The organism is Xanthomonas sp. DAR33341, from assembly GCF_003992815.1.
Taxonomy (GTDB): domain Bacteria; phylum Pseudomonadota; class Gammaproteobacteria; order Xanthomonadales; family Xanthomonadaceae; genus Xanthomonas; species Xanthomonas cissicola.
The window spans coordinates 1-57671 of sequence record NZ_QEYV01000029.1; the positions used below are offsets into that span (position 1 = coordinate 1).

A 57671-nucleotide genomic window follows, 5' to 3' on the forward strand; every position below is an offset into this window, starting at 1 on the left:
CCTCACCCCCAGCCCCTCTCCCGCGCGCGGGAGAGGGGAGCAAGACTCACGCGGCGCGCCGCAGCGACTCCGTCAGCGACTCGATGCTGGCGGCCTTGGGTTTGACCAGCCAGAACTTGCCGATGTAGTCGCGGAATTCGTCCAGGATCTGCTGCGCCCAGATGCTGCCGGTGAGTTCGCGATGCCGGCTGATCAAGGTGTGCAGGTGCTGGCGATGGTTCTCGAAACCTTCGGCCGAGACGCGGTGGATGTCGATCAACTCGTGGTTGTAGCGGTCCACGAAGTCGCGCTCGATATCCAGCACGTAGGCCAGCCCGCCGGTGAAGCCGGCGCCGAAGTTCAGGCCGACCTTGCCCAGCACCAGCACCACCCCGTCGGTCATGTATTCGCAGCAGTGGTCGCCAGCGCCTTCCACCACCGCCAATGCGCCGGAGTTGCGCACCGCAAAGCGCTCGCCGGCGCGGCCGGCGGCGAACAGCTCGCCGCCGGTGGCGCCGTACAGGCAGGTGTTGCCGACGATCGGCGTGTTGCGTGCCTCGAAGCGCGCGCCGCGTGGCGGACGCACCACCAGGCGGCCGCCGGCCATGCCCTTGCCGACGTAGTCGTTGGCTTCGCCTTCCAGTTCCAGCTGCAGGCCACCGGCGTTGAACGCGCCAAAGCTCTGCCCGGCAGTGCCGCGGAAGCGCAAGTTCAGTGGCGCATCGCTCATGCCGTGGTTGCCGTGCGCGCGCGCAATCGCGCCGGACAGGCGCGCGCCGATCGAGCGGTCGGTGTTGTGGATCAGGAAGCGATGGTCGCCGCCGCTCTTGTTGGCGATCGCATCGGCCAGCAAGCCGTCCATCTGCGTAGCCAGGCTGTCTGGCGATTCGTACAGGCGCTGGGCGGCGCAGTGGCTGCCGTCGTACTGCGCATGGGTGAGCAGGCGCGAGAGGTCGACCTTGACGCCCGGGCGCGGCGAGACGTCCAGCTGTTCCAGCAGGTCGGTGCGGCCGACGATCTCGTCCAGCGAGCGCACGCCCAGATACGACAGCCATTGGCGCACCTCTTCGGCCAGCAGGCGGAAGAAGTGCTCCACCCGTTCCGGCAGGCCGGTGAAATAGCCGGCGCGCAGGCGCTCGTCCTGGGTGGCCACGCCGGTGGCGCAGTTGTTGAGGTGGCAGATGCGCAGGTATTTGCAGCCCAGTACGATCATCGGCGCGGTGCCGAAGCCGAAACTGTCGGCACCGAGCAGCGCGGCCTTGACCACGTCCAGGCCGGTCTTCAGGCCGCCATCGGTCTGCAGGATGGTGCGCTCGCGCAGGTCGTTGGCCACCAATGCCTGGTGCGACTCGGCCACGCCCAGTTCCCACGGCACGCCGGCATAGCGGATCGAGCTGACTGGGCTGGCACCGGTGCCGCCGTCATGGCCGGACACGGTGATCAGATCGGCGCCAGCCTTGACCACGCCGGCGGCAATCGTGCCGACGCCGGCATGCGCCACCAGCTTCACCGACACCAGCGCGGTCGGGTTGACCTGCTTGAGGTCGTAGATCAGCTGGGCCAGGTCTTCGATCGAATAGATGTCGTGATGCGGTGGCGGGCTGATCAGGCCGATGCCGGGCTTGGCGTAGCGCAGCCGGGCGATCAGCTCGTTGACCTTGTGGCCGGGCAGCTGGCCGCCTTCGCCGGGCTTGGCGCCCTGGGCGACCTTGATCTGCAGCACTTCGGCGTTGACCAGATATTCCGGAGTCACGCCGAAGCGGCCGGAGGCCACCTGCTTGATCTTGGAGCGCTTCTCGGTGCCATAGCGGGCCGGGTCTTCGCCGCCTTCGCCGGAATTGCTGCGCCCGCCCAGGCGGTTCATCGCGATCGCCAGCGCTTCGTGCGCTTCCGGCGACAACGCGCCCAGGCTGATGGCGGCGCTGTCGAACCGCCGCAGGACGTCTTCGGCCGGTGCCACGTCATCTAGCGGAGTGGGGGTGTGGGCGCGCTTGAGCTGCACCAGGTCGCGCAGCGTGGAGGCCGGGCGCGCATGCACCGCGGCCACGTATTTCTGCCAGTCGCCGGCATCGCCGGTACGGGTGGCACGCTGCAGCGTCATGACCACGTCGGGGTTGTACATGTGGTACTCGCCGCCGTGCACGTACTTGAGCAGGCCGCCCACCTCCGGCTTGAGCTGGTCGTTCCAGGCACGCACGGTCAGCTCGCGCGCCTCGGTGTCCAGCCGCGCCAGGTCCACGCCGCCGATGCGCGCCGGGGTGTCGGCAAAGCACAGGTCCACCACGTCCGGGTCCAGCCCGACGATCTCGAACAGCTGCGCGCCGCGGTAGCTGGCGATGGTGCAGATGCCCATCTTGGAGATGATCTTGGACAGGCCCTTGTAGATGCCCTTGCGGTAGCGGCGGCCGATCTGCGACTGCTCACCGCCCTTGCTCAGCTGCAGGATGCCGCGCCGGCCCAGGTCGAACAGGGTCTGGTAGGCCAGGTACGGGTACACCGCGGTGGCGCCGACGCCGAGCAGGCAGGCCATGTGGTGCGGGTCGCGCGCGGTGCCGGTCTCGATGATCAGGTTGACGTCGCAGCGCAGGCCCACCTTGCACAGGTGGTGATGCACCGCCCCGGTAGCCAGCAGCGCATGCGCCATCGGCCGGTCCGGCACCGGGTAGCGGTCGGACAGCAGCAGCATCACCGCACCGGCGCGCGCTGCGGCTTCCACCTCCTGGCAGATGCGTTCCAGCCCGGCCTTGAGGCCTTCTTCCAGGCTGTAGGACAGGTCGATCAGGCGGTTGCGCTCGACGTATTGCTCCATCTTCAGCAGCTGGCGCAGTTTGCGCTGGCTGAGCACCGGCGAATTGAGGATGACGTGGTTCACCGTCTCCGCACCGGCGTGGAAGATATTGGTCTCCCTGCCGAGCTGTGTGGTGAGCGACATCGCGATGCCTTCGCGCAGCGGGTCGATCGGCGGGTTGGTGACCTGCGCGAACGCCTGGCGGAAGTAGTCGTACAACGGCCGGGTCTGGCGGCTGAGCACCGCCATCGGGGTGTCGTCGCCCATCGAGCCGGTGGCTTCCTGCTCGGTTTCTGCCAGCGGGCGCAGCACCTGTTCCACTTCCTCGGTGCTGAGCTGGAACAGCTTGTGATAGCTGCGCAGGGTCTGCTCGCTGAAGGGCTCCTCCACCAGCGAGGGGTCGATCAATTCGGTCTGCAGATAGGTCACGCCCTGCTGCAGCCATTGCTTGTACGGGGCGCGCGCACGGTTGATGCGGTCGATGGCATCGGAATCGAGCAGGTCGCCGCGCTTGAGGTCGATCGCCATCATCTCGCCCGGGCCCAGCTTGCCCTTGCGGGTGATGCGCTCGGCCGGCAGCTCCCACACGCCGGCTTCGGAGGCCACCAGGAAGTGACGGTCGGAGGTCAGCATCCAGCGCGCCGGGCGCAGGCCGTTGCGGTCGAGCATGCAGGCCGCGTAGCGGCTGTCGCAGGCCACGATGCCGGCCGGGCCGTCCCACGGTTCGGTGTTGAGGCCGTAGAACTCGTAGAACGCGGCCAGATCGGCGTCCTTGAACTCCAGCGATTGGGTGGCCGGCGGCACCAGGATGCGCAGCGCCTGCAGCAGGTCCATGCCACCGGCGATCAGCAACTCCAGCATGTTGTCCAGGCTCTGCGAATCGGAGCCGTGCATGGAGATCACCGGATCGAACTGCGCGATGTCGAAGCGCGGGGTCTGCCATACCTTGCTGCGCGCCTGCGCCCAGCGCCGGTTGCCTTCGATGGTGTTGATTTCCCCGTTGTGCGCGAGCAGCCGGAACGGATGCGCCAGCGGCCAGCGCGGCAGCGTGTTGGTGGAAAAACGCTGGTGGAAGACAATTGCGCTGGAGGACAGATCGCTGCGCTGCAGGTCCGGGTAGAACGTGCTCAGCTTGTCCGGCAGCACCATGCCCTTGTAGCTGATGCCGTTGGGCGAGAGGGTGGTGACGTAGAAATGTTCGACCGCATGCAGCGCCTGCTCGGCGCGCCGGCGTGCCAGGAACAGCGCCAGGGTGAAGCCGTCTTCGGTCTGTTCGGCACCGGCATCGACAAAGACCTGTTCGATGCGCGGCAAGGTATCGCGTGCCAGCTGGCCGCACACGCTGTCATCGGTGGGCACCACGCGCCAGCCGCGGAAGTGCACGCCGGCGTTGTGCAGCTGCGCTTCCAGTTCGGCCCGACATCGCGCAGCATCGGCTTCGTCCAGCGGCAGGAACACCACACCGGCTGCGTAGCGCGTGCCCAGGGTGATGCCGGCATCGCGCGCTAGCCCGCGCAAGAACGCATCGGGTTTGCGAATCAGCAGGCCGCAGCCATCGCCAGTGAGCCCGTCGGCGGCGACACCGCCGCGGTGGGTCATGCGCGAGAGCGCCGCAATCGCGGTATCCACCAGCGCGCGGGAAGGTTGGTCGTCCAACTGGGCGACCATGCCAAAACCACAGGCGTCGCGCTCGTCGCGCACGCTGTTGTAGAGACCGTCGTCGTTGAGCCCTTGGCGAGTGCGGGGGGCCATGTCTGCCTCTTTGCGATCTTAGGAGAGCGGCGACGACGTTGCAGCGCTCGATCCGTGGAGCGTTCGAAGAGGTCACCGGATGATCGACTAGACCACAGTTGATGCGGTGCCGCAATACACCGTTACAGCTGCAACGAGAAACACTGCAATCCCTTGTGCCAGAAGGCTTGGCGCCGGTCTTGCGACAGGCGCCAACGCCGTCTCAGCCGCAGCGCACCGAGCTGATCACGTTCTTGGCGTCCACTTCCAGATTGAGCCGTTCGCCATTGAATTCCATGGTGGTCATCTGGCCGGGCTTGAGCACACGCACCGACTTGGCGCCGGCGTCGCTGCGTGCCTGTTCGCCCACCGCATCGGTCAACGGCTGGCCCACCAGCGATTGCACCTGGGTGGCATCGCAGCTGCCGATCGGCGGCGCTTCCGGCGCTGCATCCGGCGCGGGCGCAGAGGCTTGTTCGGCCGCGTGCTGGGCCTTGGCGGTGACGGCTTCCTGCTCATCGGGTTGCGGTTTGTTGCAGGCAGTCAATGCAGTCAGCACAACCAGGGTGCAAGCCAGGCGGGCAATAGGCAGGACAGCGCGCATCGATGACTCCAGCAAAGGGGGACGCGCAAGCATAAGCACAAAGTCACGCGACGGGCATGGCTTGCGCACACAGCGTTGTCGCTGCGTTGACGCAGCCTAGTCTTGCTGCACCCAACAATCGCGGCCAGTCCTTCGACCTGTGCGCAATGAAAGCAAAACGTGTTCTTCGCAATGCCACAGTGGCCGCCAGTACCGCCGGCAAGCTCGCGGCGGTCGCCACCGGCGCGGCTGTCGCCACAGCCGCCGTGGCAAGCGCGGCAGCGGTGGCGCAGGCCAAGGCGACCGCGCGTGCGGCCGGGCTGACCTATGTCAACGATCAACAGCCCGGCATCAGCCGCCGCAAGGCCGGCAAGAGCTTCAGTTACCGCGATGCCGACGGGCAACGCATTGCCGATGCCGAGACCTTGCAGCGTATCCGTTCGCTGGCGATTCCGCCGGCCTATACCGAAGTGTGGATCGGCGCCAAGCCCAATGGCCATCTGCAGGCCACCGGGCGCGATGCGCGGCGGCGCAAGCAATACCGCTATCACGCCGACTGGGCGCAGGTGCGTGGCGAAGGCAAGTTCGAACGCGTGATCGCCTTCGGTACCGCGCTGCCCAAACTGCGGCGGCGGTTGCGTCGCGATCTGCTGCTGCCGGGATTTCCACGCGAAAAGGTGCTGGCGATCGTGGTGGCGTTGCTGGCCGACACCCTGGTGCGCGTCGGCAATGCCGAATACGCGCGCAGCAATCGCTCGTACGGACTGACCACACTGCGCAACCGGCACATGGAATTTCTGAAAGGCGGACGCGCGCGGCTGAAGTTCCGCGGCAAGAGCGGCCAGGACCACGATATCGAAGTGGACGACAAGCAGCTGGTCAGACTGATCCGGCAATGCCAGCAGCTGCCGGGGCAATCGCTGTTCCAGTACCGCGACGACGATGGCCAGTTGCAGCCGGTGGATTCGGGTGAGGTCAACGACTATCTACGCGAGGCGATGGGCGAAGACTTCACCGCCAAGGATTTCCGCACCTGGGGCGGCACCTTGGCTGCATTGCAGCGGCTGGCACGCCTGCCATTGCCCGAGCGTAGCAGCGAACGCGCGTTGACGCAGGTGCAGAACGATGTCATCCGTGAGGTAGCCGATGCCTTGGGCAACACGCCCTCGGTGTGTCGCAAGGCCTACATCGACCCATGCGTCTTCGAAGGCTGGCGTGCGGGCCAGCTGCAGGCCATGGCCACCGGTGTGCGTGGCGAGCGCCAGTGGGAAGCGGCCACGCTGAAGTTCTTGAGCGCTTCGCGTAGCAAGCTCAAGGCACAGGCAAAGCCGGCGTCGAAGCGGAAGTCCGCATAGAAGCGGAATTCGTAGAATTGCCGTCAACGACCACTGCGCTTGCCAGCAGATGAGCGCTGCCGCTACTCGGTGCGATGGACTGCGCACGCCGCGCTGCCGGCGGTCCACGCCCGCCGGCGATCGCTCGATATCGTTGTCAGTCAATGCAACGGCAGACCCGGGAGCCGGAAATCCGCAATGCTTTCCCGAATCCCGAGTCGCAACAATCAACCGCAATAGATCGCCGTGATGCTGTTGTTCGGGCCGGTTTCGATGGTGAGCTGATCGCCGCCGCTTTCGCTGGCGCCCTGGGCCGGATCGGCCAGGCCGCTGGCGGTGGTGCCACCGGTTGCGCGCTCGCCGCGACGGACGATGACCGTCTGGCTGTCGCTATCCACGCGCGCACGTTCGATGGTCTGCGCGGCTGCCGCCAGACCTACCGCACCACGCACCTTGTCGCTATGGCACTGGCCGGAGATGGCGCCGTCGATGGGCTGTATCTGCGCGACCTGGTTGGAGGCACAGGCCGACAACAACGCAGCGGCAGCGAGTGGGGCGAGGATACGGATCATCGGGAATCTCCAGGGCAAGAATGCCGCAAGCGTGAAGGTGGCGTTGTCGGGATGGCATGAAGATGCTGCGCCACAGCCTTTCAGAAACAGACATCGCCGCTAGTTGGCGGCGCTCGTCTGCGCGCCGGGGTACGCTGCACAACGCTGGCGCACAGGCATTGGCTTGCGATGCCAGCGCCTCCGGGCAGCGCGCCGCCCCGCACTGCGAGGGGCGCAGGCTGATGTGTTTCACCACAGGCGATCGCCAGCATGACCATCCCTGCGTTGCTGTGTGCGCTGGGTGCCGCCCGCACTGCGCTGGCGCCGACAGCTGGGCGTGCAGCGGCCGCACCCAACCAGGCCACCCTGACGGTGGCAGGTCTCGGGCAGCCGGCGCAGATCCGCATTGACCGCTGGGGCGTGGCGCACCTCTATGCAAAGACCGACAACGACGCGTTCTTCGTGCAAGGCTTCAATGTGGCGCGCGACCGCTTGGTTCAGCTGGATCTGCTGCGCCGCAAAGGCCTGGGCCACCTGTCGGAAGCGTTCGGGCCAACCTATGTGGCGCAGGATCGTGCCGCTCGGCTGTTTCTGTATCAGCACCGCATTGCCGTGGTCGGAGAATCCCAAAGCCGGCTTCATCACCACGTCCAACGAAATGAATCTGCCCCGCGACGATCCGGTTGCGCAGCGCAAACTCGGTTTCGAGTGGGCCAACGACGCACGCCATGCGCGCATCATCCAGGTGCTTTCGCAGCTGCCCAAGCCAACGTTGGAGGATTCGGAAAAGTTGCAGAACGATCAGGTCTCGTTGCCCGCGCAGCGCCTGGTCGCGTTGCTGCAACCGCTGCAGTCGCACGACCCTGACACCAGCGCCGCGCTCGCGTTGCTGCGTCCCTGGAATGGCGACCTCAGCGCCGCGTCTGCCGCAGCCGCGCTCGAGGAAGTCTGGTTCAGTCGCTATCTCGGCGATGCATACAAGGCGTTGCGATTGCGCCCATCGGAAGCCGCCAGCTTCGGCGCGCCGGATGCTGCGGCCATGCTGGATGCGCTGGAACATCCCGGCGCGGCGTTCGGCGCCACTCCGGCCGCACGCCGCGACCAACTGCTGCTGGAGTCGTTGCGCAACGCGTATCACGCATTGGGCTCCCTGCAAGGCCCCGATACCAGGCAGTGGCAGTGGGGCAACTTGCATACCAACAAGATCTCGCATGCGATGAGCGCGGTGGCCGGTGCCGACCGCGCCTTGCTCGATGTCGGCCCGTTTGCCAAGGGCGGTAGCCCGTACACGCCCAATCAATCCAGCTACGACCCTGCCGACTTTCGCCAGACCATCGGCCCGTCCGCACGCCTGATCATCGACCTGAGCAACTGGGACAACGCGCGCGCCATGAATTTCCCAGGCCAGTCCGGCGACCCGGCCAGCCCGCATTATCGCGACCTCGCACCGCTCTGGCTAAACGGCAGCTACTTCCCGCTGCTGTATACGCGCGCTGCGGTGGATGCGGCAACCGAACAGATCTTCGACCTGGTGCCGGCGCAGTAGCGCAACGTCGAGTGACCCGAGGCAACGCACATTGCGCAGCAAGCACCAAAACGTCTCCGCGCTTGCTGCACCGCATGCAATCACGCTTTCGCGGTCGCCTCGCGCACGAAGCCTTCATAGGTGCGTAGCGGACGGCCCAAGATGGCCTGCAATTTGGCTACCGTGCCCTCGGCTGCATGCATGCCGAAGCGCTGGATGCCGCTCATCATCAGGCGCATGTCGTAGGCCAGCCAGGACGGACCGTACTTCGCCAGCTGTGCTTCGAAGGCCGCCACGTCATCGCCGGCGTAGGCAATCTCGCGGCCAAGTGCTGCGCTCCAGACCTTGGCAACGTCTGTGCCGGTCAGCGCACGTGGGCCAACCAGTTCCAGCGTGACACGCGGCAACGGGCCGTCGGCACGGTCGCGGCGCAGCAGCTCGACCACGGCAATATCAGCAATGTCGCGTGCATCGATCATTGCGATACCCTGCGCGCCGATCGGCATCGGGTAAACGTCGTAGTCGGTGATCGTCTGCTGCACCATGCCTTCGTTCTGCATGAAATACGCAGGACGCAGAATCGTGGCCGGAATTTCCAGGCTTTCGATCATGCGCTCGACGGTGTGCTTGCCGGTGAAGTGCGGCACGTTGGTGTACGTGTCGGCATGGATCACCGACAGGTACACGATGCGCTCGACGCCGGCTTCCTTGGCCAGATTCAAGGCGATCAGCGCCTGCGTCACTTCGTCGGGAGTGACGGCATTCAACAGGAACAGGGTGCGCACCGAGGCCAGCGCGGCACGCATCGACGCAACGTCGGTGAGGTCTGCCACCACTTCGGTGACACCTGCCGGGAAGGGGCGCTTGCCTTGCTGGCGGACCAGCGCCTTGACCTGGGCGCCGGCGTTGGCGAGGCCTTGGGTGACGAGGGAACCGACGGTGCCGGTGGCACCGGTGACGAGAATGCTCATGGTCAATCTCCTGCTGTGGATGGAGGGATGGGCGGATCAGCCCGACGCCGGCGTGTGGGGTGATGCGGATGCCGGCATGGTCGGTTCGTTGCGGTAGGGCAACGGTATGTCGTTGCGCCATCAGTACGAAGACGCCAGGATGTAGACGCCCCGTTTCAGATGTGGAACACCATGGACCTCAATGCCCTGATCGATTTCGCGCTGGTGGCTGCAAACCAGGGGCTGGGAAAGGCCAGCCGCGCCAGTGGCAGATCGAAGGCGACCTTGTCGCGGCGGATTACCGAGCTTGAAGAGCAGCTAGGCGTGCGCCTGGTCGAGCGCAGCGCGCGCGGCCTCAAGCTCACCGAGGCGGGGCAGCAGTTGATGGCCCGCACCGAAGTGCCGCTGAGCGAAGTGGCCGAGGCGATGACGGCCGCACGCGAGGGGCTTTCGACACCGCGAGGGCGCTTACGTGTCGCGTCCCCGGTGTTGTTCTCGCAACTGGCGATGGGACGCATCGGCGCGGACTTCTGTGCGGCTTATCCCGAGATCACGCTCGAGGTGGTGGCCGAGGACCGCACGGTCGATCTGGTGGAAGAACAGTTCGATGTCGCCATCCGCATCAACCCACGTCCGGACAGCAGCCTGGTCGGGCGCTGCTTCGCCAAGGACCGGCTGGTGGTGGTGGCCGCACCGTCTATCGCGATGCCGTCGGGTGATGCAGTGCATCCGGTGCCGGGCGTGGTGATGTCGAGTTTCCAGCCCACCACCTGGGTGCTGGATGATGGGCGCCTGGCGTTGGAGCCGGTCCCGCGGATGCAGTTTTCCTCGTTCCTGATGGTGCGCGATGCGGTCATCGCCGGTGGCGGCGTCGCATTGATTCCGCAGTCGATTGCGTGGGAGCAGCTGGCACGCGGAGAATTGCTGCAGTGGGGCACCATTTCCGGCGTGGAGCCGGCGTTGTGGGTATTGCATACCTCCAGGCGCCTGGCAGCGCCGAAAGTGCGTGCCTTCGTGGATTTCATCTGCGCCCGCTATCCGGACATGTCGCTGGTGTTGAAGGGGTAGGGCGATAGCGATCCTTACGATCGCCGATGAAGTATCGACAAATCCAGGCGGCAGCACGGATGTGGAGCGAGGCCGTCTGCCACTACGTGGCCGCGATACATTGCGGGGCCGCGATCGTTCGGCCCGGTCCCGACGATGAACTGATGACTGCCGTTTTCGCTGGCGCCCTGGGCCGGATCGGCCAGGCTGCCTGACAGCATCGCCTGGCTACGGGCAAGGCCACCGGGCTGCCGTCGTTGTCCGGCAGCCGCACGCATGTCCGAGTGAGCTAGCGCGCCGACATGCGCCGATAAGCACAGACGGCAGGTTGGCCGGCTCGCCGTTGTGCAATGCAGCGGATTGCTCCATGCGCGGCCTTGACGTTGGTCGCTGCGACGGCCGGATGGATTTTTTCCATGACCGACGCGCTCCTTGGGTGAAGATACCGCGCAGCCTGCATGGATGGACGTCGGCGTGGCCACGGAGATCGCTTCGGTCGCCGCGGTCTCCGGCAGCGGGTAGACTGAGCCGGTCGCTACGAGGAGCATGGAATGGGCCGATGCCCGTCGTTATATCAAGGTATCGCTAGATGGCCTATGCCACAGCGCTCCCCGGGCAGCCGCGCTGACGCCTGCCGCCGGCCCTGATCGCCGCCACTCGCCTTGCACATCATTCTGGCCACCGAGTCGATCCGGCACCCGCTGACCGGCGTTGGACGTTATACGCAGGAACTGGCGGCGCACTTGGCCGCACTGCCGCAGATCGAGTCGTTGCAGTACCTGCATGGGCGACGCCTGCTGCAGCAGCGACCGAGTCCCGGACCGGCTTCGGCCGCGGCATCGTGGATGCGCGATCGTTTTTCGCGTATCGAAGTGGCGACCGATGCCTATCGACGCCTGAGTAATCTGGCCAAGGCGCGTGCCCTGCACGGCCAGCGGCCGGCGCTGTTTCATGGCTGCAACTATTACCTGCCTGCGTACGACGGTCCCAGCGTCGCGACCTTCCACGACATTTCGATTTATCGCTGGCCGCAATGCCACCGCGCCGACCGGGTGCGCTACATGCGCAAGGAGTTGGCACTAGCGGTGCAACGCGCGCAATTGATCCTGACCGTCTCGGATTTTTCGCGGCGGGAGATCGCCGCGCACTTTGCCTTGCCGCTGGAGCGCATTCGTGCGATCCCGCTGGCGGCGGATGCGGCGTTCCGGCCGCATACCCCGGCCGAACTGGCAGCGCCGTTGCAGGCGTTGGGCCTGCAGACCGATGCGTATTGTCTGTGCGTGAGTACCATCGAACCACGGAAGAACATCGATGTTCTGTTGACGGCGTATGCAGCCTTGCCCGCCGCAGTGCGTGCACGCTACCCGTTGGTGATCGCTGGCCACAGCGGCTGGTCCAGCGAGGCATTGCATGCGCGCATGCGTAGTGCAGAACAGGCCGGTTGGCTGCGCTATCTTGGCTACGTCCCACAAGACGGCCTGCCTGCGTTGGTGGCCGGTGCCCGCCTGTTCGTGTTTCCCTCGTTTTACGAAGGATTCGGCCTGCCGGTGCTGGAGGCCATGGCGAGCGGTACGCCGGTGATTTGCGCATCGGCGTCGTCATTACCGGAAGTGGCCGCCGATGCGGCAATGCTGTTCGATCCTGCCGACGTCAGTGCGTTGACTCTGGCGCTGGCACGAGGCATCGACGATTCGAACTGGCGTGAGGCTGCGCGTCAGACAGGCTTGCAGCGCGCAGCGCAGTTCAGTTGGCAGCGTTGCGCTGTGGCGACGGCTGACGCGTACCGCGACGTGTTGGCCGCTTGAGTCTTACCTCCTCGCCGCTACGGGTGCTGCAGGTCTACAAGACCAGCTTGCCGGAGACCATGGGCGGCACCGAACAAGTGGTGCGCACGCTTGCCACGCAGTCGCATCAGCATACTGTGGAGAGCGAGGTGGTGACCCTCTGCGCCGATGGGCGTTTGGCGGGCATCAGCATACAGGGGCCCTATACGCTGCATCGCTTTCGACGCGACTTCGAAGTGGCGTCGATGCCGGTGTCGCTTCGCTTGCTGCGCCAGTTCGCAGCCCTGGCCCGCCGCTTCGATCTGATCCATTATCATTTTCCGTGGCCGTTCATGGATGTGTTGCACCTGGCAGGCGCAGCTCGAACGCCGTCGGTGCTGACGTATCACTCCGACATCGTGCGGCAACGTCGTTGGCTGCACCTGTATCGACCGCTGCAACAGCGCTTTCTCGAGCGCGTCGACCATATCGTCGCGACATCGCCGAATTACCGCGCCACCAGTCCGGTCCTGGCCAACTTTCAAACCAAGTTAAGCGTGATACCGATCGGACTGGATCCTTCCAGTCACTACACGCCGGATGCCGAGCGCGCACGGGCCTGGCGCACCCGATTGGGCCCGCGGTTTTTCCTATTCGTCGGTGTCCTGCGCTATTACAAGGGTCTGCAGTATCTGCTGCAGGCCGTCCGCGAGACGCAGATCCCGGTGGCCATCGTTGGTGACGGACCAGAGGGCGCGCGCTTGCGCCAGCAGGCGCGGCAGCTCGGCCTGAGCCACGTGCACTTTTTGGGCGTGCTGGACGATGCCGATAAGCACGCCTTGCTGTCGCTGTGCGATGGGCTGGTGTTTCCATCGCATCTGCGCTCGGAAGCGTTCGGCATTACGTTGCTGGAGGCGGCGATGCATGCCAAACCCATGATCTCGTGTGAAATCGGCACCGGGACCAGCTTTGTGAACGTGGCGGGACAGACCGGCCTGGTGGTGGCACCGGCAGATCCGGTGGCCTTATGCGATGCAATGCGTTATCTATGGAACCATCCGCAGGTGGCCAACGCATTGGGGCAGGAGGCGTTGCGCCGTTACCGGCAGTACTTCACCGGCGCAGCGATGGTGCGTTCCTACGCCGCGCTGTATCGCCAGGTGCACAGTGCCGCTGGCGGAGCTGCCACTCTTGGAGAAAAGCAGGGATGAAGGGAGAGGGATGCTGATCGACCCATTCGCAGGCGTGCCGGTCCACCTCCGCGCTGCGGTCGACGAATGAGCGCGCTCGATCCACTGCTGCCGCGTGTCGCCATCGCGCCCAGGCGCTCCGGCGATCTGCTTGGGTCGGTTGCCGCTCTGGCGAAGATCGCCGACATGGGCGTCGTGGTCGGCAGCGGCTTGCTTGCCTATGCCATGCGGGTCGGTCGACCTGCGTGGCCGGAGGCGCCCCGCTATGCCTACGCGCTGCTCGCCGCCGCAGCACTTACGCTACTGGTGTTCGGGCGCCTCTCGCTCTACCGGCAACGGCCGCACCTGGCAGCGACGATGGTGGCCGGGCGCGTGTTGACCGGGTGGGCAATCGTGCTGAGCGTGTTGATGTCGATCGGCTTTCTGAGCGCAACCGGTGCGGGATTCTCGCGGCTGTGGTTTCTGTACTGGGCTGGATGCGGCGGTGCCGGTCTGCTCTGCGTGCGGTCTGCAATGAAGGGGGCGCTTGCCTGGCTGCATCGACACGGTATCGGGCGCCGGCGCATCGCGCTACTCGGGCCACCCGAACGCAGCGACGCGTTGGTGGCAAGCGTCCAGCAGCACCCATGTGCGGGGGTCGAACTAGTGCAGGTGCCATCCGAACTGGCGCTTGGTGGCACGGCCGGGCTGTCCTGCTGGCTGGAAGCTCGGCACGTCGGCGAAGTGTGGGTGACATGGCCGATGCGCGAAGAGGCCCAACTTCGCTCCAGCATCGCGCAACTGGATGCCTGCTGCGTGGACGCCTGCTGGATTCCGGACCTGTTCGCATTTCGCCCGGGGGAGTCCTGCCTGGAGGAGATGACCGGCCTGCCGATGGTGGCATTGTCTGTGCGCCCGCTGACGGGCCTGTCGCGCGTGCTGAAGGAGGCGACCGAGCGTGTGCTGGCTTGCGCCATCGTGCTAGCGAGCGCACCGCTCATGCTGGCCCTGGCCGCGGGCGTCAAGCTCTCCGGTCCTGGACCGGTGTTATTCCGGCAGATACGGCAGGGTTGGGATGGCCGCCCGTTCGAATTGTGGAAGTTCCGCAGCATGCAGGTCCACGATGCGGCGACCGCCGCGCCGCAGACCAGCCGCGGGGATCAACGGGTCACGCGCTTCGGCGCCTTCCTGCGACGCACCAGCCTGGACGAATTGCCGCAATTCCTCAACGTGCTTCAGGGGCACATGGCCATCGTCGGGCCGCGCCCGCATGCGCTGGCGCACAACGCTCAATATCAGGAATTGGTGCCGAACTACCTGCAACGCCAGCGGGTCAAGCCGGGCATCACCGGCTGGGCGCAGGTCAATGGCCTGCGCGGCGAGACCGATACGCTGGAAAAGATGCGCAGCCGCGTTCAACACGATCTCGCTTACATCCAGCATTGGTCGCTTTGGCTGGATATGAGCATCATCGCGCAGACCTGCGTGATCGTGCTGTTCGACCGCGACGCCTACTGAACTCGGATCCGGAAGTCCCATGCACATCACTTATGTCCTCGGTACCCGCCCGGAAATCATCAAGCTGGCATCGCTGATCGCGGCCAGTCTGCGCGATGGACTGAACTTTTCGATCGTCCATACCAATCAGCATTACGACGAGGCGATGGACCGGGTGTTCTTCGACGAGTTGGGTCTGCCCCCGGCCGATTACAATCTCGGCGTGGGTTCGGCGCCGCATGGCGTGCAGATCGGACGCATGTTGTGCGGCATCGAGCCGGTGCTGGCGAGGCTGCAGCCGGATGTGGTGGTGGTGCAGGGCGACACCAACAGCGCCTTGGCAGGCGCCATGGCCGCCAGCAAGCTGGAGATCGCCGTTGCCCATGTCGAGGCGGGTCTGCGCAGCCGCGACCGCAGCATGCCTGAAGAAGTCAATCGCGTGCTGATCGATCACCTGTCCGACTACCTGTTCTGTCCCACCGCACTGCAGGCGCAGATCCTGCGCGATGAAGGCCTGACCGGCGCCCGCATCCGCATCACCGGCAACACTGTCGCCGACGCGACCCTGGCGCATGCCCAGACCGCACTGCGCCGCTCGACCATCCTGCAACGGCTTGGCCTGCGCGAAGGCGGCTATCACTTGCTTACCTGCCATCGCCGTTCAAATACCGAAGATCCCGCGCATTTCGCGGCGCTGATGCAGGCCGTCACCTCGATCTCCGAGGATCAGGGGTTGCCGCTGGTCTTTCCGATGCACCCGCGCCTGGATGCGCTGGGGAGCGTGGCGGCCGCGCGGCATCGCGTGCTGCGGGCGATCGGTCCGGTCGGTTACCTGGACATGCTGGCGCTCCAGCAAGGCGCGGCCTTGATCATGACCGACAGTGGCGGCATCCAGGAAGAAGCCTGCATCCTGCAGCGCAAATGCCTGGTGCTGCGCACCAACACCGAGCGGCCGGAGACCCTGCAGATCGGCGGGGCGGAACTCCCCCACGGCCTGGATCAGGACGCCCTGCGGAGTGCCGCCGATCGCCTGCTGGCACGTTCGGTGGCATGGCGCAATCCCTTTGGCGATGGCCATGCGTTTCGCTGCATCCTGGACACGCTCTTGGCGCGGGACGAACACCCCAGCGCGTCGCGTCCGCGCCTGCAGCACGCGTAGGCGGCGCGTAGCGAAGGTCTCAGCGCGCAGGCGCGCGATGGCATGGCTGGTTCTAGACGCGACGCGGAGCCGAGCGCTGGGACGGCCTCATGACATCCCGGATTCCGGTGCGCCGTTGAGCTCAACGTGGTGGGCGTACAGCAGCGCCACCGCCAGGGCCGCATGCAGGGAAAAGGGATAGAACAGCGGATAGAAATCGAACACGTTCAAGCCCAGCAGGAACAGCAGCCAGATCAGCGCCCAGCCACGTTCGGCAGGGTTGCGCAGCAACGGCGCCCAGAGCGCCCAAAGCATGCACACGCAGGCGAGCAGCCCGCACAGCCCGGTTTCCGACAACACCGCCAGCAGGCCGTTGTGTGCGTGCAGCTCGCCGCGATCGAAGCGACCGCCGGTGTAATCGGGCACCAGAAACTGGAAGACACCGGCGCCGAGCCCGAACCAGGGGTGGCTGCGCCATGCCTCGATCGCGCCCGACCACAGGTAGGTGCGCCCCAACGAGAACGCGGTCAGCGGGCTTTCGTGCACTGCGCTGGTCATCTCCGCGTAGCGCTGCCAAAGCACGAAGCCAGCAACGGCCAGCAGGCCGAGCGCGGCGGCCCAGACCGTGCGGCGGCGAGGACGTTCGCCAGCGCGGCGCGACCACGCCCACCAGAGGATCAACCCGGCCACCGGCAGCAACGGGTTACGTACTTCACTCAGCGCCAGCGCGCCGATTGCAGCCAGCACGGCCGCCGCCAGTTGCGCGCGCCCGACCGCGTGCCGCTGATACAACTGGATCGTGAGCAACCCGACGATGACGGCAGTTGCGGCCAGCAATGCGGGATGGTCGTACATGCCCGACACCCGAGGCAGGTACTTGAAGCTGCCCTGCGCATGGAAGGCCAACGACCACTCCAATGCCGGCGGCCACTGCAGCCGTACCGCCATACCCAACGCAAGATTGATCCACACCGCGATCAACGCCGCCAGCGCCGCCGCGCGCGGCCACTGCGGCCACGCCACCGCCAGATTCAACAAGGCCCATAGCCACAGCAAGGCAGTGGCATAACGCACGGCGTACTTGAATGCCAAGGCCGAGTGGTCGGACGCCAGCACCGACGCTGCCAGCGCAGTCATACACAGCAGGATGGACAGCAACGGCCAGCGCAGGCATGCCGGAACGCCGTGCCGCCATAACGCCCATGCACTCAGGCCAAGCGCAACGCCACGGATGGCCATCGATCCTAGCGACAGACCGACCCCGAAGTAGCGGCCGGTCAACACCACTTGCTGCAGACAGAACAGCAGGTAGAGGCCCAGGCACACGGCCACCAGCCCGGTCTGCGCAGGCTGGCGCGCAGGCGCGCCAGCGGTCATGTGGGCCAGGTCGTCAGCGCCTGCGCGCGGTAGCGTCGGCTGAGGCGGGCGCGCAGCAACAGCAGCAGATACGCCGCATTGGTGCGCAGATAGCGCCAGGCCAGCCGGCGCGGTTCCAGCGCCAGCCGAAACAGCCACTCCATCCCACAGCGCTGCATCAGCCGCGGCGCACGCGGCAGCATGCCCGACAGCACATCGAACGAACCGCCCACGCCCATCGCCACCGGCACGCCCAGGGTTTGCCAGTGTTTCTCCAGCAGCAGTTCCTTCTTCGGCGAACTGATGCCGATGAAGAGATAGCGTGCACCCGACTGGCGAATTGCCGCGATCACCGCGTCCTCCTCGGCGTCGCTGAAATAGCCATCGCGCATGCCGGCAATGTGCAGACCGGGCCAGTGCGTGCACAGGCGTTCTGCCGCGGCCGCGACCACCGCCGGGCGCGCACCGAGCAGATAGACCCCTGCACCGCTGCGGGCGGCCTGGCCGCACATGTCCTGCATCAGGTCGATGCCGGCCCTGCGCGGCGGCACGTCCACTCCGAACCAACGCAAGCCCAGGCTGATGCCGGCGCCATCGATGTGCACCACTTCGGCCTGTTCCAGCGCCTGGCGCAGCGGCAGCTGGGCGCGCGCATCGATCAGTTTGGCGACGTTCAAGCCCTCCACCCGGATCGGCGCGCCGCCCTCGGCGGCGTGCTGCGCACGCAAGAGAATCTGATCGGGGGGGAGGAGGTCCAACGGACATCCGAGAAAGGACAGGCGAGCCGGCGATGTGGTCAAGTTGCGGGTTCCTTTACGACCTGAGCATCGTACAGTGCCAGCACCTGCGCTCGCAGGCCCTCCCAGGTGAAATCTGCCCGGACACGCGCGATGCGCTCCGGCCCAATCCGCTGCTGTCGTTGCACGCGAATGCATCCCGCCAACGCGGCGCTGTCGCCGAGCCGGTGCAAGGCCGCCTGCAGGCCGATCTGGGCCAGGATCGAGCGATTGCCGGGAATGTCGCTGGCAACCACCGGACACCCATGCAGCAGCATTTCGATCAAGACGGTCGGCATGCCCTCGACGGCCGATGGCAGCACGAAGACATCGGCCTGTGCCGCCATCGCTGCAACCTCGGCATCGCTGACGAAGCCATGGAAGTGCACGCGTGCAGCAACCCCCAATGCCACGGCGCAGGCTTCCAGGCGTGCCCGATCCGGGCCACGTCCGACCACGTGCAACACGGCTGCGTCCATGTTCGGCTGGGTAAGGGCTGCGATCGCATCCTGTAGCCGTTTGACCGCGTCCAGGCGGCCGACCGACAGCAGCGCCGGAGCACCGAGCAACGGTTGCCGTGACGTCGCGGGCAGGCACTGCTCGGCGGCGAGCACGGCATTGGGCAGCAGCAGGGCGCGCTTGGGCGGCAGCCGACGCTGTGAGAGGTATTGCTGCCAATACGCCGACAGCAGCACGGTGGGTTGTGCGCTTTGCAGCAGCGGCTTCTCGATCAAGCGATCCCAGCACCACTTGCGCGCGCGCTTGCTTGCTGCAAGATCGTCATCGTAATAGCAATGCGGTGTATAGATCACACGCTTGCCGCGCAGCCGGGCAAGCGTACCGGCGATCGCGGCGATTGGCGTGCGCGCACCGTGCACGTGCACCACATCGGCCCAGCCGACGTGATGCCAGAGCTGCGATGCGGTGGCGCGGACCACCGTATAGCCGTGTGGCGAGATGCCGTCCTCGGCCAACGGGGCCACGATCCGCAGCGTATGCCCGGCATCGGCAAGGGTCACTGCCAGCCCATGGATGTGCCGCGCCACCCCGCCGCCGCCGCTGTGCGGCGCGAAATCCTTATAGACGTGCAGGATACGCATCGCTCAACCTGCGGCCATGCCGGCGGCGGGCGCGGTGTGGTCCCTGCGTGTACGCACGATCGCTCGTCGGGTTGGCAGCGGACCTTGGCAATGACGCAACGCGCCGCCCAGTAGCAACCAGAACCCCCCAGCGCCAGACACGGTCATTGCGTTGTCGGACGAGATCAAGGTTGTCGCCATGCCGCACAACAGCCAGAACATCGCCAATGCCAGGTGATTGTCGCGTTGGCGATAGGCGCGCCAGAGCGCGCGCAGGCTCCAGCCGATAAAGCCCAAAAACAGCAGGGCCGCCGGTAACCCCATCTGATACGCGATGGTAAAGATGGCACCTTCGCCACCGCCCAGATCGGTCAACGCCTGACGCGCAGCAACCGCCCCCTGGCGACCCAGCCCGCCGCCCCACAGGACCACTTGGTGCAGATCGGCCAGATTGCGCTGCAGCGCGTACCAGTGGCCGATGGTGGAGCCGTCGCGGAAATTCACCGACGTCACCACAATGCCGTAGGACGCGGCAGCCAGCATCGCCGCGATTCCGCCCACCAGCAGCAGCCGCGCCCAGGGCGATCGCACCAGACCGCGTGAGCTGACCAGGTAGCCCAGCACCCCGACGATGCCGGCCAGCATGGCGCCCCGTGTGCCCGACATCCACACCCCCACCAGCAAGCCCAGGCACGTAAGCAGGGCGCGCCACGGCCAGCGCCGCTGCCACAGACCCAGTGCCGCCAGTGCCGCGGTAATCAGGAACTGGCCCTGCGCCAGGGGAGCTGCCACCAGTCCACCGGCACGGCGCGCGTAATCCTCGCCGCCGAAGAAGTTCCATGGCAGCCCGGTGTCCGGGTCGGTGTCCTTGGGAAGCACGCCTTTCACCTCGGCCAAGTAGTCCGGCAACCGCACGGTCTGCACCCAGAAATCGGTATGCGCCAAGTCCCACGCACCGAACAGAGCACTGACGATGCCCAACCAGACCAGCCAGCGCGCCCCGCGCCTGACATCGTGCGGATGCGGCATGCACCAATACCCGGCAAGCACCAGCAGCATCGGCAGCAGCAAGGTGCCAAGCGAGCCGACCACGATGCCGGCCGGCAACCCGTGGGCGTATCCAACCGGCGCATAGGCCAGCCCGATCATGCCGAACACCAGGATTATCGCCAGCAAGGCGCGCGGCATGCGCACCGTCGCCAGTGCAATGGCGGCCAGCACGATGAGCGTGCCATCGCGCATCGGCCGCAGCAGGGCGGCCGCCGGCAGCGCCCCGCCGTGGTACAGCCAGGCCACCAGCAGATCGCCCAGGTGGATCGCCAGCAGCACCGCCAGCAGCAGATAGGCGCGTTTCACGGGGTCGCTTCCAGATGGTGCGGCCATCGCGCATCGGCCGCGAAGGTCTGCTGCAGCCAATGGCGTTGCTGCGCGGCGAATCGCGCTCGCGCACCCGCATCGCTGCGCAGCGCCCGGACCAGTGCAGCCAGCGCGTCGGCATCGGCGACCTGATGTGCGGGCCGCCCGACCGCCAACGCATCGTGGGACGCGGAGGCGGGCCAGGCCATGCCGATCACGTAGTGACCGCGGCAGGCGGCCTGCAGCAGCGCGGTGGAACAAAATCCCACCACCAGTGCCGGACCTGCATCCGCCTCCAGGATCGCGTGCGGGGGCGCCTGGCAGCGCCGTTGCAGTGCCGGCTCTGCATACGGATGGGTACCGCGCACTTCCTCCGGATGCAGCAGGATGCGCACGGCCACGCCGTCTGCCTCCAGCGCCGGCAGCGCGTGCGCCAAGGCCAACAGATGCGCGGCAAGGGTGGGTCCATAAATCGGTGTGTGGCTCTGCGACATCAGATACAGCGTGGTCGGCACCGTTGCGGTATCGAGATCGGTCAACGCCATCGCTGGCCCATAGCCGATGGCCGCCGGTGCGACGCCGTGCTTGCGGTAGACCTGCGCACTACTAGGTCCCCACAGCAAATGGTGCCGCGCCCGGACCGGGAAGAACTCGTCGGTTGGCAGACCATGCTGGACGCATACGCTCCGCCAGCCGTCGCCGGCAGCGTGCAGTGCCGCCGCCGCATACATGTCGAAGTCGTTGTGCAGCAGCAGCGTTGCTCCTGCGGGCGCGGCGCCCAGCGTGCGTTGCCATGCGCCATGCCACAGGCGCTGGCGCAAGACGCAGGCGCGCACGATCCAGAGCGAGGCGACCGCCGGCCCGAGCGGCGTGCGGCGCAGGGCCAGCGCGCGCAACGCCGCCTGCCAGCCGGCCCAGGTTGGTCGTGCGGGCAGCTGTCCCTCGACGCTGCCGCGCAGGCGCGGATGGATCAGCACCGTGCATGCCGCACCCTGTCGCCGCAGATCGGCCAGGTACGGCGCCAGGGCGCCCCAGCCGTTGCTGCCCGGCAGGGTTGCCAGCGCCGTCCACTCCGAGAGCACGGGCGGGCGTTGCGGCAGCCGCAGGCACAGCCATGCATCACGCAGGACAGCCAGAGCGGCACGCAGCCCTGCACCGCGTCGGCGGGTCAGGAAGTAGATCTCATGGCGTACCGCGGCCGCCTCCGCGCCGAACTGGGCGTGCACGGCCTGCTGGAAGTCAGCGAAGTCCATCGTGCACCTGGTCCTTGCGCAGCTGGCGGTAGCCACGCCAGCGCTGCAGTTCACCGAACAGACCTCTGCCGAGCACCCGGATCAGGCCGTGCTTGAGCCGCCGCTGCAGCCGGTCCCGCCGGCTCCACCGGACCATGTCCAGCCGTGCGTCGACTGCGTCGACCTCGTGCGAATCGGCCAGCGCCAGCGACGCCGCGGCGTGCGGTTGCGCAGGCTGCCGCAGATGCAGCCAGATGTTTCCAGCCAACACACCACGATCGGAATACGGACCGCAGGAAACGACCTCCAGGCCTGCCGCATTGGCCAGCCGTCGTAGCAACGGCGCCGAAAAATAGCTTAGATGGGCCGGGTGGACATAGTTGCGCGAGCGCCATCCACTCATCAGGTCCGGGACCTCGATCCACGCCTGTCCCTCGGGAACGAGGATGCGCGCCAGCGACGACAGGAACGCGCGCGGGTCGGTCAAGTGCTCAAGTACATGGAAGGCGACCACGGCTTCGAACTCCCCGTCGGCCAGCGTGTCCAGCGCAGGCAGGAAGGTGACCGCCGCGCCATCCAGCAAGACGTGGCGATGCGTCACATCCGGCTCGCACGCCGACAGGCGCAGGTCTGGTCGCGTGGCGGCAGCGGCGCCAAGAAAGGCGCCAAAACCCGAGCCCACCTCCAACACCCTGGCTGCCGGTGCAAGGGCGGGCGCGATCCGCTGTAGCCGGTTGTGCGCGATCCAGCGGTCGCCGCGCCACGCAAAGAAGCGCCGCTGGCTACCCCACGGGATTTCCGCGGGAAACAGCCGCCGATAATCGTGGGCATAGAAGTGCTGTAGCGCCGCTTCGGTGAGGTCAGGCGCCAGATACACCGCCGCACACGCACCGCAGCGGCGCAACTCCTGACCAGTCCCTACATAGACTTCCGCCCAGACCGTGCGTTGCGCTTGCGTGCCGCCGCAACAGCGGCAATGCCCGTGGTCGGGCGTCCACAGCTCCTGTACCGTCGGCGGCGCGTTACGCATAAACGCTCCGATACCACAGCGCGACCGAGACCGCGAACCACAGCGTGCTGTGCGATCGTCCGCTGGCAAGCTCCCGGCGCAGCCTCGCGACATTCAGCAGTTCGTTCACGCCTTCCGGCAACGTCGCCAGCGCCTGCTGCAACGGCATGCGATCGACCAGAAACTGTTCGGCATGTCCGAAGCCGGTGCTCTTGCGCTGCGTGGTCACGCGTGCCGGCAGGCGCTCGGCGAACGCGTGCCGCAACATGGCCTTGCCGTGATAGTCGCCCATCCGCTGCAGCGCAGGCGTCGACAACGCGCGTTCGACAACGCGATAGTCCAGGAACGGCGCGCGCACCTCGATGCCGGCGGACATGCTGTTGCGGTCGGTCATGCGCAACACCATCGGCAGATTGGTCGACAGCACGTCGCGACGCAAACGGGCCTCGATATCGACGCGGCGATCAACCTGCAACAACTGCAGCCGGGCGGCTTGGTCGTGCCACAGTGCCGAGGACATGCAGGCCACGCTCGGCCGCTGCCGGCGCAGCAGTGCGCCCAGCGCGCCGGCTGGCAGATCCCATGCAAGACGATTGAGCAGCAGACGCGGGTCCACCGCACCGGTGGACAGCAGCCTGATGGCGGTCGGCAGTCGTGCTTGGTGCAGCGCACTGCGCGCGCTCAAAGCCAGGTACAGGCGCACGTAGCCACCGAACAGCTCATCGGCGCCTTCACCATTGAGCACCACCTTGTAACCGGCGGCGCGGATGGCGCGATACATACGGAAACTGGCGAGTATCGACGGCGTACAGAACGGCTCTTCCTGCGCCGCCACCAGTGCCAGCAGTTCCTCCTCGTCCGGAATCGCGCGGGCGCGATGCACGAAGTGACGCTCGCTCTGCCCCAGCGTTTGCATCAAGCTCGCTGCGGCCTCGGTTTCGTCGAAGCCGGCCTGCTCGGTGTCGTCGTAGCCGTAGGTGAAGGCGCCGGCGAAACAGGTGCGTGGCAGCGCACCGGCCTGCACGCTCAGGGTGGTCAGGATTGAGCTGTCCAATCCGCCCGACAGCAGTGACACCGTGGGCGCATCCGAGCGCAAACGCAGGCGGGTGGAGTCCTCGAGCAGTTCCAAGGTGGCCTGCGCGTCCAGCGGAGCAACTGCACCGGGCAGCGGCCACTGGTGGTATGGCGTGCGCCGGCTATGGCCGGCTGGCGACACCCGGTACAGCCAGCCGGGAGGAACCGCGCGGATGCCGGCGTAAAAGGTGTCGCTGGTGTGGTCGGAGAGACCGGTAACCAGGAAATCGAACACCGCGGCGGGATTGGGTGGCGGGTAGCCCCCCAGGCTGGCAGCGATGGCGCGGATCTCGCTGGCCAGCACCAACTGCCGCCCGTCGTGGTGCAGGTACAACGGTTTGACGCCGAGCCGGTCGCGGCAATAGATCAGATCGCCGCTTGCCTGCTCCAGCAGCACCAGCGCCCACATGCCATTGCAACGCGGGAACAGCCCCTCGCCCCATGCGCGCCAGCCATGCAGGATGACCTCGGTATCGCTGTCGGTGCGGAATTGATGACCCAACCCTTCCAGTTCGCGGCGCAGCTCAAGAAAGTTGTAGATCTCGCCATTGAACACCAGCACGTTGCCGGTCTCGGCGCAGCGCATTGGCTGGGTCGCAGCAGCGCTCAAGTCCAGGATCGCCAAGCGACGGTGGCCTAGCGCCGTCGGCACTGGCTGCTCCAGGCACAGCAGACCCTGCGCATCCGGGCCGCGACGTGACAAGGCGTCTAGCGCGCGCTCGGCCAGCGCCTGCAACGGCGCCTCCGCAACGAAGCTGCGCAGCGCGACTATGCCGCACATGATGGCCCCCGATGCCGAAAGCAGAACATCGCAATCAAGGCGCAATCATGCATCACGCGCGCGCTGACAACGTGGTGTGCAGCAGGCTGCGGCGCTGCCATACCGTCCACGCCACCGGCACCAGCAACAACGCCGCCAGTGTCATGGTCACCGGGCCGCCACCGAGCGAGACCGCGAGCACCGCCGACAGCAGGGCCGCGTAGCCGCCGGCGTTCAAGCGCAGCCCGCACAGGTGCAGACTCGCCGCCGCCATGGCGAGCACGCACAGGAATCGCAGCCATAGCATCCACTGTGGTGCATGCGCCGCCGCTGCCGCGACCTGCAGGAGCGCGCTGCAGAGCGCGCCGCCCAACAACAACGGAACCATCGTCGCTTCGCGATGGCGTCCGATCAGCAAGGCCGCCAGCACGCTGCTGAGTAGTGTGGTCGCGCCTGCGGCCAGTACCGGGGTGACCCATGGCAGCCACGCGCGCTGCTCGGCGCTGCCCCAGGCGGCTGCAACCACCAGCAGCGCCAACGCGCCCACAGCGGCTGCGCCCAGCACCAACGAGACCAGCGCGCCTGCCCAGTGTTCCCCGGCCGGGCCGCGCGCGTCGGCCACCAACAGGCGGTTGAACTGGTTGAATACACCACTGGCCCCATTGAGCAGATAGTTCAGGAACAAATACACCGGCAAAAATGCCGGCGCGACCGACGCCAGCAAGAGCGGTGTCAATCGATCGTGCAAGGTGCCGGCGATGCTCAGCAAGGACAGTTGCAGCGCGGGGCGCAGCATGCGCCGGCCGCCACCGCGACGCGGCCATAGCAACTGCAGCGGTGCACCGAACACGGCGATGTTGACCAGGGCCTGCAATAGATAGCCCAAGCTGACAGCCAGCCCGGCGCCAAGCCCGCCGTCCCAGCCTGGCAGCTGTTGCAGCACGAACCAGGCGAGGATCGTCGCCGGCATCGCCACCTGCTGCACGATGAATCCGGCCAGCATCCGCCCGCGGGCGAGCAGCGGCGCCGAATAGCCCACCAAGCCAAACACCGTCGCCGAGAGCGCCGCCAGCAGATAGCGGAACCCTTCGCCGTGGCCGCGACCGGACCACCAGACGCCGGCGATCCACAGCACATCCAGCACCACGGTGGCGAGCAAGCGGTGCCACAGCGCCTGGCGCCAACGCGCGTTCCAGCCAGGTGCCGCAGGATCCTCGCGCGGAAAGAGCGAGGCATAGCCCAGATCGGCCAGGAACAGCACAGTGACCAAGCCAAGATGCGCCAGCCCTACGTCGCCATAGCCCTGCAGGCCGAACCGACGTAGCAAGAGCCACTGGAATAGCAGCGCGCAGCCCTGACCGAGCGCATACAGCACTGCGCCGGCAACGAACCCCGCGCGCATGCGTTGCGCGGCGATCATGGCTGCGCGGCGGATGCAGGCGTCGGTACATGGCACAGAAAAGCGCGCGAGGCGGCGCCATAGGCAAACCAGGGCTCAAATGCGATGCCGACGTGGTCCGCGCATTCCTGTAGCGCCCGACGTTCGCCCTGTCGGTTGTCGGCGCGAAACAGATCGTAGTCGTCGCACAGCAGCACACTGCCCTGCACCAGACGCGGTGCGATCAAGGTCAGTGCGTCGTGTGCCGAGCTGTAGAGATCGCAATCCACATGCACGATTGCTGCGTGCGTGTGGCCGATGGCTGCAGCATTGTCGGCGAACAAGCCTTGCACCAGCTGCAGATCCGGTGCTTTCAAACCAACGGCGGCACAGCGTGCCTGGGCCTGGGCCAGTGAGGCGAGAAAGCTGCCGCCCGCCAAGCTGTCTTCGCCTTCCAGATTGGCCGGCATCCCGGCAAACGTATCGAAACCGTAGAACCGTGGACGCTGCGCCAGAAACGCCGACACCGTTCCCTGCCGACGGTAGGGCAATCGCGCACTGCGCTCGAGATGGCGTCGGTGATGGCGGTAGCACAGCCACGCGTGAGCGAGACTGTTGCCGCGATAGACGCCGAACTCGTAGTAGTCGCCCGTCAGCTGCGTGGCATGTGTATACGCCCATGCCCGAAACAGCGCGCCGAGCGCATCGTTACGGTGCAGGTTCGCGCCGACGCGCAACCGACGATAGGCGAACTTGAGGCGTTCAATGGTCGTCGCAGACAAGCCAGACACCTTCGCAAGAACGGGGAAGACCGCAGTGGGAGTATCCGGGCTGGGGACGCGCTAACGCAATTGCAGGCCGCACTTTCCATACAGACAATCGGGCGCATTTGGCCAGCGCCAAAGCTAATGGGCTGCAGCGCCTATGCGGCGGTGAATGCCTAGTCGGTATGGCGCCGGATTTACGCACTGAGCAGACCCATCTCGAGATGGGCGCGTGGTGCCGCCGCCGCAACCGTTCGACCTGCGATGGTGATGCGCCGATGGTGTCGCACGACAACGCGGGCTGTTTGCACCGCAGGCGTTGCGATCAGCGTGGCAGCGGGCGAGGTGATCGCATCGCGCGGGCTCACGCATGTTGCCCGGCGGTGGGCGCATCGGTGACTCCCAATACGCGCTGCAGTGCCTCGCGCAGACTCCAGCGTGCACGCCAACCCAGCACGCGCGCCGCCTTGCCCGGATCGCCCAACTGATGGAGACGGTCGATACGCCGCTGACGCTGCGGGTCGACTTCCAGGCGCGGCGATCGCCCTAGCACGGCGCCGATCTGCTCCACCAGTTCGGCAACCGAATGCTCAACGCCCGAGCACAGATTGAAGACATCGAAGGCCGGGTCCGGCCGCGCATCGTCGAGCAGTGCGATCAGCCCTGCCGCAGCGTCGTCTGCGTGGAGATAGTCCCGGCACGGTTGCAGGTTGCCCAGGCGCAAGGTTGGCGTCGCGGCCGGATCGGCCGCCAGTTGCGCCAACACGTCCGGTATCAGGTGCGCATTGGGATCGTCATGGGCGATGGTGTTGAACAGCCGCGCCGCGCGCCCGCGCCGGCCGTTCGCGGCAGCGCACCACAAGCGCAATTGCGCTTCGTTGCAAAGTTTGGACAGCGCATAGTTGTCGCGCGCGTCGGTGGCGCTGACGTGTTCGTCCAGCGCGCCGTCGCCCCAGGCGTAGACCGCGCCGCTGGAGGCGATCACGACCTGCCGCAGCGCCGCGTCGCTGGCGGCGTGCAGCACGCTCTCGGTGCCGACCACGTTGACCTGCAGGCAACGCATGCGCTGCGTCTCGCAGGTGGGAATATGGTGGATGGCGGCCAGATGGATCAGCGCATCGGCGCGGAACTCGCGCAACGCGACGGCGACCGTCTCACGCTCGCCCACGTCGGCAACGATGGCCGCATGCAGGCCGTGCGGCAGGGACATGCCGCTGGACAGATCGTCCAGGCCTGCCACCGCGTCGCCTCGCTGCAACAGCGCGCTCGCCACGCGTCTACCGATCATCCCGGCCGCGCCGGTGACCAGCACCCGCATCATCCAGACCCCAGCGGGCGCGCGTCGGTCGGCCCGAGCAACAGGCCACGCATGCGCTGCGGCAACCACGCAAACAACGGATCGGCGTGCGCCGACCAGGATGCATGCCGGTCGCCATGGCGACGCGCGATCACATACATTGCCAATCCCAACGACGCGACCAGCAACACCCCAAGGAACACCGCCAGCGCGACCAGCGCCGGCCGGCGCGAGGGTACCGGCGCCGGCGATAACGCCGGGATCGCCCGGTAGCGCACCAATTGCGCGCGCCAGCGCTGTTGCGACAGCGCCAGGTCTATTTCGCTGGCGACCTGCGACAGCGCCGAGCCGGAGGGGGTGCCGCTGCCGAAGACGGCGCGTCGGCAGCTCTGCACCCAGTCTGCCAGGGCCCGGCCCAGATGCAGGCCCGGCGCGCGCTGGTCCACCCGCGCCAGAAAGCGCTGCTTGCCGTCCAGCTGTTCCAGCTCGCGTTCCACCTGACGCAAGGTGGTCCGCGTCCCGGCGATGGTCGACTGCAATGCGACGATCTGCGCCAGCGGCGAAAGGTAGCGTCCACCGCCATCGCCGACCGACACGACCGTGTTGACCTCGTTGCGCCGCAGTTCCGGATAGCGCTCCAGCAACTGCTGCATGTCCGCAGCCTGGCGTTCGTTCTGTTCGATCGCGTAGCGTTGCTGGATCTGGTCGATCTGCAACTGCGGGCGTTGTTCGAGCGTCTGCTGGCGCAGGCTGTCCAGGTAGTCGCGCAACCCGCCCCACAGCACGACCTGGCGCACGTGCTGCGCGATGGCGTCCAGCTGCTGGTTCGCGGCCGCATCGTCGCGTGCATACAACGACACTTCCAATCCCAGCGCGCCGACGCTTTTCGCATCGATGTTGACCTGCTGGCGGATGTCGTCGCGTTCGACCGCACTGCGGTAGGTCACGCGCGTGTCCCAGTATTTCTTGAGCACGAAGGCGCGTTGCAGGCGTTCGCGCTGCTCCGGCGGCAGCTCGGTCATGCTGGCGAGCGAGGCCGCCACCAACTGACGGTCGGCCAGCATGGGTTGCAGCTTGCGCCATTGTTCCAGGCTCATCTGCGGCGTTTCCAGCAGCGCGGTGAGCGCATACAGGGGCCGCGTGGCGACGACCACGCCGGCCAGTACGCCGCACAGCACGGCCAGCGGAATCAGCAGGCGGCCGAACTGTTGGTAGAAGCGCAGCACTTCCAGCAATAGATCGCCCAGGGAGACCTCGTCACGGCGTTCAGGGATCTCGTCTATACCCGGCATCAGATCGTCGCTTCGGTTCAAGGGAGGCATGGAAGCGCCACGCCGTATCGCCAGCACTGTGCCACAGCGATTGCGACGGCGGCAACGCGACTATGCGCGCGCGCGCCCTGCAGTCCGCAGCCCGCACCACAAGGTGGCGGTCAGCACCGCCTCGGTGGCGATCACGGCGATCGCTGCGCCGTGCACACCGTAGCGGCGGGTGAGCAGCAGATTCAGCGCGATGTTGACCACCGCCGCCACACTCGCGCCGAGCACGTACCAACGCTGCTGGTCGCAGGCGATGGCGGCCTGGGTCAGCACGTAGTTCGGCAGCACGAACACGAAGGCGGCAAACAACCAGCCCAGCAGTTGCCCCGCCACCGCGCGATAGGACGCTCCGTACAACAGCTCCATCAGCCAGTTCCCGAGCCAGGCGCCGCTGGCCGCCAGTGCCAGCCCCGCCGCAGCGGCCAGCCACAGGGCGCGATCTTCCAACCGACGCGCGCGGCCTGCCTGCGCGCGCGCCAGGCGCAGCTGCCGGAACAGCAGCAAGGCGACCGGCATCGCCAGCAACAGCACGCCATCGAACACGCGATACGCGGCGGCATACTGGCCCACCTCCGCCGCAGGCACCGTGTGCTGCAGGATCACCACGTCGCTGCGACGGTACAGACCGGTGGCGGTGTCGATCCAGAAAAAGCCGGCGGCCGCGCGATACGCCAGCGGCTGTGGCCGCCAGTGCGGTCGCTCATGCAGGCCTCGCCCCAGCCAGACATAGGCCAACAGCAGGCCGCCTGCCCACGCAGCAAAGACCACGCCGGGGGCGTGACCGAGCAGCAGCACCGCCGTCACCACCAGCAGCGCGCTGAGTGCGCGCGCACCCGCCAGCCAGCTGGCGTCGCGTTGCCACTGGCCCGCCGCCTTCAATTGCGCCGACACCAGCTGGGTCAACGTGACCGCACCGAAGCACAGCACCGCCCAGACCAGTGCCGGATCGCTGCCGGCGCGCGTCGCCGCCAGGGTTGCGGCGACCAGCAGCAGCGTGGACCACAGCAGATGCCCGCGTGCCAGACCAGGCAGCGCGCGCGCCAGCGTCGCCGGGATGCCGGCCGCAACCCCTTCGCGCAATACCAGGGTGCGCATGCCGGCATCCTGCAACAGCGCCAGCAAGGTCGCCAGATTGAGCAGGTAGGCGTAGCGGCCGAAGCCGGCCGGGCCCATCCCGCGTGCCAGCCACACCGACAGCGCCAGCGAGACCGCAGCGGTGAACAGGATCGACAGCCACTGCGCCGACAAGCCGCGCACGAGGCCACGCCATGCAGGCGACAGATGCGGCGTCACCGGGCGCCGATCCAGACCGGCGCCACTGCCTGGCACGGGCCCTGCGCCACCAACCGCCCCTGGTCCAGGACCAGCACGGTGTCGGCCTGTTCCAGCAAGGCCAGCCGATGGCCGATGAGCAGGACGGTCAGCTCGCCATGCAGGCCCTGGATGGCGCTGCGGATGCGCGTCTCGTTGTCGTGGTCCAGCGCGCTGGTCGCCTCGTCCAGGATCAGCAATGCCGGGCGTTGCAGCAGCGCACGCGCCAGTGCCAGCCGCTGGCGCTCGCCACCGGACAATGGCATGCCGCCCTCGCCGACCGGCGTATCCCAACCCTGCGGCAAGGCATGCACGAACTGGGCAGCTGCCTGCTCCAGCGCAGCGTGTAGCGCCTGTTCGCTTGCATCCGGACAAGCGATCAAGAGGTTATTGCGCACGCTGTCGTTGAGGAGGAAGGCGTCCTGCGAGACATAGGCCACCGAGCGGCGCCAGGCCCGTCGCGCGGCTGCATCCAGCGCCACGCCGTCGATTTCCAGTGTGCCTTGGTCTGGGCCAAGCAGGCCGCTCAGGACATCGGCCAGGGTGCTCTTGCCTGCGCCGGAGGCGCCGACCACGGCGGTGGTCGTCCGCGCCGGCAGCAGTAACGACAGATCCTGCAGCGCGGGCGTGCCGCGTCCGGGGTACTGGACCTGGACTGCAGACAGCGCAATCGAGGCTGTCAGCCGGATCGGCGGCGTGGTCTCGGGTAACGGCGGCTCGGCCCAGGTCCGGCTCTCCTGCAGGCGGCCTTCGATCTCGTCGAACGCGGCCATTGCATGCAGGCAATACTGGCGTTGCTGTTGGATGTTGCTCACTAGTGGCAACAGCCGGGCGAAGATTGCGACCAGCACCAGAAGTTCGGCCATGGCCATGTGCAGGAGCTGCAGGCCCGCATAGACGTAGCACGCCAGCAGGACCGCCCCGGCGCCATGGAGCAAGGCCTTGGAACTGCTCAGGCCATGGGCGAACCGCAGCTGCTGGTCGTGCATGGCACGCGCCGTGCGCCCGAATGCTGCCAGGTGGCGCGCTTCGGCGCCCAGGATCTTGGCCAGGCGCAATCCCGACAAGCGGTCATGCAGACCGGCGTGCAAGCGCTGGTTGGCCTGCGTCAGTTGGCGACCCAGCACGACCGTCCCGCGCCGCCGCTGGTCCGTGGACAACAACAGCACCGCCCCACTCAGCAGCGCGACCAGCGCCAGCTGCCAGGACAACGCAATCGCAGCGAGCAGGTAAAGCAAGGCGGTCGTCCCGGCGGCAAGCAGCGCCAAGCCTTGTCCCAGACCCACTTCGGCGCGGCTGACGTCGCTGAGCATGAGGCTGGCGTGGTCGGCGGTGCGCTGACCGACCAACCAGCGCCACTGCGCCCCGAGCAGCGCCGCGAAGCTGGCCATGCGCAGCCGCTCGCCCACATCTTGTTGCAGCTGCGCTGCCGCCCGCTCGCGGCCGAGCTGGATCGCAGTGCGCACCAGCACGACCGTACAGAACAGCAGCAGCAAGGGAATCGGCGAGCTGGTCGGAAGTCCGAGGGCGATGGGGACGCGCAGCAACTGCCCTGCCAGCCCGTCCGTGGCCGCGGCGTCGCCTTGCAAGGCACCGAGCAAGGGCACCAGCAACAGCATCCCGATGCCCTCCGTCGCGCCGGCCAGCACCATCAGCACGAACAGCCCGAGTCGCTGGCGACCTGGCGCCCACCGCAACAGGCGCGCCATGCCGTGCACGACCCTCATCGGGCCTGCCGTGCGCGCGGCACGAAGCAGCCGACGCGGGTGAACCGCTCGCTCGCGCGGCCCCCGGTGACGCGCGCGCTACCAGCGAGCACCCAGGCATGCGCCTGCAGTTGCGCGCCATCGTCGCTGCGCGTCACCCCCAGGCACAGCAAATGGGCGACCCGGAACAAGCCCAGCAGGTAATGTGCGGCCAGCGCCTGCGCCAGACAATTGGAGTCCCAGTAGGTGTAGCGGGCCGCCAGACGGACGGTCCGGCCGATCTGCAGGGCGCGACGTTCAGCACGTGCATCCAGGCCTGGCAGTGCCGGTGGCACGGACACCTGGTCGCCTAGCCAGGGCGCGAGGCGGCGGAAGCCAAGCCAGCGCACTGCCGCACGCACCAGGCCCAACAGAACCCAGGCCGGCACCAGCAGCAGCCGTTCGAACCGGGGCAGCCGGCCGACGGCCGCAAGCATGCGGCAGCCGCGCACGAGCAGGCGTGGCATGCTCACTGCCAGCGGTCCGCGCGCGCTGCGGATCGCTGGCGCAGCACGGCGGTCTCGGCGTCGATGGCGGTGCGTGCGAGCAGATGCGGCTGCGGTGCCTGCTTTCGCGACTGCAGGGCCGACGATGAAGAGAGCATGGCAGAGGGCACGTGTGGGGGAAGGTGGTCGAGCGGATCACGCCTGCGCATCTCCGAACTGGCGCGCGTGTCGAGGCGTTCTCGCTGCCCGCTAGCCTAACAAACGCCAGCGCGGGCAAGCCGGGCGTGCGGGTGTGGCTTCGATCACGGCGCATCGTCCACAGGATCCAGCTGCTGCTGGCTCGGGCATGCATCGTACTCACGCGCCGCCGCGCTCGTGCCAGGCCAGGAAACCCGCCATCTGCAAGCCGGACGCCAGCAGCTGCAAGTACTCAAAGCGGCGCGCTTCGGCCGCTGCGGCATCCTGCGGCCAGTGGTCCAGCAGCGCCTGCAAGCGCTGCAGGTCCACGACCCGATTGGCCAGCGGCGAAGTGCGCGCTTGGCTCAGTTGCGCGTGCAGCGCATCGCGCTGCGCATTCAACCGCGCGAACCAGTCGCCTTGTTGCACGCCGACCGCACGGTTGGCGTGGATCTCCGGCGGCGCGCCGCGTGCGGCCAGCAAGCGGCGTGGCAACGACCGGCTGACACCATCGCGCAGGAATTGATCCAACGGCAGGCTGCCGAAGAATTCGATCACCCGTCGGTCTGCAAGCGGATAACGCGTGTCGACCCCGGACACCGCGCGCAGCGTGTTGACCAGGTCCATCGGACCGGCATCGCCCAGCATCCACTCGCGGAAGGTCGGCAGGGACGTGTGGCCGCCGCCGAGGCGCAACCGGTATCTGGACCGATCCAGCGACTGCTGCATCCCAAGCGACTGCGCCAGTGCCGGCTGCAATGCAGCCTGCGCTTCCCAGACCGCGGCAGGCAGGCCATGCCACAGGCGCAGCAGCGCAACCGGCGCGAAAGGGCGCAGCAGATAGCGCTGCACGGTCTTGCGCCGACTCAGGCCGAGACTGCCGGCAAGTGCACCGACCTGTCCGGCCAGCACACGCCATTGCCGCTGACGCGCCAGCTGCGGCAGACGTAACAGGCCGTCGTAGCTGAAGAAGGCGTTGCCCAGTTCACCGCCCAGCATCACCTGGCTCCCGCGTGCGTGCAGGAACCGGTAAAACGGAAAGAACCAGGCCATGTTCGATGGCGAACGGACCGGCTGTGCGCCCTCGCGCCACCAGCATGCGGGATCGTGTTCGCCCCAGTCCGCGTCGTCGTCGCCGACCAGGTGCCAGTCGATGCCTGGATGGCTGGCGGCCAGCCGCCGCGCGCGCGGCGACTCGTCGTAGTAGTGGGTCGCAGTGGCAGCGGCAGTCGCAGGCAGCGGTTGACGCGTGAGCACCAGCAACGGCGACGGCGCCTGTTGCCGCGCTGCCGACAGCGTGATCGAACCGCTGTCCAGTCCGCCGGTCAGACAGGTGGCCACCGGTCCGCGTGCGCGCAGCGCATCGGCCACGGCACGGTCCAGTACCTCGGCTGCCGCAGCTTCCACTTCGGCATCGTTGCGCAAGCGCAGCGATCCGGCCTCGGGCGGCGACCACCAGCGCTGGCAGTGTGTCGCCTCCGGGGTCAGCACGACCGCATGCGCCATGGGTACCCGATCGATCGCGCGGTAGATGGTGCGCTCCGGTCGAGCACGGTCCATGATCAGTTTGTCGGCCAGGGCGCGCTCGTCCAGGTCTTTCGGCACCTGCGGAAGTGCCAGTAGCGCCCGCAGGCGAGTGGCGAATGCGATCAGGTGCGGTCCGCGATGCACGAACAGCGAACGCAAGCCAATCGGATCGCGGGCCAGCAAGAGGCGGTGCCGGTCCGGCCGATACAGCGCCAGTGCATAACACCCGTGCAGGCGCGGCAGCGCCGCGGTATCCCAGCACTGCAAGGCCTCCAGCAGCAGCACACCATCGGGCAGGGTGACGTTGGCGGGGTGCTCCAGCGCAGACGCAAGTTCCTGGCGCGCGGCCAGCCTGACGTCGGCCGCCAGGACCGCGCCGGATGCCCCCACCCAGGGCATCGCCTCATCGGCATCCTGCGGGGTAAAGACATGTTGACGATGCACGATTGCGACCGGCCCATCCTGCCAGACGCGCACCGGGCCTATCCCGCGCGCATCCAGCGCCTGGCCCAAACGCTGGATGTCGCCCGGCGCAACTGGCGCGCCATCCAGCCGCCAGACGCCGGCGAAATCACTCATGACGCCAGGTGATGCCGATCAGGCTCAGGAGCCGGTAAACGTACCGTTGCCGTCGTCGCCCACGGTTGCGTTGCTCGCCGTTTCATCGATCGACAGGAAGGACACGACGGGTGCTGACCATGCTTTGCGTCCACCCTCGATCGACGTATCGGACAAGACAGCCGGTTGGTTCTCGTGCATCGCGCAATCTCCTTCTTGCCAGTGATGTGACACGGTCGCGTACAACCGAAGGTTCGTGCGCGTCAGCCGCAGGATGCGACCCGGCACACATCTCTACCAGGTTGATATACCGTTCGCTCGCCACGCTCGGCGGTAAGCTACACGGGCGGCTCAGGTTACCACCACATGCGGTTCGCGACACCGGCACGTCCAGGTGCGGGGAGCTGCCGCCGTCACAGTGCTGAAAAGTGCTCTTCGTTCCGTTTTGCTTCACGCCCCACGCATCGGCCAGATGACCATCCAACGCTCCCGCTGGCGCAGGCTTTTGCCGATTCCCGTTGCAGTCCGGCTGCTCTATCGCGCGCTGCGCAGCCGCCAGGGCCGCGGATATGCGCGGCTGCAGCTCAGCTCGCCAGTGCCCTTGTTCCAGGATCATGCGACCACCTCGATGGATCGCTATCCCGCGCTGTTCGAATTCGTCCAGCAGACCCTTGGCGCCGACAGCCAGGCGCGACTGCTGTCGTTCGGCTGCGCCAGCGGCGAAGAAGTCTTCAGCCTGCGCAGCTACTTTCCCAAGGCGATGATTACTGGGCTGGACATCCATCCCGATGCCATCCGCGCCTGCTACCGTCATCTTGGCGCCAGACCCGATACAGGGTTGGGGTTTCGCGTGGCCGGCAACACGGCAGAGGAGGGCGACGGCAGCTACGACGCCATTTTCTGCCTGGCGGTATTACGTCGCGGCGACCTGGCCGCCCATCGCGGCGATCGTTGCGATCACTTGATCAGGTTCGAGGATGTCCAGGCACAGCTGCTGGATTTCGTACGCTGCCTGCGCCCCGGCGGCCTGCTGGTGCTGCGCCATGCCAATTTTCGCCTGCGCGACACCGAGGCGGCGCGTTGGTTCGACACGGTGCTGTGCCTGCCGACGCCTGCGCGCGCGGACACGCCCCTGTTTGGTCCGGATAACCGGCGGCTGCCGGTGCAGGCCGATGAGCAGAGCGTCTTCCGCCGCCGCGCCACCGCCTGGCCGCCGTGACCAGCCGCGCTTTGCAGCGCGATGCATCCTGGTAAGCTCCTGTTTCCCTATCGACTTGGCCCATGGATGCGCATCGCACCGAGCACGATCGTCGCCAGGACATCCGGTTGTCTAGCCGCAGAGATGGGCGATGAACTCGTCCTCATGAGTACCGAGCACGGGCTGTATCTGTCGCTGGATGCCATCGGCAAGAACATCTGGTCGCACCTGGATCCGCCTTGCGCGTTCGCCACGCTGTGCGATCGCCTGAGTGCGGAATATTCGGCGCCCAGGGCCACCATCGAAACCGACGTGACCGCGATGCTGCACACCTTGCGCGATGCCGGGGCGGTGGAGATGCGCGCCTGACCGACGCATCTGCCCACCAGCCAATGCCCACCACGCAGCTACATCACCACTACGTGCTGTGCGGCTGGCACGTCCGCAGTGCGTTGACGCTGCCCGAGCTGCCGCCTTGGTCGGCGAGTGCGACGCCTGTCGATGCGGACGTGGTGATCGAAGAGGGAGAGGTTCCGGATCGCCTGGACCTGCACGACCCGGTGGAGTCGTGGTTGAGCGTTGGTCGCGATGGCTCGGTCCTGCTGCAGGTGCCGCAGGTGGTGCGTATCCATGTGCACGCCGGTCGGTCGATGCGCGTGCAGCGGCTAAATCGGCACGATGAGAGTTGGCGGCTGTTTCTGCTCGGTTCGGCGCTGGGCTATCTGTGCCTGCAACGCAGCCTGTTTCCGCTGCATGCTGCCTGCCTGCGCATTGGCACACAGACCGTGGCATTTGCCGGCCACAGTGGTGCGGGGAAATCCACGCTGGCGGCGGCTTTGCTCAAACGGGGCCATGGACTGCTCAGCGACGATCTCGCCGTCATTCGCCCCGACTCGGCCGGTGCCATCATGGTGCTGCCTGCGTTTCCGCGGCTGAAGCTCTGGCGCGACACCCTGGAGTCATTGCAGTTGCCGGTGACCGATGCGCCGCCGGTGCGGCCAGGCATGGAAAAGTTCGATCTGCGCCCAAGCGCGGGGTTCGATGCGGCACCGGTGCGCCTGGACGCGGTCGTCGTCCTTGGCGACGCTTCCGAACCGCATCTTCAGCGCCTGTCGCCGCAGCACGCGTTGCCGCTGCTGCATGGGTATCTTGCACGCCCCCAGGCGGCCGTGCGGATGGGTCTGCATGCGGCGACATTTGCGCACGCTGCTGCGATCGCCCGCCAGGTCCCTGTCTGGCGCTTGCGGCGTCCGCGCCGCTTCGACGCGCTGGACATCACCGTCGACCTCATCGAAGCCCATGTCGGCGCATGAGCCGGCGCGGGATCGTCTGGCTCGCCTCGTATCCCAAGTCGGGCAATACCTGGGTGCGTTGCCTGATCGCCAGTTTGCGTAGCGGCGCCGCCGCGATGCAGCTCGAAGAGCTGGCACCGGCGCTGCCCAATGCCGCATCGCGGGCATGGCTGGAGCGTCATCTTGACGTGGATATCGGCGATCTGACCCCGGACGAACTACATCTGCTGCGCGGCACGGCCTATCGTCGTTGCGCAATGCAGGCCTCGAGCGTGCTCAAGGTTCACGACCGCTACGATGCCGCGCTGTTCCCCGCCGTGGCGACGCTGGGCATCGTCTATATCGTGCGCGATCCGCGCGACGTCGCACCGTCCTGGGCCGACCACGCCGGCATCGATCTGGATGCTGCCATCGGGCAACTGGGCCAGAGCGCAACCACCGTGAGCAGTACCCTGTCCAGATACCGGCCGCAGGCACGTCAACGCTTCGGCTCATGGTCCGAACATGTGGCCTCCTGGCTGCATGCGCCTGGTCCACGCCTGCTGCTGCGGTATGAAGACCTGTTGGACAACCCGTTGCGGGAAACCGCGCGGCTGGCCGGCTTTCTGGGGCTGTCCACGCAGCCGGTACAGATCGCGCAGGCCGTTGCGGCCTGTCGTTTCGAAGCGCTACGCGACAGCGAGGAGCGTCATGGATTTGCCGAGCGCCAACACGGGCAGGCGCGCTTCTTCCGTCAGGGCCGCGCGGGGGCGTGGCGCAGCGCACTCAGCGCGGCACAGGCGGCACGTGTACGTGCCCAGCATGGCCCCACCATGGCCTGGCTGGGCTACCGGGATGCCTGAGCACGTGCACACAACTCAGCGTGCGTGGGACACGCCGTGCGACCACGCCATCTTCCAGGCAACGCCGGTCTCGTCGTAAGCGCGAAAGCCGAGCCGACGATACAGCTCGAGCGCGGGATTGTGCTTGTCGACCTGCAAGACCACGTTGCGGCCGTCGCGGGTCACTTGCGCCACCAGCGCCTCGATCAACGCCGTGCCGATGCCTTGCCCGCGACGACACGCCAGCAGCAGGATATCCAGTAAGCAGACGGTCGTTGTCGCGTCGCTACCCAAGTACAGCCGCCCGATCACGTGGTCGCCCTCGGTGACGACCAGGAACAGCACCTGCTCCTGACCGAGGATGTAATGACGCCGCTGTGCGTCGAACTGCTGGTCGATGAATGCCTCTCGGGCTGCATCGTCCCACGGCAACAGTGCGAACTCGGCCCAGCGCTGGGTGCGGAACAGCGCGCGCAGCGTGGGCAAGTCCGCCTCGTGCTCGGCACGGATCGCCATGCCCCGTGCCACCAGGGACGCAGGACAGGCGAAGCGCAGCAGTATCACGGCCTTGGCGGGTAGATGCCGTCGGTAGCGCAGATGCAATAGCGGATCGTCGTGAACGGCTGACGATTCTCGTGCGCCTGCACCGCCTGCGAGCCCGACGGAAAGGGGGCCAGCGCGTTAGGCGACAACTGCACCATGGGTGTGGTCGTTGCCGGTGCATACGCCTTGTACGAGGTCGGCGGCGAGGTCGTCGGATTGAGCAAGCGCGACAGATACGAGCTCGAACTCGGCGTGTTGACCGCAGCACCCGGCGCGGTCGCCGGGGGCAGGAACATGGTGGTAATGGAGTGCGTGTGGGCGGGCAACTGCGTCGACGACACCAGGGCCACCGAATCGGTACCCTGCAACTGGCCGATGGTGTAGTTGCTCAGGCCGGGCCCCTGTCCCTGTCCGGTGACCGCGCGGCCGCGCAGGTCCGGCAACCCGAACGTAGTCTGCTTGTCGCCTCCGTAAGCAAAACCGATCACCCCGAACAGCGCCTGATACTGATTGATGCTGACCGTCTGCCCCATGCAATCGAGCCAGCCCTCGGGCGCGAAGTTGTAGGGAAACGCGCGCACTTCGCCGATGAAGCTATTGGACATGTCGAACTCCTTTGCGATAGCCGATCACGGCCGCTGCGGGTAGAACCCGTTCAAGCAGATCAGATAGCTCAGCGTCTGCGTCGCCATGTGGTTGTCGTGCGGCTGGCTGGCGCCGGCCACGTTCACCGCATTGGTCGCAAGCGTACTGGCGGCGGGAGTGGAGCCGGCAGGAGGCGTGAGGTACCCCGTATTGCCGCCCTGAGTGACGGCGGGCAACTGCCCGGTCGGCGTCAGCGAAGACGCTGGCGAATTGAACGCCTGCAGGGTATGGCGATGCGCCGGCATTTCCGCCAGCTGCAGCGACACCGTCTCGGTGCCGAATTGCTGCCCCAGCACGCGCGCGGTCAATTGCGGCGTCGGCGCACGCGCGATGCCCTGCCCTTGCGAGATCGCCACGCGGCCGCGCAGATCCGGCAGGTTGAAGGTGGTCCTGCCGTCGCCGCCGTAGGTAGTACCGATCAGCGAATACAGCGCCATGTAGGTATTGATCTGCAGCTGGCGTCCGTCGCAGAACGCCCAACCCTGGGGTTCGTAGTTGCCGGCGAAGAGGATGATTTGACCGGTATAGGCATCCATGGTGTGGTTCCTTTGTGGCCCGCGTCAGGGGCGCTGCGGATAGATGCCGACCGTGCAGATGCAGAAATTCAGCACCAGCGATGGCTGCATGTTGTTGTGGGCGGCACCGGCACCTTCCTGACTCACCGAGTCGCCGGCCAGCGGGATCAGCGCACCGACTGGCGCGTAAAGAAACTGCGGCGTTGGGGTTTCGGCATGCAGGACGTTCGCATTGCTGGCCACCGCAGCGGTCGTGGCTGCCGCGGCGACGGCATTCACCATGTGGGTATGCGGCGGAACCTGCGTCGCAGTCAGCGCCACGCCCTCCAATCCGCCATAGTTGCCGACCGTGTAGGACACCGGCGGCGTGGTGAGCGGATTGACGCCCTGGCTGACCGGCGTGCGGCCACGCAGATCCGGCAGGTTGAACGTGGTCTTGCCGTCGCCACCGAACTGGGTGCCGAGCAGCGAGGCCAACGCGACGTTACTTGTGATCGGCAAGGTGCGGCCATCGCACGGCAGCCAGCCAGCGGGCGCCCAGTCGATCGGGAACAGGCGAATTTCGCCCACAAACGCTTCTGTCTCATTCATAGAACGGCTCCTCGACGATCGGCAATATCACGCGCATGTAGGTGGAACCCGGGACCGCCCCAGGCCATAGCGAGGACCTTGCACAACGCTTCCGCCACGCGTCCGCGCAAGCCGCGATACGGTGAACGCTGTGCTATTAATAGCGCGGGGCATGCACAGCGCATCGGCGCTGGGCCGGCATGAAAGACACGGCCGTCAGGCGGCGCAAAACGGTGTGCATGGATTACCACTTCGCTCAGTTTTCCCCGCAATCCGCAAACGCGGATATGGCCCCTGGCAGCGAACGTAACACAGGCTACCGACGCGCTGGGGTGCGCGCGTTCACCACTTGCGATTCTCGTGCGCCCGCGCGTTGAAGCGCATTGCGCCGTGACGGTCGAGAACGCTTGCGCGACGTGGTCGCCCGCGTTCGGCTACCTGCTGTGGCTCTGGCGGCAACACGATCCTGCTGCTGCAAAACTGCCAGCGGTGGCCACGCCCCCCGATGCGGTTGCCTTCGAACGTTCGCTTGCACAGCATCGAATGGCATTGGCGTTGCCTGCTGCCGACACCCTGGGGCCCAGCATTCCTGTTGCGTTGCGCCAAGCGCTGCGGCGGCGGCAGCGACGCCTGCTGCTGCAGTCCTTGCAGCAAACAGCGGCCATCGGCGAGCTGGTGACGGCGCTACAGCAGGCGGGTATCCGCTGCTGCCTGCTCAAGGGCTTGGGGTATGTGGCGCAGTTCGGCCGACTGCACCGCCGCGAAGCGTGCGATATCGATGTGCTGATCGAGCCGCAGGCCAGCCAACAGGCGCTGTCCGCACTGGCCGCGTTGGGTTATGTGCTGCAGTCGGACGCTGCATGCGATCCAGTGGAATACTGCCGCTACAACCATGCCCTGCCGCTGCGCCACCGTGACACCGGCGTGGTGCTGGAATTACATCTGCGGTTGGCCAACCACGAGCGCCAGTTCCCGCTCGGCCAACAGATCTGGCGCGATCATCTCGGTACGGTCGAATTGGGCGGTGTGCACGTGCCCACGCTGTCGCCGCCAGCGGCCGTGGTCTATGCCGCGTTTCATGGCACCAAGCATCACTGGCATCGCGCCTTCTGGTTGGTGGACATGGCGCACGCGATGGGCAGTGCGGAGCTGGACTGGGAGGCAGTGCTCGCGCTGGCACGCCGGCTTGGGGTGGAGAGACAGCTGGCACTGAGTGCGTTGCTGGCCGAAGCCAGCCTGGGAATTGCGCTGCCGGCGGCGCTACGGCAGCAGACCGCATTGCTGCGCAAGGCCCGACCGGTCGCCGCTGCGCTGCTACCGTGCTTGGATGCGCTCGGATCTGACCGCGGTGCGGACCTGGCGGTGCGGCTGGGACTGTTCGCCTACCTCAGGCATCTACTGTCGCTGCAATCGACATGGCGCGGCCGCTTGCACGTGCTGCCCGTGCTGCTCGTTCCCACCGACATGGATCGCCAGGCCGTGCCACTGCCCCGCGCATTGCACTGGGCCTACTTCGGTGTGCGCATGGTCCGGTTGGTCAAACAGCATCTGCTCAAACGCCGCCAGATGCAGGGATAGCGCACTCGCTCGAACGACGATTCCTTGGCTTGGCCGGCATTGAAACGCAACGCATCGCCGGGCCGGCCGGACGCTGCGCCCGACGCACGCACGCAGTTCCGAACGCAGACCGCGATCGCTCCCGACACAGTCCGCATGGTTGTGAACATCCGCGGTCGCCAACGATGGCCCACCACGCGTGGCTGCCGTAGCGCCATGCGGCCGATCCGTCCAAGACGCAGAGCGTTGGCAACGCGCCATGAGTTGGCTGGCAGTACGTCGTTAATCCTGCAGGTCGTGGCGCTTCGGCGTCGGTGCTTCGGTGGTACGGGATTGGTGGACCTAGCGGCATCCATCCAGGGGCGGGCGATGTGTCCAGGCTGTCGCCGCCGGTCATCCCGATCGGGTGTCGGTAGCACGCACTTGGCAGCACCCCTGCCATCCGGCCTATTGACGACAGTTGTAGTCACGTCTACCGTAGCGACAACTGTAGTCAGGGAGAACGCCATGCGCGGCAAGACCATCGGGGACCAGGAGCTGGCCCTGCTGCAATACATCGAAGAACAGCGGCATGCCAGCGTGGGCGAAGTGGCGGCCGCGTTCGGTGAGCCGCGCGGACTCGCGCGCTCTACCGTGCTGACCATGATGGAGCGGCTGCGGGCCAAAGGTTTCCTGCGCCGCAAGCAGGTCGACGGTGTATACCGCTACAGCGCCACCGCCGGCCAGGACGACGTGGTGCGCGGGGCGGTGGGGCAGTTCGTCGAGAAGACCCTGCAGGGCTCGGTATCGCCGTTCGTGGCGTGGATGTCGCAACGCGCCGAAGTCAGCGATACCGAACTGGCCGAACTCGAAGCATTGGTCGCCAAGCTGCAGTCGCAGCGCAAGGAGGATTGAGTCATGTCGCCCCTGATCGAAGCGGTGTTATGGAAGCTTGGCGCCACCAGCGTGCAGACCGCGGTGCTGGTGCTGGTGGTGTGGGCGCTGTGCCGCGGCGTGCGCCGCCTTCCGGCAGCCACGCAGACCTGGTTGTGGTGGCTGGTGGGCGTGCAGGCGATGGTGGGCCTGGTGTGGAGCAACCCGGTCCAACTGCCGGTGCTGCCGGCGCACAGCGTGACGAGTGCGCTGGGCTCGGCCGACAGCCTGGCGCCACTGGCAAACGCCACCGCCGCGGCATCCACGGCCGCGCATGCAGGCGCCACCGCGCAGGCCATGCAGGCTGGCGCGTGGTCGACCTGGCCGGTGGCATTGCTGGCGCTGTGGGCGGCTGGCGTGCTGGTGCTGGCCGCCGACACGGCGCGCGCCTATCTACGCAGCCGTGCATTGGTGCGCGCGGCGCAGCCCTGCAATGACCAGGCCTTGGTGCAGGCGTTGCAGATGGCTGCTGAGGCGCATGGCTTGTCGCGCCCGCCGGCGCTGCGGCTGTCATCGCAAATCGACTCGCCGCAGTTGATCGGCCCGTGGCACCCAGTGTTGCTGTTACCTGCTGCACGGTTGCCGCACATGGCCGATGACGATCTGGACATGGCACTGACCCATGAGCTGATCCATCTGCGTCGTGGCGACCTGTGGTGGGGCCTGCTGCCGGCGCTGGCGCAGCACCTGTTCTTCTTCCACCCGCTGGTGCATCTGGCCGTGCGCGAATATGCGATCGCCCGCGAAGCCGCCTGCGATGCCGCCGTGGTCGCCGGGCACCGCCATTGCCGCCACGACTACGGCCGCTTGTTGCTGCAACTGGGTGTGGCCCCGCGTCCGCGCGGTGGTGTGGCAAGCGCCTCGCCTTCGTTCATCAGCTTGAAGCGCAGGCTGTCGATGTTGCAGGACACCCACGCGTTTCCGCGGCTGGCCGCGGCGATGATTTTGGCCGCGGTGGCCGTTTGCGGTGTACTGCCGCTGCGCCTGGTGGCCATGCCGGTGCCGGTGCCGGCACCGGTGACGTCTGCCGGCATGCAGCCGGTTGTGGTGACTGCCCCGCCAGCGCCACGTGCACAGGTCAGCAGCACGGCAGAGGCTGCCGACGCCACGGCGCCGATGCGCGCGTTGCCTGCACCGGCGCTGCCGGCTGCGCCTGCGGAAGCGGCCGCCCCTGCCACGCACGGTGTCATCGCCGATGTGCTGGGCGCCGAACCGCTGCATGACGAGGACGCAGACCCCATAGACAGTGGCTGGAATCTCGACCTGGACCGCATCCGCCGCGATGCCAGCCGTGACGCGCAAGCCGCTGTGCACGATGCGTTCGCTGCCGACAACCACGACCTTGAACGACAGCAAGACCGCATGCAGGCCGCACAGGACGCATTGCAGGAAGCACGCGAACAACTGGCCTCCCTCGGCCCGGAACTGGCGCAGGCCAAACAGGAGGCGCAACAGCAAGCGCGCGAAGCCCAGCAGCAGATTCGCGACGTGGCGCAGCAGCATCGTCAGGCGCAATACGCGTATGCCGCCGCGGTGCGACAAGCGGACGCGCTGTCGCGGCACCAGGTCGAACTGGCCAAGCAGGCCGCTCTTCAGGGCCGCGCCGAGGCCAGACGTGGGCAACGCGAGGCAGCGCAAGCGCAGGTAGAGGCCGAAAAAGCGCAAGCAGAGGCAGACCAGGCGCAAGCAGAAGCAGACCGCGCGAACAACTAGACACCATTGACGAAACGCCTGCGCTCACGTCAGGCGGGCGTGGTGGTACGAGGAGTGAGCATGCACCACGCATAGGTTCGGGGACGCATCGCTTCTTGGCGTGCAAATTGCGCCAGCTGCCCGCCATAGCCGACAGCTGTTCGCACCGGCTTGTCGGCTGTCGCAGCGATCCAATCGCGAGAACCAGCGTGGGTCGCGGTAGACCGCAGGTGACCGCGGCGATGGGTTCCGTTGGCCACGGAGCAGCACGGCATGGCATGCAGCGTCACTCCGCATCCGGCCGTGCACGGCCGGCAGACACGCCGCCGCAGCAAGAGCGGAGAACATAACGTAGCGAGCAGTCGTCAGGTGGGCGTGGACGGCGCGATCGGAATCGCAGTGCACGCGCAGTACATGCCGATTCAGCGTACCGGCCGCACTCACCGGGCGTTGAGTGAAGTCACTTTTTGCTGCTTTTAGCCCAGGTCTTGACGCCAGGCACGTGCCTGCGCAATGCGCTGGCATCGCTTCGGTAAAGGCAGCACTTGCAACACCACGGGCCCGCCACAGCCCGGCACTCCTGCGTCACGACGCCTGCAGCCTCGGCAACGCCGTGGCCGCGTGATCGCTGTTTCCATCCGCCTGCGTGCCCTGCGCAGGCGCACTCAACTCACTGTGCCTTTCGTGGAGATCTCATGATCCAGACCACTTCCCCTGTGCTGTGCCTGCGTTCGGCGTTGCTGGTGGCCCTTGCCGCAGTTGCCGGCAGCGCGGCTGTCGTACACGCCTCTGCCGTGCCTGCAGTTGCCGGTGTGCGCACCTCACCTGCTGCGCAGGTTTTTGCTGGTTTTGCTACGCCTTCAACGACGCAGGCTGCACCCATTGCCGATGTCGTGCGTGTGGGTGGCATCGCAACGCCTGCAGTAACACCGGAGATGAACTTTGCACGAACCGCGCCGGTTGTCGCTGCGCTGCGCGCGCCTGCGACCACTCCGCTAGCCGCGACCACACCCACGGCACCTGCGCTTGCCATTGCCGGTGCCGCCCGGGCAGCACCAGCAGCGCCCCCGGCCAATGCAGGACCTGCCGGACCTGCTGCACCTGCCATTTCTCCGGCAACACCGGTCGTTCCCACCGCAGCCGCTGCACCGGCACGGCCGCGCGTCGGCACGCATGAATCCTGCGGCCATGCCACTGCAAACACGCAGAGCCAAGGCGATGCCTACGTGCTGGTGCATGGCGGAAGTGATGCACGGCACGCCCGATGACCTGCACACGGCGCGCCGCTACGCTGGCGATGGAAGACGCGTGCTGTGGTTTCGCGCCGATGGGAAGCAATACCTGGTGCGTGATCCAACCTTGCTCCATCAACTGGCTGTGGCGTATCTGCGCAGCCAGCAACTGGCCGATGCTCAAGCCAGGTTGGCCGCACGTCAGCAAGCCGTGAGCGAACGGCAGGCCGCACTCGCCGCGCAGCTGTCTGCGCATGCCGAGCCGCGCCTGCTGCAGGCCTCGACACGCACAGCATCTGCCACGACGTCCACCGCGGCGCAGCCGCCTGCAACGCCCGATGCGCTGCAGGCGTTGGCCAGGCAGCAACAGGCACTGGCGCAGCGACAGGCCGTGTTGGCGAGCAAGCAGGCCGGTGCATCCCGCCTGGCCACGCAACAGGCATTGAAGGTATTGCGCGAAGCACTGAGAAGCGGGCTGGCGACGCGTATCGACGGTTAGCCGGACTGCGCCGGTCGCGTGCATGTGCGTGCATCGTGGTGCGCTCGCCGATACTGTGCACAGACACAGGCGGCGAGCAGGCCATGACGTATCGGGTAGTGGTATTGGGCGGCTTCGGCCACTTCGGTGCACGCATCGTGCGTGCGTTGGCGGCAACCGCGCAGATCCACGTCATTGCCGCGGGCCGGCGTCCGGGCGATGCAGCGACCACCTGGCCGGGTGTCGCACCCGGCCGCATCTCCACCTGCCGCCTGGACATCGATGCAAGCGACTTTTCCGCGCAGCTGGCGGCCACCGGCGCCGATGCGGTGGTGCATACCGCCGGGCCGTTCCAGGGACAGCAGTACGCGGTGGCCCGCTGCTGCCTGCAGGCCGGCATGCACTACATCGACCTGGCCGATGGCCGCGCCTTCGTCCGCGATTTCGCCGCGGCGATGGACCCCGCCGCGCGCCAGGCCCAGCGCGTGGCGATCAGCGGTGCCAGTACCTTGCCGGCGTTGTCCAGCGCGGTGATCGATGCGCTGTTGCCGCGCTTTTCGGCATTGCACGAGATCGGCATCGTCATCGCGCCCGCACAGGGCACGCCGTTGGGCCTGGCCACCGTGCGTGCGGTGCTGTCGTACTGCGGCACGCCTTTCAACTGGTGGCAGGCCGGCCGCTGGCAGCAGGTGGTGGGTTGGGCGCGCCCCACGCGCGTGCACTTTGCGCAGCTCGCCCCACGCCTGGCCTCGCCGTGCGATGTGCCCGATCACGACCTGTTGCCGCAGCGCTATCCCGGCGTGCAGACCGTGCAATTTCGTGCGGCGCTGGAAGTGCCGTTCCTGCAGCGCTGCCTGGCCGGCGTCGCCTGGCTACGTCGACGCGGCGTGCCGCTACCGATGCAGCGCCTGGCCGATGTGTTTGCCAACGCCGGACGCTGGTTCGACCGCTTCGGTACCGACCTGGGCGGCATGCGGGTGGAGCTGCGCGGCACCTGCGATGGTAGAGACGGGACAAGCCGCCCGCTGGTGTTGCACTGGGACCTCACCGCCGCGATGCTGCACGGCCCGGAAATTCCGTGTTTCGCCGCTGTTTTGCTGATACGCAAACTCGCTGCCGGGCATCGGTTGCCGATCGGTGCGCATGCCTGCATGGGGCTGCTGACGCTGGCCGAGTTCGAGCAGGAGTTTGCCGCGTGGCAGATGAGCACGGCGGTGACGCAAGCGCACCGGTAATCGGGCGAGGCGCAAGACCAGCGCAGCGCCAGGCCTTTGCCGACCACACCAGGCGGGAAACCAAGCTCTCTGTACGCGGCGGGGAGTTCCGAAACCATGTGGCCGGCGCACATCGCTGCGTCGCCGTCCCAACGCAACGTCAGACCTCTAGCACCGTGCGAAACGCGTCCATGTCGTTGAACGTACAAAAATGAAAGCGTGGCACCGTGATCGGCCCCGCGGCTGCCAGCTGTGTGAGCCAGCCGCGCACCGCGGAGCGATACGCCGTCTGCTCTGCCGCATCCAGCGTGTCGCACAGGTAGGCCAGCGAAATATGAAACTGGAAGTTGGTGTAGTCGGGGCGCTGCAAGCGTGTCAGTTGCATCAGCGCTTGGCGCGCAGCTTCCAGGCGCTGCGCGGTTTGCGTGTCGGCCGGCTTCAACGGAATCAGCAGATTGTCGTTATTGCCGGTCCTGACTGCCGTCGGGTTGACCAGGAAGCGGCAAGCGCCCAAGGGCGGCGCGGCGCGCTCCTTCAACCGCGCCAGATAGGCCACGTTGATATCCGCCAAGGCATGGTCGCGCGGCAGATCGCTCGGCCAGGGCCCACGCGCACGGTCGATCTCATTGACCCCGCCCAACAAGGTCACGTGGTAGCTGCTCGGCGGCAGCACGGCGAACTTGTGGGCAAAGCGTTGCTCGGGGAATTGGCGGTAGATATTCAGCACGCGGTCGAAGCTGTCGTAGCCATCGCCCTGTTGTTCCAGGTGACCTACAAAGGTATTGCCGGCAAACGGCATCGGCCGTCGCGAGCGCAGAAACTTGCGGCCCACATCCGAGGGCGGCGGCGTCATGGCCCGTGTGGGCAGACCGGTGGTCAGCAGCGAGGCGCCGGTGGCAGCCATCAGGTGACGGCGGCTGATGCGTGTGTCCAGAAACGACGACATGGGAAAACCCTCAGAGTTTGACGTTGACGCCGAGCATCACGGTGGGTGCCATTTTCCAGGCCGATTGCACGTATTCGTGGTGGCGGCCGATGCGGTATTCGTAACCCTGGCCGGTCAGGTTGAGCACATCCAGGCTCACTGCCACTGCCGGCGAGACGTCCCAGGCCAGTTTCAGGTCGAGACGGTCCAGCGGCTGTTGGTAGCGGTTGCGATAAAACTCCTGCTGGTTGCTGTAGTTGGGGTAGCGGTCGTCCCACAGCTCGCCGGTCCGGCTCCAGGCCAGGGTGCCGCGCAGCGGCCCACGGGCGTAATTGAGGGTCAGATTCCACAGCTGCTTGGGCTGCTGCGGCAGCACCGACAAGGTGGTGCGGCTGCCATCGCCGAGCACCACCGGGTAGCCACGTCCAGGAAAGTGACATTGGCACCGACCGACAGCCCGGCCAGCGCGGGCAGCCATGGGCCCAGTTCCTTGATCGCGCCGAGTTCGGCGCCGCGCATGCGGACCGGCCGGTCGGTATTGCGCGGTTGGGTGACCAGCACCTGCTCGCCGTCGATGTTCTGCAGCTGGCCGTAACGGAAAATCTCGTTGTCGATGGTCTTGTGGAACAGCGCGATCGACAGCAGGCTGCCGCCGTCGTCGAACGTCCAGTCGTGGCCAAGGTCCAGATTCTGCGAGCGACGCGGCTGCAGGTCCGGGTTGCCCTGGTTGAGCGTGGGCGGGTTGCTGCCCAGCGCGAGCACGCCGCCGTTCAAGGCCATCTGGTCCAGGCGCGGTCGCCCGATCGAGCGCGAGGCGCCGAAGCGTAACGTGCCGTTGGCACTGGTCTGCACCTGGCCGGCCAGCGATGGCAACCAGTTGCGGTAGGTGCGTTGCGCACTGACAGGCGCCCAGACGGTGCCGCTCAATTGCTGGCCGCTGCTGCCAAAGCGGGTCTGCTCCAGGCGCACGCCGCCGGCCAAGCGCCAGCGCTCGCCGCGCCACTGTGCTTGTGCGAAGCCGGCGCGCACCTGCTCATCCACGGTGTAGGTACCGCTGTTCTGCGCGGTGATGTCCGCCACGCCGCGCGCCTGGCCGGACGCCGCATCCCAGCGGGCGTCGGCCAGGTCCGGGTCGATGGTCAACATGGGCGCGTTGCAACCCAGGGCGCAGGTGGGACCGCCCAGCACATCGGCCAGCGAATAAGGCAACCCGCTCCAGGTCGTGCGCTGGAACGCGGTCTGCATGTGCGTGCGCACCTGTCGCAGGCCAAAGGCCAGTCCCAGCCCCCGGCTGTCTTCGTCCATGTTGCGACGTAGCTCCAGTTGCAGGTCGCTCACCCGTTCGGCGTAGGTGGTGCGCTCCTGCTGGTGGTTGAGGTTGGCGTAGCGGGTCGGGTCGTCCGCCAGGGCCGGGTCCAGGGCCGTGAATGCCGGCAGGGTGCCGTTCCAATCGAAGCCGTAAGCCAGGCGGTTCTGCTGGAAGCGGTCCCAGGTCTGCGGGTTGTCCACCGTGGCGCGCGAGGTGCTTGCCCGCAGCGCGCCGCGCCACTGGCCAGGCAGCTCGGCCAGCAGTTCGCCATTGATGCCGGACAGCCCCCGCTTCCAGCGCAGCTGCCCCAGCTCGACGAGCTGGTTGAGATTGTCCAGCGTGCCGCTTTGCGCGCCGCTGCGGGTCAGGCGCGCGCTGTTCTGCACCTGGGCGACCTGGGCATTGCGGTCGGAGGCTTCGTGCTGGTTGAACGTGTAGCCGGACACATGGCCGCTGAGCGGACCGTCCGGCTGCCAATCCACGCGTGCGGTCACGCCGCGCCGTTCGCGGGTGTTGTCGTAGTTGTACCAGCGCCGTTCGCTGGGCACCGCAGCGCCGGTGCCGCCATAGGCTGACGGCGCGCGCGTGCCATCGGCGTTGTACCAGTTCAGGGCGCCGCCATTTTCCTGCTGCGGCACCGAAATCTCACGGCGCCAGATGCTGGCCGCACCCAAAAACGCGAATTGGCCGTCACGCCCGAAGCGCTTGCCCCATTTCAGCTCGCCTTCGCCCACCGGCGTGCGGCCGCCATAGCGGCTCCCCATGAGGTTGGCGCCGCCCTTGGCCGAGGCGGTCAGCAGCCCATCGGGCCGGGCAAAGCCGGTGGCGGTGACCAGGTTGGTCACGCCCCCGATCGCGCCGCCGTCGTTTTCCGGCAGCAGCGACTTCACCACATCGATGCGGTCCACGAAGTTCGCCGGCAGCACATCCATCAGCGCCTGGCGGCTGCCGATGTCGTTGCTGGCGAAGGCAAAGCCGTCGATCAGCATGCTGTTGTAGTTGCCGTTGAGGCCGCGCACCGTCACATAGCGCGGTTCGCCCTCGTACTCCACCGTGCTCACGCCGGTGACCCGGCGCAGCGCATCGCCCACATTGAAGTCCGGCAATTGCCCGATGCTGTCGGCGGCGACCGAATCCACGATGGTGGGCGCCGCCTGCTTGGTGGCGATGGCGCGCGTGTTCTGCGACTGGAACGGGTTGCGCACCTGCACCGCATCCATGGTCAGCGCGTCGGCTCCGCCGGACATGTCGGCAGCGGTGGCGTGCGAGGGACGCCAGCCGATCGAGGCCAGCCCCAGCGCCAGCGATAGCGCATGCGGATGCGGCGGGCGAGACAGGGCAGCGCAATGGGGTCGGGAAGGGGGATGCAACAGGCGCATGGCACGATACCAACGTCGATGGCCCCAACGCAGGGCCGCGGACGGATTAAATTAAGCTGCTTAATTAAAGCGATTATGACAACGACGGACGTTTCGCCCTGCATGCCCTCTTTGTTCGCAAACGCAGCCATTCGTTCGCATTACCGCCGCCGCAGCGATGGGCAGGCCGCCGGGTCCAGCGAGCGCCTGCTGCTGGATCTGATCCGCAGGGCCGGGCAGTTCGAGCGTGCGGATCTGCCGCGCGCCAGCGGGCTCAGCGTGCCCGGCATCAAGGGCATCGTCGACCCGCTGGTGGCGCACGGCCTGCTGCAGCTGCGGCCCTCGTTGCGGCGTGGCCGCGGCCAACCGAGCGCGCAGGTGAGCCTGGTGCCGGGGTATGCATACAGCGTGGGGGTGTCGGTGATGGTCGATGGCTTCGCGGTGGTGCTGATCGACTTCGCCGGCCAGGTCCGTGGCATGCGCCAGCTCACGGCCTTCCCGCTGACGCTGGCGGTGGTGCGTGCACGCCTGCCGGCCTTGGTGGAGGCGCTGCTACGGACGGCCGGCGTGGATCGGCAGCATGTGTTCGGCGTCGGTCTGAGCATGACCGGCCCGCGCATCGGCGATGGCACCCGGGTCAATCCGCCCTTGTCGCTGGCAGCGGAATGGATGCAGGTGGAGCTGGACCGGTTTGTCGCCGATTGCCTGCAGCTACCGGTCTGGATGGACAACGACGCCCATTGTGCCGCCCTGGCCGAGGCCGTGTACGGCATTGGCCGCCAATCGCCGGATCTGGTCTATCTGTCGATCTCCGACGGCTTTGCTGCCGGCGTGATTGCTGCCGGCAACGTGCGCCGCGGCGCGCACGGCAATGTGGGCGAACTGGGGCGCATCTCGGCCATCACCGGCATGGCGCGGCCAACACTGGAAAGCCTGCGCCAGGCGCTGGTCGCCGATGGCCACGCGCTGCCGGACCTGCACACCATGCTGCAGCATTACGATGCGGCGTGGCCGCAGATCGACGCGTGGCTGGATGCAGTGCAACCGACCGTGACGCTTGCGGTGGCGGCGATCATTGCGTTGATCGATCCGCGTGTGATTGTTTTTGGCGCGCGCCTGCCAACCGATCTTGCGCAACGGCTGATCGCCCGCATCGCCTTCGAACCTGCGCCGCGGCGTGGCGTTGCATTGCCGTATCCGACCCTGCAGGTCGGGCAGGTGACGGCGCATGCCACCGTGCTGGGCGCGGCCATGCTGCCGTTCAAGGAAACGCTGTTCTAACGCGCGTCATGCGCGGCGATGTGCGCGCCAAGCGCTGTGCAACGCGTCCAAACGAGGCATGCGCTGCCCGCTTGCACAACCCGCACAACGCGCGTAACGCAGGCATCGTTTCGCATCCCGGCGGTACTTTTCGCCTAAATTGCGAATTGTCATATGCCACGCGCTTTACTGGCCGCCCGCCGCGTTTTCGAGGTCATCATGCGTATCGGTCCTCTGCAACCTTCTGTCGCGCACACCGCTGCGCCGGCATTACCAACGCACACCAGTGTGGTCAGCCCGACGCAGGTGCCGCACATGCCGGGCGACACCCCGCCACTGCGAGAAAGGCCGCGTCGCCGAGCCGGCAGTGCGCCTCCGCTGGTGCCGTTGAACGACAGCGCGATGACCGGCAAGCCGGCCCTGGTGGCGCTCGACAGCGAGTTCTCCGAGCAGCGTCTGGCCGAAGTGCAGGCGCGCCAGATCACCGTGCAGACACTGCAAACCAAGCTTGCCACGCATCTTGCGCAGGCCGGCACGCCGCTCAAACCCGACAGCATTGCGGCACGCTTTGCCGCCGGGACACTGGAGCCGGTGTATCTGGATACCGCCGCCTTCAATGCCATGTCGCGCGGGCTGCCCGCACGCGCACGCACGGCCGCTGGCCCGGTGCTGATCGATGCGCAACAAGGCCGCATCATCTTCAATCTGCAGCGCGCGTTTGCGCCTGGCGACAGTTTCAGCGACGCGGCGCTTGCCGCACTTGGCAAGCAGCTGAATCTCTCCGGCCACGGGCTGGCGACGCCCCAGTGGCTGCAGCCTACGGCAAGCGCGCCGGCGCGGCGCAAAACCTTGGCGGTTCCGCAATATCGGGGACATCAGATCCCCGCCCAGGAAGGGGGCGCCGGGTTCTACAAGTCAGACGATCATCGTCTGCTTGAAGGCAAGACCAAGGAAGTGCAGGAGCACCTCAAGACCATCGTGCACGCGAACTATCTGCGTGCCGACAGCACCAAGGCGATCGGCAAGGACGTCATGGTGCATCGTGGGTTGTACGACTTTCACCATGGCATTCCGGAAAATTCGCTATCTGCGATCGATAACGCGTATGCGAACGGCTACCGTACCGTGGAGCTGGATGTCGAGGTGAGCGCAGACGGTGTACCGATGTTTTTTCACGACTTCACGGTGGGGCGAACCCTAGACCATCCCGATAATCGACTGATCTCCGACATGCCGTACGCCGAACTACGCGATCAACCCATCGTGATTCGTAATCCCGTGGACGGTAATTTCGTCAAGACCGATCAACGTCTGGCCAGCATCGATCAGGTGCTGCGCCACGTGAGCGGGACCAAACCCGGCATGTCGGTCGTGCTGGACTGCAAAGAGAACACGCCCGAAGACGTCGCCTTGATGCTGCTGAGCCAACCGCAGGTTCTTCCGTTCACGGCAATCAAGGTGTATTCGAGCGCCTACAAGGGCGGATTCGATCAACTGTTTGCCAATCTCTGCAAGCGTCTGCAGATCAATCCCCTGCATTCCAGCGACGAACCGCGGCGGCGCAAGCTCAGAAACGATCTGAGCAAGATCAAGGTTGTGCCGATCCTGGACCAGTCCCACATCGAGAACCCGCAGATGCGCGCTGTCTTCCCCGGTGGCGACGGCGTCAGCGGATTGGCCGATACCGCAACGGGCTGGATGCAAAGCTGGAACGGCATGCATCCGGTGATCGCAGAGGTCACGGTTGCTCACCCGGACAGCGACGCCGGCAAGGCCATGCAGGAAGCCCGCGCACGTCTGCGGCAGCCGGGCTCCGGCTACGAGGAGGCCGCGTTCAGTGCTGCCTACCGTTTCGAAGACTTTTCGTTGGCGAAGTCTGATGGAGGGCGGCAATACTTCACGTGGGGGATCTTCGGCGAGATCAATCCGGTGCCCGAAGACGGATTCGAGCCGAAACGCGGCACCGCCGGTGCATTTCGGGATCAGGGCGAGAGCGTGCTCACCGATGAGCCGAACGAAGAGGTGCTGGCATTGCGCGAAGACCGCACGTTGCCACGCGGACACACCGGCGTGGAGTTGAATGCTCCGCCCGGAACGACTATCGACACAAAGCGCGATGCGGCGCTTGCAAACTTGCGTCGCCAGGAGTTCGCCGCGAGGCAGCGGACGCTGGACAAGCAGAGCGTCGATGCAGTGCGTGAGGGTGCGCGCCTGGATCGCGGTGCCGCTGCGCAGCTGACGCCGGAAGCACGCGCGGCCACCGACACGCGTGCGGAATCGCTTGGCATGCTCACCGAGCGCTATCGCGGTGCGCCCGTGAGTCATTACCTCAACGAGCAGGCCAAGGATGCCAAGCTGGAGGAATGATGGCGGCGCAATGATGCGTTGCTGACAGGCGCCGTCCGGTCGGTGGCTTCGCCCGGGCGGCAGACCGGGTGCAAAAGGTAGCCGGGGCAGCGGAGAAGGCCGCGCCACCGACAGCTGCAAGTGCGGCGCTTTCTCTTGGATGCCCGTCGAGCAACAGCAGCGACATTCGCGCCGACGCGCATTGCAATGCCGATGCGCGGGCGCCGGTGGCCCAGTAGGTTGCCATCGCTCGGCCGTCGCCGCTGTTGCGATGCGCGTAGCCGTGCGCAAGGACTGTTGCGTTCGTCGCGCCGCCCACTGCCCGGCCGAGCCTTTGCATCCTGTCGCGCTACGACGTTTCCAGCAGTGGAATCACCTCCCGCTCCTGCGCGTCCACCGCCACCAACCGTTGCATCAGTAGCGACAGCGTCACCACATCCTGGTGGTTGTGCTCGGCCACGCGGCGCAGGTTGCGCGCGCTGCCGCCACGCAGGTAACTCAACCAAGCCGCCGGGGCCTCGGAGCCGGGCAGGTCGTCTTCGCGTACCACGCGCAGCAGTTGCCGTTCGATGGTGGCGAGCTTGCAGTTCTCCCAGGTGCCGCGATAGCGCCGGCGGGTGGGGAACAGCAGGTCCACATGGTCCAGTGCAGAAAGCGGGTCGCCGCCACGTGCCAGGCGGTAGCGCGTCTTCAGCAGCGGGGCGTCGTAGCAGCGACCGTTGTAGCTGGACAGCACGGTGCGCGGTGTCAGCCAGGTGCGGAACAGATCCAGCATCGCGCTTTCGGCCGCCATCGTGGACATCATCAGTTGACGCACGCGCAGGCCGCTGCCTTGCACGGCATCGACCACCCAATCGGCCACGCCGATCATGAAGGCGCGGGTGCCGGTGCCGCCGGCCAGGCCGGTGGTTTCGGTATCGAAGAACAGCAGGTCCATCGGGTCGACGGCATCGTCGCGTTTGGCGAAAGCCAGCGAGAGCGCCTCGGTGGGAATCGCCTGCGGCAGGAACGCTTGGATCAGATGCAGGCCGGGCGCGATCTCGTTGCCGGGCAGAGATCGGTCGGTGGATCGCGCGCGGACCGGTGCGTGCGCCGAGACCGCGCGCTCGCGCAGGCCGATCATCTTGCGCAAGCCGGCGATGTCGGTGCGGCGTTGTGCCGGATGTGCCGGCGACATCGATGCGGGCGATGCCGTCGTTGTGCCGCGCGCTGTCGGCCAATGGCTTGCGCCATCCGCATCCACAGCGATGATTGCATCTACATCTACATCTACATCTACATCTACATCTACAGTCGACGGCAGCGCCGGCTTGTGGCGCACATCGTGCTCCACCCACGCAAATACCGATGCGTCGCGCGCAGGCGGTGCAGGTATGGACGACTGCAAGGCGCGGGGCGTGCGTGTTGATGCGGCGCGTGCCTCGTTCGGGCGACCGGCCACGGCGCCATGACGTGCAGCCGCGTTATCTCGCAGCGGCGGGCGCGCAGTAGGTAACGCGGCGCTGGGGACCGCTGCCCGCTGTGCGCGTGTCGGCATGACCGCATCGGCCTTGCGCGCGGCAGGCGTCAGCCCGCCAACTTGACGGCGCAGCAGGCGCAGACGTTCGGCGCTGACGCCTGGGGCATGACCAGGCGCAGGCGACCTGCCCTGCGTGTCCGCGCCGGCAGCCGGCGGCGCAACCTCACCGACAGGCGCAGCATCCACGGCCTTCGCATCCACCGCCGCCGCATCGTGCAGCGCATCGCCATCGTCAGCCTTCGCCGGCGCAGGCACATCCGCCTGCCCGGCCTGACGCCGCAGCAAGCGCAGCCGGTCCGCACTCACACTCATGCAAGCACGTCCAGCGCCAGGTCGTCGTCCACCTGCGCGGCATGCCGCAACGGCGCATCGGCATCGAACAACAACGCCAGCACCGTCAGCGCCAGCGACTTGGGCGATTCGCCCTTGGCGGCCTCGTGCGCGGCTAGCACCGGGCCCACGCAGGCCGGGCAACCGGCGCTGCAATCGCAACGCCGCACCAACTCGTCGGCGCGCTGCAGCAGCTCGGCCTGGCGCAGCCACAGCGGCTCGCTCAAGCCCACCCCGCCAGGGAAGTTGTCGTACAGATACACCGTGGGCACGAACGCCTGCTGCAATTCCACCGTGGCGTGCTCGCCTTCTTCCACGCCGCGCAGCTGCCCGCGGCCGGTCTGGTCGGCTACCGCAAACCACGCGCCATCGCCATTGCCTACGGCCTTTTGCAGATCGCGCGCATCGGCCATCACCGCCACCGTGGCGACCACGTGCAGCGCGTAGGCAGCACCGAGGAAGCCATCCAGCGCATCCTGCTTGGACGCAAAGGCCTTGCCCAGGGTCGCCTGCGGCAACTGCCACCATACCGCGGTGGTATGCAATTCCTGGTCGGGCAGATTCACCGGCCCGTAGCCGATGTTTTCGTGCGTGTAGTAGCGGATCTTCTTGTAGCCGGACACGCGCCGCACCACATGCACTTCGCCGTGGTGCGAGTCGCCACGGCCGGCCACGCCGCCGTCGAAGCGGTCCAGCACCTTCAACTTGGTGTAGTCGATGCTGTCGGTGTAGTAGT

The 57671-nt window shown here is 66.8% G+C and carries 44 protein-coding genes, 1 other RNA gene and 3 pseudogenes (1 of these 48 running past the window's edge); 19 read left to right on the plus strand and 29 right to left on the minus strand.

Annotation, left to right across the window (positions count from 1 at the left end):
• Window positions 1-46 precede the first annotated feature (46 nt).
• Together gltB and EO156_RS13755 are read right to left on the minus strand one after the other, a co-directional pair.
• Window positions 47-4519 (minus strand): glutamate synthase large subunit, encoded by a 4473-nt coding sequence (gene gltB, locus EO156_RS13750; RefSeq protein ID WP_029827786.1) that lies wholly within the window; start codon window positions 4517-4519, stop codon window positions 47-49.
• 202 nt (window positions 4520-4721) lie between these two features.
• Window positions 4722-5102, minus strand: a complete 381-nt coding sequence (locus EO156_RS13755) for an I78 family peptidase inhibitor (RefSeq protein WP_003482133.1) — start codon at window positions 5100-5102, stop codon at window positions 4722-4724.
• Between the two features lie 56 nt (window positions 5103-5158).
• Between EO156_RS13755 and EO156_RS13760 the strand changes: the two genes are divergently transcribed.
• Complete coding sequence (locus EO156_RS13760) at window positions 5159-6436, plus strand: DNA topoisomerase IB (protein ID WP_016850962.1); 1278 nt, start codon at window positions 5159-5161, stop codon at window positions 6434-6436.
• Window positions 6437-6642: 206 nt separating this feature from the next.
• Here the strand turns inward: EO156_RS13760 and EO156_RS13765 are convergent, their stop codons facing one another.
• Window positions 6643-6987 carry a hypothetical protein gene (locus EO156_RS13765; protein WP_003482129.1) on the minus strand — a complete coding sequence of 115 codons (345 nt, stop codon included), beginning with the start codon at window positions 6985-6987 and terminating at the stop codon, window positions 6643-6645.
• A gap of 249 nt (window positions 6988-7236) precedes the next feature.
• Between EO156_RS13765 and EO156_RS13770 the strand changes: the two are divergent.
• A pseudogene (locus EO156_RS13770) lies at window positions 7237-8512 on the plus strand (penicillin acylase family protein).
• 80 nt (window positions 8513-8592) lie between these two features.
• Here the strand turns inward: EO156_RS13770 and EO156_RS13775 are convergent.
• Window positions 8593-9462 carry an NmrA/HSCARG family protein gene (locus EO156_RS13775; protein WP_016850965.1) on the minus strand — a complete coding sequence of 290 codons (870 nt, stop codon included), beginning with the start codon at window positions 9460-9462 and terminating at the stop codon, window positions 8593-8595.
• Between the two features lie 171 nt (window positions 9463-9633).
• Between EO156_RS13775 and EO156_RS13780 the strand changes: the two genes are divergently transcribed.
• The 6 genes from EO156_RS13780 to wecB all read left to right on the plus strand — a co-directional run bounded on the left by EO156_RS13780 (window position 9634) and on the right by wecB (window position 16076).
• Complete coding sequence (locus tag EO156_RS13780) at window positions 9634-10509, plus strand: LysR family transcriptional regulator (RefSeq protein WP_003482124.1); 876 nt, start codon at window positions 9634-9636, stop codon at window positions 10507-10509.
• Between the two features lie 26 nt (window positions 10510-10535).
• A complete protein-coding gene (locus EO156_RS23975; RefSeq protein WP_016850967.1) occupies window positions 10536-10703 on the plus strand; it encodes a hypothetical protein in 168 nt (55 codons plus the stop codon).
• Between the two features lie 447 nt (window positions 10704-11150).
• On the plus strand, window positions 11151-12293 hold the full coding sequence (locus tag EO156_RS13790) for a glycosyltransferase family 1 protein (RefSeq protein WP_016850968.1): 1143 nt from the start codon (window positions 11151-11153) through the stop codon (window positions 12291-12293).
• The gene (locus tag EO156_RS13795) at window positions 12290-13462 is read left to right on the plus strand and encodes a glycosyltransferase (protein ID WP_269467277.1); all 1173 of its coding nucleotides are present in this window, start codon (window positions 12290-12292) and stop codon (window positions 13460-13462) included. The genes EO156_RS13790 and EO156_RS13795 overlap by 4 nt, the downstream gene beginning before the upstream one ends.
• Window positions 13463-13528: 66 nt before the next feature.
• Window positions 13529-14938: an undecaprenyl-phosphate glucose phosphotransferase gene (locus tag EO156_RS13800; RefSeq protein WP_016850970.1), complete on the plus strand. Its 1410-nt coding sequence runs from the start codon at window positions 13529-13531 to the stop codon at window positions 14936-14938.
• A 19-nt stretch (window positions 14939-14957) separates the two neighbouring features.
• The gene (wecB, locus tag EO156_RS13805; protein WP_016850971.1) at window positions 14958-16076 is read left to right on the plus strand and encodes a UDP-N-acetylglucosamine 2-epimerase (non-hydrolyzing); all 1119 of its coding nucleotides are present in this window, start codon (window positions 14958-14960) and stop codon (window positions 16074-16076) included.
• 87 nt (window positions 16077-16163) lie between these two features.
• Here wecB and EO156_RS13810 read toward each other — a convergent pair whose 3' ends face one another.
• The 16 genes from EO156_RS13810 to EO156_RS23980 form a co-directional block, all read right to left on the minus strand.
• Window positions 16164-17432, minus strand: coding sequence for an O-antigen ligase family protein (locus EO156_RS13810; RefSeq protein WP_016850972.1), 1269 nt, complete (start codon window positions 17430-17432; stop codon window positions 16164-16166).
• Window positions 17429-18169, minus strand: coding sequence for a WecB/TagA/CpsF family glycosyltransferase (locus EO156_RS13815; protein ID WP_199797342.1), 741 nt, complete (start codon window positions 18167-18169; stop codon window positions 17429-17431). Before EO156_RS13815 ends, EO156_RS13810 begins: the two co-directional genes overlap by 4 nt.
• 38 nt (window positions 18170-18207) lie before the next feature.
• A complete protein-coding gene (locus EO156_RS13820; protein WP_016850974.1) occupies window positions 18208-19287 on the minus strand; it encodes a glycosyltransferase family 4 protein in 1080 nt (359 codons plus the stop codon).
• 3 nt (window positions 19288-19290) lie between these two features.
• Complete coding sequence (locus EO156_RS13825; protein WP_016850975.1) at window positions 19291-20622, minus strand: membrane protein; 1332 nt, start codon at window positions 20620-20622, stop codon at window positions 19291-19293.
• Window positions 20619-21875, minus strand: coding sequence for a hypothetical protein (locus EO156_RS13830; protein WP_029827790.1), 1257 nt, complete (start codon window positions 21873-21875; stop codon window positions 20619-20621). Before EO156_RS13830 ends, EO156_RS13825 begins: the two co-directional genes overlap by 4 nt.
• Window positions 21862-22884, minus strand: a complete 1023-nt coding sequence (locus EO156_RS13835; protein ID WP_026007087.1) for a class I SAM-dependent methyltransferase — start codon at window positions 22882-22884, stop codon at window positions 21862-21864. The genes EO156_RS13830 and EO156_RS13835 overlap by 14 nt, the downstream gene beginning before the upstream one ends.
• Window positions 22877-24718 (minus strand): asparagine synthase (glutamine-hydrolyzing), encoded by a 1842-nt coding sequence (gene asnB / locus EO156_RS13840; protein WP_016850447.1) that lies wholly within the window; start codon window positions 24716-24718, stop codon window positions 22877-22879. Before asnB ends, EO156_RS13835 begins: the two co-directional genes overlap by 8 nt.
• Before the next feature lie 52 nt (window positions 24719-24770).
• Window positions 24771-26117 (minus strand): hypothetical protein, encoded by a 1347-nt coding sequence (locus EO156_RS13845; protein ID WP_016850446.1) that lies wholly within the window; start codon window positions 26115-26117, stop codon window positions 24771-24773.
• A complete protein-coding gene (locus tag EO156_RS13850) occupies window positions 26114-26866 on the minus strand; it encodes a TylF/MycF/NovP-related O-methyltransferase (RefSeq protein ID WP_003482096.1) in 753 nt (250 codons plus the stop codon). Before EO156_RS13850 ends, EO156_RS13845 begins: the two co-directional genes overlap by 4 nt.
• A gap of 337 nt (window positions 26867-27203) precedes the next feature.
• Window positions 27204-28157: an NAD(P)-dependent oxidoreductase gene (locus EO156_RS13855; protein WP_005921813.1), complete on the minus strand. Its 954-nt coding sequence runs from the start codon at window positions 28155-28157 to the stop codon at window positions 27204-27206.
• Entirely contained in the window at window positions 28157-29428 is a 1272-nt protein-coding gene (locus EO156_RS13860) for a hypothetical protein (RefSeq protein ID WP_235801482.1), read from the minus strand. The genes EO156_RS13855 and EO156_RS13860 overlap by 1 nt, the downstream gene beginning before the upstream one ends.
• A gap of 90 nt (window positions 29429-29518) precedes the next feature.
• On the minus strand, window positions 29519-30748 hold the full coding sequence (locus EO156_RS13865) for an oligosaccharide flippase family protein (RefSeq protein ID WP_003482089.1): 1230 nt from the start codon (window positions 30746-30748) through the stop codon (window positions 29519-29521).
• Window positions 30745-32493: an ABC transporter ATP-binding protein gene (locus EO156_RS13870; protein WP_016850629.1), complete on the minus strand. Its 1749-nt coding sequence runs from the start codon at window positions 32491-32493 to the stop codon at window positions 30745-30747. The genes EO156_RS13865 and EO156_RS13870 overlap by 4 nt, the downstream gene beginning before the upstream one ends.
• Complete coding sequence (locus EO156_RS13875) at window positions 32490-32978, minus strand: lasso peptide biosynthesis B2 protein (protein ID WP_003482085.1); 489 nt, start codon at window positions 32976-32978, stop codon at window positions 32490-32492. The genes EO156_RS13870 and EO156_RS13875 overlap by 4 nt, the downstream gene beginning before the upstream one ends.
• A gap of 336 nt (window positions 32979-33314) precedes the next feature.
• Window positions 33315-35240, minus strand: coding sequence for an asparagine synthetase B (locus tag EO156_RS13885; RefSeq protein ID WP_005912530.1), 1926 nt, complete (start codon window positions 35238-35240; stop codon window positions 33315-33317).
• Window positions 35241-35264: 24 nt separating this feature from the next.
• Window positions 35265-35420 (minus strand): hypothetical protein, encoded by a 156-nt coding sequence (locus tag EO156_RS23980; protein ID WP_005929016.1) that lies wholly within the window; start codon window positions 35418-35420, stop codon window positions 35265-35267.
• A gap of 271 nt (window positions 35421-35691) precedes the next feature.
• Between EO156_RS23980 and EO156_RS13890 the strand changes: the two genes are divergently transcribed.
• From EO156_RS13890 to EO156_RS13905, 4 genes are all read left to right on the plus strand, one after another.
• Window positions 35692-36438, plus strand: a complete 747-nt coding sequence (locus tag EO156_RS13890) for a class I SAM-dependent methyltransferase (protein WP_029827793.1) — start codon at window positions 35692-35694, stop codon at window positions 36436-36438.
• Between the two features lie 144 nt (window positions 36439-36582).
• Window positions 36583-36786, plus strand: a complete 204-nt coding sequence (locus EO156_RS13895; protein ID WP_005929011.1) for a PqqD family protein — start codon at window positions 36583-36585, stop codon at window positions 36784-36786.
• Between the two features lie 23 nt (window positions 36787-36809).
• Entirely contained in the window at window positions 36810-37730 is a 921-nt protein-coding gene (locus EO156_RS13900) for a hypothetical protein (protein ID WP_016849754.1), read from the plus strand.
• Window positions 37727-38551, plus strand: coding sequence for a sulfotransferase domain-containing protein (locus EO156_RS13905; protein WP_003482072.1), 825 nt, complete (start codon window positions 37727-37729; stop codon window positions 38549-38551). Before EO156_RS13900 ends, EO156_RS13905 begins: the two co-directional genes overlap by 4 nt.
• Before the next feature lie 15 nt (window positions 38552-38566).
• Here the strand turns inward: EO156_RS13905 and EO156_RS13910 are convergent, their stop codons facing one another.
• Genes EO156_RS13910 through EO156_RS13925 form a run of 4 tightly spaced genes read right to left on the minus strand, consistent with a single transcriptional unit; the run spans window position 38567 to window position 40824 of the window.
• Window positions 38567-39046 (minus strand): GNAT family N-acetyltransferase, encoded by a 480-nt coding sequence (locus tag EO156_RS13910; RefSeq protein WP_016849753.1) that lies wholly within the window; start codon window positions 39044-39046, stop codon window positions 38567-38569.
• Window positions 39047-39090: 44 nt separating this feature from the next.
• Window positions 39091-39678 (minus strand): tail fiber protein, encoded by a 588-nt coding sequence (locus EO156_RS13915; protein WP_003482068.1) that lies wholly within the window; start codon window positions 39676-39678, stop codon window positions 39091-39093.
• 24 nt (window positions 39679-39702) lie between these two features.
• Complete coding sequence (locus EO156_RS13920; RefSeq protein ID WP_003482067.1) at window positions 39703-40254, minus strand: tail fiber protein; 552 nt, start codon at window positions 40252-40254, stop codon at window positions 39703-39705.
• A 24-nt stretch (window positions 40255-40278) separates the two neighbouring features.
• A complete protein-coding gene (locus EO156_RS13925; RefSeq protein WP_016849752.1) occupies window positions 40279-40824 on the minus strand; it encodes a tail fiber protein in 546 nt (181 codons plus the stop codon).
• Window positions 40825-41193: 369 nt separating this feature from the next.
• On the opposite strand from EO156_RS13925, the gene EO156_RS13930 reads away from it, so the two are divergent.
• From EO156_RS13930 to EO156_RS13940, 3 genes are all read left to right on the plus strand, one after another.
• Window positions 41194-42381: a nucleotidyltransferase family protein gene (locus EO156_RS13930; protein ID WP_005912544.1), complete on the plus strand. Its 1188-nt coding sequence runs from the start codon at window positions 41194-41196 to the stop codon at window positions 42379-42381.
• 486 nt (window positions 42382-42867) lie between these two features.
• Window positions 42868-43254: a BlaI/MecI/CopY family transcriptional regulator gene (locus EO156_RS13935; protein ID WP_003482061.1), complete on the plus strand. Its 387-nt coding sequence runs from the start codon at window positions 42868-42870 to the stop codon at window positions 43252-43254.
• A 3-nt stretch (window positions 43255-43257) separates the two neighbouring features.
• Window positions 43258-44985: a M56 family metallopeptidase gene (locus tag EO156_RS13940; RefSeq protein WP_029827795.1), complete on the plus strand. Its 1728-nt coding sequence runs from the start codon at window positions 43258-43260 to the stop codon at window positions 44983-44985.
• 318 nt (window positions 44986-45303) lie between these two features.
• Here the strand turns inward: EO156_RS13940 and EO156_RS13945 are convergent.
• Window positions 45304-45380, minus strand: a non-coding RNA gene (locus EO156_RS13945) — sX9 sRNA.
• An 810-nt stretch (window positions 45381-46190) separates the two neighbouring features.
• On the opposite strand from EO156_RS13945, the pseudogene EO156_RS13955 reads away from it, so the two are divergent.
• Together EO156_RS13955 and EO156_RS13960 are read left to right on the plus strand one after the other, a co-directional pair.
• Window positions 46191-46695 (plus strand): annotated as a pseudogene (locus EO156_RS13955) (hypothetical protein).
• Window positions 46696-46727: 32 nt separating this feature from the next.
• Entirely contained in the window at window positions 46728-47909 is a 1182-nt protein-coding gene (locus tag EO156_RS13960) for a saccharopine dehydrogenase NADP-binding domain-containing protein (protein WP_026007016.1), read from the plus strand.
• Window positions 47910-48048: 139 nt separating this feature from the next.
• On the opposite strand, the gene EO156_RS13965 is transcribed toward EO156_RS13960, so the two are convergent.
• On the minus strand, window positions 48049-48834 hold the full coding sequence (locus EO156_RS13965; protein ID WP_005928981.1) for a DUF1868 domain-containing protein: 786 nt from the start codon (window positions 48832-48834) through the stop codon (window positions 48049-48051).
• Between the two features lie 10 nt (window positions 48835-48844).
• Window positions 48845-51501 (minus strand): annotated as a pseudogene (locus EO156_RS13970) (TonB-dependent receptor).
• A gap of 102 nt (window positions 51502-51603) precedes the next feature.
• Here EO156_RS13970 and EO156_RS13975 point away from each other — a divergent pair.
• The gene (locus EO156_RS13975; protein WP_005912552.1) at window positions 51604-52761 is read left to right on the plus strand and encodes an ROK family protein; all 1158 of its coding nucleotides are present in this window, start codon (window positions 51604-51606) and stop codon (window positions 52759-52761) included.
• A 153-nt stretch (window positions 52762-52914) separates the two neighbouring features.
• Entirely contained in the window at window positions 52915-55107 is a 2193-nt protein-coding gene (gene avrBs2 / locus EO156_RS13985) for a type III secretion system effector avirulence protein AvrBs2 (protein WP_016850055.1), read from the plus strand.
• Window positions 55108-55435: 328 nt separating this feature from the next.
• Here avrBs2 and EO156_RS13990 read toward each other — a convergent pair whose 3' ends face one another.
• A complete protein-coding gene (locus EO156_RS13990; RefSeq protein ID WP_033483017.1) occupies window positions 55436-56917 on the minus strand; it encodes a ribonuclease H-like domain-containing protein in 1482 nt (493 codons plus the stop codon).
• Window positions 56914-57671: the 3' portion of a DEAD/DEAH box helicase gene (locus EO156_RS13995; protein WP_016849694.1), read on the minus strand. It continues 1738 nt past the right edge of the window; the window shows 758 of its 2496 coding nt (coding positions 1739-2496); the start codon falls outside the window, past its right edge — the gene reads right to left on this strand; its stop codon occupies window positions 56914-56916. Before EO156_RS13995 ends, EO156_RS13990 begins: the two co-directional genes overlap by 4 nt.

Bases quoted from the DNA above. Each gene is read 5' to 3' on its own strand.
- EO156_RS13910 (WP_016849753.1), bottom strand. From the start codon at position 39,046: ATGGCGATCCGTGCCGAGCACGAGGCGGACTTGCCCACGCTGCGCGCG.
- EO156_RS13755 (WP_003482133.1), bottom strand. From the start codon at position 5,102: ATGCGCGCTGTCCTGCCTATTGCCCGCCTGGCTTGCACCCTGGTTGTG.
- EO156_RS13935 (WP_003482061.1), top strand. From the start codon at position 42,868: ATGCGCGGCAAGACCATCGGGGACCAGGAGCTGGCCCTGCTGCAATAC.
- EO156_RS13835 (WP_026007087.1), bottom strand. From the start codon at position 22,884: ATGCGTAACGCGCCGCCGACGGTACAGGAGCTGTGGACGCCCGACCAC.
- asnB (WP_016850447.1), bottom strand. From the start codon at position 24,718: ATGTGCGGCATAGTCGCGCTGCGCAGCTTCGTTGCGGAGGCGCCGTTG.
- EO156_RS13855 (WP_005921813.1), bottom strand. From the start codon at position 28,157: ATGCGGGTGCTGGTCACCGGCGCGGCCGGGATGATCGGTAGACGCGTG.
- EO156_RS13830 (WP_029827790.1), bottom strand. From the start codon at position 21,875: ATGGACTTCGCTGACTTCCAGCAGGCCGTGCACGCCCAGTTCGGCGCG.
- EO156_RS13900 (WP_016849754.1), top strand. From the start codon at position 36,810: ATGCCCACCACGCAGCTACATCACCACTACGTGCTGTGCGGCTGGCAC.
- EO156_RS13915 (WP_003482068.1), bottom strand. From the start codon at position 39,678: ATGTCCAATAGCTTCATCGGCGAAGTGCGCGCGTTTCCCTACAACTTC.
- EO156_RS13990 (WP_033483017.1), bottom strand. From the start codon at position 56,917: ATGAGTGTGAGTGCGGACCGGCTGCGCTTGCTGCGGCGTCAGGCCGGG.
- EO156_RS13810 (WP_016850972.1), bottom strand. From the start codon at position 17,432: ATGACCGCTGGCGCGCCTGCGCGCCAGCCTGCGCAGACCGGGCTGGTG.
- EO156_RS13860 (WP_235801482.1), bottom strand. From the start codon at position 29,428: ATGCCGGGTATAGACGAGATCCCTGAACGCCGTGACGAGGTCTCCCTG.
- EO156_RS13925 (WP_016849752.1), bottom strand. From the start codon at position 40,824: ATGAATGAGACAGAAGCGTTTGTGGGCGAAATTCGCCTGTTCCCGATC.
- EO156_RS13760 (WP_016850962.1), top strand. From the start codon at position 5,159: ATGGCTTGCGCACACAGCGTTGTCGCTGCGTTGACGCAGCCTAGTCTT.
- EO156_RS13905 (WP_003482072.1), top strand. From the start codon at position 37,727: ATGAGCCGGCGCGGGATCGTCTGGCTCGCCTCGTATCCCAAGTCGGGC.
- EO156_RS13965 (WP_005928981.1), bottom strand. From the start codon at position 48,834: ATGTCGTCGTTTCTGGACACACGCATCAGCCGCCGTCACCTGATGGCT.
- avrBs2 (WP_016850055.1), top strand. From the start codon at position 52,915: ATGCCACGCGCTTTACTGGCCGCCCGCCGCGTTTTCGAGGTCATCATG.
- EO156_RS13975 (WP_005912552.1), top strand. From the start codon at position 51,604: ATGCCCTCTTTGTTCGCAAACGCAGCCATTCGTTCGCATTACCGCCGC.
- EO156_RS13775 (WP_016850965.1), bottom strand. From the start codon at position 9,462: ATGAGCATTCTCGTCACCGGTGCCACCGGCACCGTCGGTTCCCTCGTC.
- EO156_RS13940 (WP_029827795.1), top strand. From the start codon at position 43,258: ATGTCGCCCCTGATCGAAGCGGTGTTATGGAAGCTTGGCGCCACCAGC.
- EO156_RS13875 (WP_003482085.1), bottom strand. From the start codon at position 32,978: ATGCCACGCCTGCTCGTGCGCGGCTGCCGCATGCTTGCGGCCGTCGGC.
- gltB (WP_029827786.1), bottom strand. From the start codon at position 4,519: ATGGCCCCCCGCACTCGCCAAGGGCTCAACGACGACGGTCTCTACAAC.
- EO156_RS13895 (WP_005929011.1), top strand. From the start codon at position 36,583: ATGAGTACCGAGCACGGGCTGTATCTGTCGCTGGATGCCATCGGCAAG.
- EO156_RS13920 (WP_003482067.1), bottom strand. From the start codon at position 40,254: ATGGATGCCTATACCGGTCAAATCATCCTCTTCGCCGGCAACTACGAA.
- EO156_RS13780 (WP_003482124.1), top strand. From the start codon at position 9,634: ATGGACCTCAATGCCCTGATCGATTTCGCGCTGGTGGCTGCAAACCAG.
- EO156_RS13890 (WP_029827793.1), top strand. From the start codon at position 35,692: ATGACCATCCAACGCTCCCGCTGGCGCAGGCTTTTGCCGATTCCCGTT.
- EO156_RS13800 (WP_016850970.1), top strand. From the start codon at position 13,529: ATGAGCGCGCTCGATCCACTGCTGCCGCGTGTCGCCATCGCGCCCAGG.
- EO156_RS23975 (WP_016850967.1), top strand. From the start codon at position 10,536: ATGAAGTATCGACAAATCCAGGCGGCAGCACGGATGTGGAGCGAGGCC.
- EO156_RS13845 (WP_016850446.1), bottom strand. From the start codon at position 26,117: ATGATCGCCGCGCAACGCATGCGCGCGGGGTTCGTTGCCGGCGCAGTG.
- EO156_RS13820 (WP_016850974.1), bottom strand. From the start codon at position 19,287: ATGCGTATCCTGCACGTCTATAAGGATTTCGCGCCGCACAGCGGCGGC.
- EO156_RS13765 (WP_003482129.1), bottom strand. From the start codon at position 6,987: ATGATCCGTATCCTCGCCCCACTCGCTGCCGCTGCGTTGTTGTCGGCC.
- EO156_RS13885 (WP_005912530.1), bottom strand. From the start codon at position 35,240: ATGAGTGATTTCGCCGGCGTCTGGCGGCTGGATGGCGCGCCAGTTGCG.
- wecB (WP_016850971.1), top strand. From the start codon at position 14,958: ATGCACATCACTTATGTCCTCGGTACCCGCCCGGAAATCATCAAGCTG.
- EO156_RS13870 (WP_016850629.1), bottom strand. From the start codon at position 32,493: ATGAGGGTCGTGCACGGCATGGCGCGCCTGTTGCGGTGGGCGCCAGGT.
- EO156_RS23980 (WP_005929016.1), bottom strand. From the start codon at position 35,420: ATGCACGAGAACCAACCGGCTGTCTTGTCCGATACGTCGATCGAGGGT.